Source organism: Flavobacterium sp. W22_SRS_FK3 (assembly GCF_052113665.1).
In the GTDB taxonomy this organism is placed as follows: domain Bacteria; phylum Bacteroidota; class Bacteroidia; order Flavobacteriales; family Flavobacteriaceae; genus Flavobacterium.
The window spans coordinates 230,686-284,577 of the sequence record NZ_JBGQOF010000006.1 but is presented as its reverse complement, the minus strand read 5'-3'; the positions used below and the strand labels follow the sequence as shown (position 1 = coordinate 284,577).

Sequence of the window (53,892 nt, the reverse complement as noted above, 5' to 3'; positions counted from 1 at the left end):
TTTTGAAAACTAATGCCATAGCCCCGATAGAAACGAAAATCCTTTTGTGCCGGCGTTCGGCGCAAAAGATTGAAGTGCATAGCGGGAATAAGCTCCTCATTATTCTTTGATAAAAACTACTCTTAATATATTACAATAAGATTCCACACCTTATATGTATAAAAAACAAAAACCGACAAGTTTAAAAAAAAATGTCGGGTCTTAAATTACTTTTCCAGAATTTAACTAATCGAATCGAATCGCTTTGACCGGAGAGATCTTCGTGATAATATAGGACGGAATTAATAATACCACGAAACAAATTACAATTGTCATTAAATTCAACAACAATACATAAAACCAATTTATATAAACTGGCGCCTGGTTGACATAGTAGTTTTCAGGATTTAATTGAACTATTCCGAATTGGTGCTGAATTAACAAGATTGAGATACCAATTAAGTTGCCCCAAAACAGCCCTCGTATTATAAGATAGAAAGCATTGTATAAAAATATTTTACGAACAATCCAGTTATTAGCTCCTAATGCTTTTAAAATTCCGATCATTTGTGTCCGCTCTAAAATAAGTACTAATAAAGCAACCACCATATTTATGGTTGCTACCAAAATCATAACTGCCAGAATAACGATGATGTTGAAATCAAAAAGCTGAAGCCAATCGAAAATATAACTGTATTTCTCAATTATAGTTTTTGTATCCAGACTTGAGGATGTTTGATTGTAAATTTGATCACCTGACCTTTTGATGTCCTTGAAATCTTTTACAAAAATTTCGAATGCACCAACTTGATCCGGTGACCATTTATTGATTCGTTGAATATGTCGAATATCTCCTATTATATATGTCGCATCAAAATTTTGGAAACCTGAATTAAAAATTGCTGTAATTTTGAATCGACGAATATTTGGCAGCTTGCCTTGTTCTTCTTTAATAAAAAAAGTATTAAAGTGGTCTCCAATTTTTAAATTTAATCGATCTGCAAGGAATTTAGATATTATAACATCTTCATTTAAATTTTTAGAGAAATCCGGTAATTTTCCTTCTACTAAATATTCCTTTAAATTGTTCCAGTCATAATCTGCTCCTACTCCTTTGAAAATAATTCCCTCAAAAGCATTTTCGGTTCTAATGATTCCAGCTTTGCTAGCGATTGCCTGAATATGACTAACTTCAGGAACTGATTTGAAATTGGGATAAAAATCCTGCTTCTTAGAAATCGGAACTAATGTTACATCTGAATTATTATTATCGTAATTCGAAATAATGATCTGACCATTGAATGCTGAAACTTTTTCTCGTATTTTTTGCTGTAAACCAATTCCGGTTGCAACAGACACTACCATCATAATAATACCAATAGCAATAGCCGAAATAGCAATTTTAATAATAGGTGCCGATATACTGCTTTTATACTCTTTGGCAGCAATAAGTCTCTTAGCTATAAAATATTCTGAATTCAATTTATGTGTGTCTTATTGGTTTACTAAGTCGGCTAATTTTATCATATTCAAAAATACATTTAAAAAAATAAAAACGAATTGTTCCTAAAAACAATTACAAATTATTTAAGTTTCTTATAAAGGCATTTTCTTTTTCATTTCTTCAACAATATTAAATGCTGCAGGACAAATCGCAACATTTTTCAAAGTCAGATCTGCAATTTGATGAAACTTTTTACGATCTGTATGTGGAAATTCTCTGCAAGCTTTTGGACGAACGTCATAAATCATGCAAGAATTTTCATCGTCAAGAAAAGTACAGGGAACACTTTTTAAAACATAATCTTTATCTTCATCAATTCGAAGATATTGATCAATGAATTGCTGTGGTTTTTGTCTGAAAGATTTTGAAATTCTTTCAATATCGGCCAAAGTAAATAGCGGCCCTGTTGTTTTGCAACAATTGGCACATTGTAAACAATCTGTTTTTTTAAATTCGGCATCATGCAAATCCTGCATAATGTAATCTAAATTTTTAGGCTGTTTCTTTTTCAGCTTATCAAAATACTTTTTGTTTTCGATATGCTTATCTTTGGCTAACTTATTTAAGTTATTTAAAATCTGTTTCAAGTTTACTATTTAAAGTTGATATGCAAAATTAAACAACTTTAAACTTGAAACCTTAATCTTTGAACTAAATTACAATGAAAGATCTTTTTGGAAAAGCTATGTTTGATTTTCAGACCAATAATTCGCCTGAAGATATTATTACGGAAACTTCTATCTCTGAAGAAGACGAAATGAGTGTCGATTATCTATTTCGCTCTTATAATGAAATGCCAAAAATCGAACAAAAAGCATTACAATTAGCCACGGGAAAAATATTGGATGTTGGCTGCGGAGCCGGAAGTCATAGTTTATCATTACAAAATGATCGAAATTTAGACGTTACTTCTATTGATATTTCTGAAAAAGCAATAGAGACTTGTAAACTTAGAGGTATCAAAAATGCAAAAGTTAAAAATATATTAGATTTCGAAGGAGAAAAATTTGACACCATTCTATTATTAATGAACGGCGTTGGCATTTTTGGAAAATTAGAAAACTGCAATAAGTTTTTTTCTAAATTAAAATCACTTTTAAATGAAGGCGGGCAAATTTTATTAGATAGTTCAGATATTATTTATATGTTTGACGAAGATGAAGATGGTGGAAAATGGATTTCATCTAATAATGATTATTATGGTGAGCTTGTTTTCAATATCTCTTATAAAGGAGAAAAAGAAGAGCCGTTTAATTGGTTATATCTAGACTATAACACACTTCAAAATGCCGCTATTGCAAATGGTTTAAAATGTGAGCTTATTTTAGAAGGTGCCCATTATGATTATTTAGCTAAACTTTCAATATAAATCCTTATTAATTCATGGAAAAATTAGATTTAGAAAAATTAAAATATCCGATTGGGAAATTTGAAACACCAACAATATATACATCAAAATATCTTTTAGATAAAATTGCCGAAATCGAATCTTTTGCTGAAAAACTAAAAAAAGCAACGCTTCATTTGAGTGACGAACAATTAGATACGTCTTATCGCCCAGGCGGATGGACAGTGCGTCAAGTAATTCATCATTGTGCAGAAAGCCACATGAATTGTTACATTAGAATCAAATGGACTTTAACAGAAAATAATCCTCTGATAAAAGCTTACAATGAAGTTTTGTGGTCAGATATGCCTGACAATTTAAAAATGCCAATTCAACATACACTTACATTACTGGAAGGACTGCATTTTCGATTAGGTTTTATTATGCGAAATTTATCTGAAAATGATCTTGAGAAATCATTCTTTCATCCTGAAAACAATTCCGAATATAAATTAAAAGAAATTATTAGTACTTATGCATGGCATGGAAATCACCACTTGGCACATATAACTACTTTAAAGAAGCATAAAAACTGGCAGTAAATATTTGTACGTTATTTACAAACGGCATACTAGGCCTTTAACCAAAAAAAATCTCTTCAATTTAAGAGATTTTTTTTTTGTTATGAAGCTATTAAGGAATATTCAAATATTTATGTGTCTGAAGTGAAACTCTCCATTTAGGATTATTCATTACATAATCAACAATTAATGGTGTCATTTCTTCTTTTTTACTCCATTCTGGCTGAAGAAACAATATTGCTTTATCATTTACCAATTCAGCTTGTTCTTCGGCAAAAATAAAATCATGTTTATTGTAAATAATAACCTTTAATTCGTGTGCATTATTATATACGGTTTGAGTTGGTAATTTGTTTTTTTTAGGCGAAAGACATATCCAATCCCAATATCCTGTTAACGGATAAGCTCCTGAAGTTTCTATATGAACTTTTAGATTTTTATTTTTTAACTCCTGAGTTAATAGCGTCATATCCCAAGTTAATGGTTCTCCACCAGTTATTACAACAGTATCTGCATAAGTTACGGCATTTTTCACAATTAAATCGACACTTGTTGGCGGATGTAATTCTGCATTCCAACTTTCCTTTACATCACACCAGTGACACCCTACATCACAGCCTCCAATACGTATAAAGTAAGCTGCAGTTCCTGTATGAAAACCTTCTCCCTGAATCGTATAAAACTCTTCCATTAAAGGCAACATTGCTCCTTTATTAACCGCTAATTGTATTTCTTTTGATAACATTATTTTATTTTAAAGTGCAAAGATAGTCAATTAAATACGGAACAAAAAAAGGCCAACAGTTCATTGACGAACTGTCGGCCTTATATTTATCTTAAAATTAAATTATTTTAAAGTTTTTACAGATTGAGAAGCATAAGAATTAGTGGGATCTATAGCTAAAGTCTTATTGAAATACTCAACCGCCTTAGCTTTGTCAGTATTGGCATAAGCAGCACCAATTGCGTTATAAGATTCAATGATTTTTTTCACAGTTGCAGGCTTAGCTAATTCTTCAGCACCTTTGGCTGTCATTTTAGCAACATACTCACTATAATTTTTAATAATCATATCATCCTTGTCTAACAAGCTGTTTATTCTGGCTTTATATATGTAAGCTTCATCATAAGTTGGAGAAGCTACTAAAATCTTATCAAAAGTTGCATCTGCATTTTGTAATGCAACAGCATTACGATTTTCTACTGGTTTACCTGCATTTCCAAAATAAACAGAAATTCCATAATATACAGCATCATCTAAGTAATTTTTAGATTCAGCGTTTGCTGCTCCAAGCTCAAAAATATCAGCGGCTTGTAAATATTGTCTTTTACCAAACAATTCTTTTCCAAAATCAGCAAGCTCTTCCACAACTAAAGGCTCTAATTCTATTGCCTTTTTTATATCTGCAAGCCCAGCATCAAAAGCAGCCTGATCAACTACTCCTTCAGCATTAGTTCCTTTTTTAATTTTGGCCATACCTAAATATAAATAATCTCTGCCAATTACTTTATTTGATGGCACTTTAATAAAATCTTCAATAGATTTGATTGCTACATCAACATTTCCATTCTCATAAGCTGCATACCCTAAATATCTATAAATTCTAGGATTTACTTTATCTTCAGCAATCATCTTATTTGCTACAACTTCTAAACTCTTGTAATCTTTTACTAAGATCAAGAAATCTGCATGTCGCATTTTAGAATCTAAAGAATAATCCGTCAAACTTAAGTATTTTTCATAATTTGTAATTGCATTTTGCAAGTTTACCTTTGAAGTAGAAGGCTTATTTCTTGCCCACTTGTAATAAGTTTCTGCCAACTCTCTGTAAACAGGTCCGTAATTTGCATTTAGAGCAATTACTTCATTAAAAGATTTAATAGCTTCATCGTATGATTTAGCACCTTTTAATAAAACTCCTAATTGCATTTTTGCTCTTAAAAGTGATGGATCGGCCGTAAATGCATCACGATACGCTTTATAAGCCTCGTTTTGATTATTTGCCCCATAATATGCATTACCTATTTCTAAAAGTGCAGTTGCATTTTGTGGTTCAATTGCTAAAGCACGTTTCAAAATAGCTATAGCGTTATTATAGTCAGGATTTTCAGAATTTATATAAGCTCTACCAATGTATATAAATTCTTCTACATCTTTACGTCTCATGTCTTTGGTTGCCAGACCAAAATTTGCCTGAGCACCCGCTGTATTTTTTTCGTTAAGATCAATTTGTCCTAATCCAATATAATTTAAGTTTTTTTCATCAGATGCCTCTAATCCATTTAGGTAATAGATTTTAGCTGAGTCAACAACACTTTCATTCAAATATATATTTCCTAAAACAAAGTTTGCTTCTCCATCGGAAGGTTTAGCACTTATGATTGATTTCAGCAATGATTTTGCCTTTTGAAATTGTTCAGCATCAATTGCTTTTTTAGCTTCCTTGATGTCTTGCGCTTTTGCAACAGAAGCTGAAGCAACTAAGGCAAGACTAAAAATTTTAAATTTATTCATCTTCATTGTAATTAATTTATTCTTTATCGTTTATAATTTTATTTCTAATTTGCAATTTTCTGCCAGGAGTCCGAATTGGCATCAATCCCGATTTTAAAACTATACGTTGTCCTATATCTCCAGCAATAAATGAAGCAAACCCCATTCCTAATCCTGAATATCCCTGACAATTAATGATATACAATTCACGTGCCAAAGGATATTTTTGCTCTGCGATGTCATTTTGTGTCGGGCTATAATATTCATTACTATTTAATCCTTTAACGCTTAAAACATTTATTTTATGAACAATGTCCTGCATTTCCGGAGAAGGCTGAGATAACCAATTAACACCTACTACTCCAATCATTCCATTATTTTCAGATACAAACTTAATTACTTCATTATTTGTTTTAAATGAGAAAACACCTTCTGAAGGAATCTCTTTAACATTAGCCAAATTTTTCATGAAACGCACCGTACTTGAATTTGGATTATCAAATACCAATCCTTTAATTTTAGGATTTACAATTCCTTTCATAAAATCGATTACTGTTTTCAACTCAATTAATGTATCATTACTGTCCTTATTAGAAATAAAAGCAATAGCATCAGTGGCAAATGGAGTAACTCTTGGATTAATTTTTAATTTCTCAAATTTGTTTTTTTCTTCCTGAGTTAAATCTCTGGCACTTATAACAACTTTGGTTTTCTTATTCAATAAATCATTAAATAACTCTGCTTCAGATTTGGCATTAACCGTAACTCTAGCACCATAATAAGTTCCTTCAAAAACAGCAATCTGATCATCCACAATTGGTTTAACAGTTTCATCAACTGTAATAGTTACAGATCCTTTTAAAATTGTTTCCTTCTCTGAATCCTTTTTACTTTTTTGGTTGCACATTGCAAACAAAAAAATAAAAACTATCAAACCCAAAATTTTAACATATTTTAACATCCCTATTCTGTATTAGAGTTTATTAATCTCAAAAATCGTATTCCCGAATATACTATTAGTAAAATCCCAAATGCATATCTGTAAACAGGATCCATGTTTAGCGGCAATTTCTTCCAAAACATAATCATCAACCCGAGTACAAGATAAATCAAAAAAAACAATATTCCTAAAACGAGAAGAAATCGCTCTTTGAGCGATTTCTTCTTAATATTATCAAGTAAATGCTTTAACATTATTCTGCAGATTGGATTGTAATAGGCAGTGAATAAAGTACTCTTACTTTTTTACCATTTTGCTCACCAGGAGTCCATCTCGGGCATTTTTTAAGTACTCTTACAGCTTCAGCTCCTGTTCCATACCCGATATCTCTTAAAACTTTAATATCAGTTAATGAACCGTCTTTTTCAACTACAAATGTCACATATACTTTACCCTTTAATCCCTCTTCTTCCGGAGTTCTGTAATTATTTCCTACGAATTTGTAGAATTTTTCCATTCCTCCAGGAAAATCTGGTTTTACTTCGATACCTGCTGTATTATATACATTGTTATCTTCCTGAACAATTTCAGCAACTGGTCCTTTGCCTACAGGCTCATCAACAGTTAAAACTGCATCCGGATCTCCTTTGATAGTTTCAGAACCAATTTTCTTCTCCTTTAGATCCACAATCTTTGGTGGCTCTTCAGTAATTTCTTCAGTTTTAGCAACAACAGGTTTCACAAATTTCACCTGATCCACTTTTGGAGGTGGCGGTGGTGGCGGTGGTAAATTTGGCTTCACAGGCTGTTTTGGCTTAGGAGGCAATTTTACCGTCGTAATTCTAATATCGTTATCTACTACATCTTCACCAGAATCTGGCAAAAGACCAGCAATAAGAGGAGCAGCAACAGCTAAGCTAAAAATAACAGAACCAATGATAAGTGCTCTTACCGTTGTTTTGGTATTTGATTTTCTTAACTCATATGCCCCGTATATCTTATTACGTCCTTCGAATACGATATCAAGCCACTGATTTTTTATAATATCTAATTTCATATTTCTTCATTATTAGGTTATTGACAAAACAGGATTAATCTTGTTTTTTCTCTAACAATTCTGTTTCCTTAGGTTGAAAATCATTAACAATTGCATAAGTTCCAACACCAGTAATAGCCATTTCATCTAAAATGTCTACTAAGTTTTTGTACTTGGATTTCTTACCTGGCTTGATGATTACAATGATTCCCTTCTCTTTATCTCCTGTATATTCAATTACAGATTTTTTGCGAGCCAGTAATTCTTTACGAATTCCATCTTTTCCATAAGCGATATCTTTAGGGCCGGCTATAGGAGCCTCCAACAACCCCATGTAATAAACAAGCTTGTTGTCTTCTCCCATCATAACGGTCATAGTTCGTTTCTCATCAACTTTTATGTCCTTATTTTTGGTCTCATCCTCATCTTTATCTGGCAAACCCAAGCTCATCGATTGAGGTTTTGACAACGTTGTGGTCAACATAAAGAATGTGATCAATAAGAAAGCTAAATCTACCATTGCCGTTAAATCGACTTTAGAGTTTTGCTTTTTACTTCTTACTTTACCACCTTTTCCGCCACCACCGTCGCCGGTATTTAATTCAGCCATTTTAGTGTATATTTTTTAATTAAAAGTCTTTTCCTCTCATACCTGTAACCAAGTTAAAGGTATTGATTTTTTGATCTTGCAGGATATCCATAATTCTTTTGATTTGTGGATAATCTTCTTTAGCATCTCCTTTAATGGCAATTTGCAATTCTTTGTCATCAAGATCAATCGCAGCTCTTCTTGAAACCAAAAGCCATTCTTTTAATTGATTATCTAAAGAATCAATTGGAATTCCAGGCTGATTTGCTTTGGTTCTGTCAGCAGCCTTCATATCGATGATTTGCTTTAGATTTGCAAGCGGCACACCAAAGTCGTCCATTAGTGCAAATTTCGCTTTATCTTCTTCTGAAAAAGGCACTCCTAATTTTTCACCCATTCCTTCAAGAGTTTTTTTACGTATCTCTCTTCCTTTAATGTCAAAAAACACTTTGCTTTTCCCGTCTTTTCCTTTTCCAATTGTAATAATAGCCAAATCAGAATCCGGCAATTTAGTCTGTACAGTAGATGATGGTGTATCAACAGGAAGTGCTTCTGGCACTTTAGCGGTAGCGGTCAAAATAAAGAACGTAAGCAAAAGGAACGCAACATCACACATGGCAGTCATATCTGTCGATGTTGACTTTTTTTTCATTTTTATTTTAGCCATTCTCTTTTTATTTTATTTTGATAATTAATTTTATTATTAATTTCAAAAATTAATTATTGTTTCAAACTTCCTCTGAATCTTCTGTAAGTATTTACAATAGTAGTACCAGCCTCATCGATAGAGTACGTTAAATCGTCAATTTTAGCAGTAAAGAAGTTATAAGAAACAATAGCTAAGATAGACGTAGAGATACCTGTTGCCGTATTGATAAGTGCCTCAGAAATACCTGTTGCAAGAGCAGCCTGATCTGGAGTTCCAGCAGAAGCTAACGCACCAAACGCTTTAATCATACCTGATACAGTTCCTAATAACCCACCTAAAGTCCCTAATGATACTAAAGAAGAAATAATAGTCATATTTTTTTCTAACATTGGCATTTCTAATGAAGTTGCCTCTTCGATTTCTTTGTGAATTACTTCTGATGCTTCCTCACTGTTGAACCCTTCTTTTTTAACATCTTGGTATTTAATCAAAGCAGATTTAATTGCATTTGCAACTGAACCTTGTTGTTTGTCACATGAAGCGATAGCAGCCTCGATGTTTCCTTCTTTAATGCTTCCCTGAACATTTTTCATGAATGTATCTAAATTAGCTTTTCCAGCTGCTTTTGAGATAACGAAAAATCTCTCAATAGAAAAAACAACAACCATTAAAAACATACCTAATAAAACCGGTACAATGAAACCTCCTTTATATACTTGCCCTAAAGTATTTATTGGATGACCTGTCTCTGGATTACCTCCTTCAAAGTTAGCAGGAGCTCCCATAACGAATTGCCAGATTAACCAACCAACAAAAACACATGCTACAATAATGATTCCTGAAACCATTCCTCCTCCATTCGAAGTGCTTTCTTTTTTAACTTTAACGTTTGCCATTTTTTTTAATTTTAATAGTTTTAAATAATTTTTATTTTTAGTTATATTTAACTTGTAGAGGAGCAAATTTATACGTTTAGTTTAAATAAAAAAACTTTTTTTAATTTAATTGAAGGAAATTTAACTTGAATTTAAAAAAGTTCTCATTAAATTGCTCACAACCTTTTTTTAATAAGACAAAAAAAGAGTTAATTTATGCAAAAATTACAACGTTTTAGTAAATATTCAAATATTCCTTTGTTATCTTCTTAAAAAGATGCGAAATTATTTTTTATATTATTTTCAGTTAAAAAAGGTGGATTTCCTGTTAAAATGAACCATTTAAAACTGTTCAAAACCTAAGCAAAACTCTTATAATCATCTAAATTACGAATAAAATATGAATAAAAAAGACAATTTCATTCAGGATATAAACAAAGGATATTCATCTAAAGGCGACAGCATTGTTTTAGGGGGTGCAATCCTTGACGGAGAAGCGGTAGCTGAAGCTCATGTAAAAATCCCGTTAAAAACCTTAAATCGCCATGGACTTATTGCAGGCGCTACCGGAACAGGCAAAACAAAAACAATTCAGGTTTTTTCAGAACAGCTTTCGAATGCCGGAATTCCAGTTTTGATGATGGACATAAAAGGAGATTTTAGCGGTATTGCAAAAGAAGGAAAAGAAGAGGGTTTTATTACAGAACGACACGCAAAAATAAACGTGCCGTATAACACAGCTTCCTTTCCTGTCGAATTAATGTCATTATCTAAGCAAAACGGTGTTCGTTTGCGCGCAACCGTTTCAGAGTTTGGCCCGGTACTGTTTTCAAGAATTTTAGATTTAAATGACACTCAATCCGGAGTGGTTGCAGTAATCTTCAAATATTGCGATGACAACAAAATGCCTTTGTTAGATTTAAAAGATATCAAAAAAGTCATCAATTATATTACTGAAGAAGGCAAGAAAGAAATTGAAGAAAACTATGGTAAAATATCCACTTCAACAACGGGAACTATTTTAAGAAAAATAATCGAATTAGAGCAACAGGGAGGTGATTTGTTTTTTGGAGAAATGTCTTTTGAAATTGATGATTTGATGCGAATCGATGAAAATGGTAAAGGTTATGTAAACATCATCCGCCTGACGGATATTCAGGATAAACCAAAATTATTCTCTACATTCATGCTGAGTCTATTGGCTGAAATCTATCAGCAAATGCCTGAAAAAGGAGATGCTGAACAGCCTGAATTGGTCATTTTTATTGACGAAGCACATTTGATTTTCAACGAAGCCAGCAAAGCCTTATTAGAACAAATTGAAACCATTGTAAAACTAATTCGTTCAAAAGGCGTAGGTGTTTATTTTGTAACCCAAAACCCAATGGATGTTCCGAGTGGTGTTTTGGCACAGCTAGGATTAAAAATTCAGCATGCATTAAGGGCTTTTACTGCAAATGATCGTCAGGCAATTAAAAAAACGGCTGATAATTACCCAACTTCTCAATATTATAAAACCGATGAATTACTGACCAACTTAGGAATTGGAGAAGCTTTAGTAACTGCTTTGAACGAAAAAGGAATCCCAACACCTTTGGTTGCTACCATGATGCGTGCTCCACAAAGCCGAATGGACATTTTAACTGCAAATGAAATTGAAGTCATTAACAGCAAATCCAAATTAGTTAAAAAATACAGCGAAGAAATTGATCGTGAAAGTGCCTACGAAATTCTAAACAAAAAAATTAATGAGGCAGCACAAGTGGCTGCCGAGCAAAAAGAAAAAGCGCCAAAAAGATCATCAAAATCAGAACCTACCACAGCCAGCGTAGTTGGAAAATCGGTTTTGAAAGTAGTGACCAGCGCCACCTTTATAAGAGGTGTTTTTGGTGTTCTAACCAAAATCTTCAAGAAATAAAAAAATCACAATATCAATGTCAAAAATTAATTACGATTGCAGTTATTAATTTTGACATTGGTATTTATTCATTTTTCAACAATGCCAGAATCTTATTTTCAATTTCTGGTGTATTCCAGATACTTTCTATATTATCGATTTTCAGAATCTTTTCCATAATCGCGTTTTGAAAATCACCAATTGCCAAGGCTTCCGTATAAGGTCTGTCGCTAAAAGTAACACGACTATAAAGCGGAATCCATTTATCAGGATATCTATCAGAAAATGCTTTTTCAATTTTCTTTTGTAGTAAAAACTTTTCATCAGCCGTTTTAGTACTCATTTCCATAAAATTACGGTATGAAAGTTCTGCAATCGCATCTGCGTTTGGCTTGCGTGAAATTTGATATTCAGAGAAAATTTTTTTCCAGTCATTACCATATTTTTCGATCATTTCGCTTAAAACCGTAATATCTTCAAAGCCGGCATTCATACCTTGACCATAAAACGGAACAATAGCATGACAGGCATCACCAATTAAGGCGATTTTATCTTCGTATGTCCATGGAAAACATTTCATGGTTACCAAAGTACTGGTTGGATTTTTAAAGAAATCTTCAGCCAGCTTCGGAATGACTTCAATTGAATCCGGGAAATTTTTCTCAAAAAAATCTTCCACCATTTTTCGATCTGTTAACGAAGCAAATGAATTTTCTCCTTCAAAAGGCATAAACAAAGTACAGGTAAAACTTCCATCTAAATTAGGAAGCGCAATCAACATATATTCACCACGAGGCCAAATATGAAAAGAATATTTATCCAGTTTATGTGATCCATCAGCATTTGCAGGAATATTCAATTCCTTGTAACCCAAATTCAAAAACTCCTGCGAATAATTAAACATACTTTGGCGCTGCATTCTGTGGCGAATTCTCGAGAAAGCTCCGTCAGCACCAAAAACCATATCATATTTTTTCTCTTCCCATTCCCCTCTTTCTGTTTCGCCAATATGCAAAGTTGCATCACTCAGCGTTACATCCCAGATTTTCTGTTCAAACAAAAACTCTGCTCCTGCTTCTTCAGCAAGATCAATCATTTTCCGGTTTAAAGTTCCTCTGGAAATCGAATAAATCGACTCGCCTTCCTGCCCGTAGTTCTGAAAATTGAGTTTATCGACCAAATGAATAGCGCGTTTATCCATTGGAATAGCGATTTCGCGAACCGAATCACCAACTTTAACAGCATCAAGCGCTTTCCAGCCTCTATTTGACATGGCCAGATTAATGGAACGCCCCGAAAAATTTATTTTGCGAATATCAGGACTACGATCATAAACATGAACGGTGTGACCTGCTTTTTTAAGATAAATTGCCAATAATGATCCTACCAATCCAGAACCTACAACGGCAATTTTTAGTGAAGTTTGCATCAAGAAAAATCTAAATATAAGGCCGTAAAAATAAGTAATAAATATACAAGAGCTTACAAATAAACCAAATATTTACCTTTTATACCTTTATTTATAGGGCATGACCCGCCGAAAAAAGCGGGTCGGGCTTTCGGCTATATCTTTTACTCCGTTTCTCTCCGTAAAAGGATACCGCCTCTATCCCTCATGCACACACGTTTTTGATTAGAATCCTATTGTTTTTGATACCATTAAAAATCTTCATCTTAAAAAAACTGATTGCTATTGAAACCAAAAACTGAATTAATCGTCTAACATTTTAAGCCGTAGATTTTATTTATGAAAAAGGCGTGATTAGACATAAGTATTTAAAAATCTAAACTATTATAGTGTTTCAATCATCAATCAAAATCAGTTATTAATTCAAAACATCAATTATCATGAAAAAAACAATTAAACTAATCTTTCTGTGTGCAATTATACAGCTTTTTGCAGTAAACATTTTTGCTCAGGACAAATCAAAACAAATTGACAAGCTTTTAAGCAAATACAATGAATATGGGCTTTTTAATGGTTCGGCTTTAGTTGCTGAAAACGGAAAAGTTATTTTTAAAAAAGGCTTTGGTTTTGCAAATATGGAATGGAATATTCAAAATCAAACAGACACTAAATTCAGATTAGGTTCTATCAGCAAGCAATTTACCGCATTCTTAATTGTAAAATTGTCCGAAGATGGAAAATTAAAACTTGATATTCCTATCACAACTTATTTACCGGATTATTCAAAAGCAAATGGTGATAAAATAACGATTCATAATTTGTTAACACACACATCAGGAATACCAAATTATACGGATGCCCCGGATTTCTTTAAAGATAAAAGCAGAAATCCATACACTCCTGATGAGTTTGTAAAAACCTTTGAAAAACTGCCTCTTCAGTTTACGCCAGGCGAAAAATTTAGTTATAGTAATTCAGGTTATTTTTTATTGGGCTACATAATTGAAAAAGTTTCAGGCAAATCATATGAACAATATCTACAGGAAACTATTCTTACCCCTTTAAAAATGATTAATACAGGTTACGATCATAGCTATAGCGTGTTAAAAAACAGAGCTTCAGGTTATGAAAAGAAAGGAAAAACCATTCAGAATGCTCCATATATAGACATGAGTATTCCGTATGCAGCCGGTTCATTATATTCTACTGTTGAAGATTTATATCTTTGGGATAAATCACTATATACAAATCAATTGCTTTCTGAAAAATCTATGGATTTATTATTTACACCATACATCAATACAGGCGGAAATGATTTCTATGGTTATGGCTGGACTATAAAAGAGGCTTACAATAACAGTAAAAACAAAATAAAAGTAATTGAACATGGCGGCGGAATAAACGGCTTCAACACCATTATTTCACGCATTCCTGCAGACAAAGATTTGGTCGTTTTATTAAATAACACTGGCGGAACAGTCCTGAACGAAATGAACGATGCAATCCGCTCCATTTTATACAACCAACCTTTTGATCAGCCTAAAAGGTCATTAGCGCTTGAACTACTGGACGTTTTTACAATAAAAGGCAGCCTAACAGGATTGGATACTTATAAAAAACTTAAAAACGATCCAACATATAATATTAAGGAAGGAGACATGAATAGAGTCGGATACTTATTATTAATGGGAGGAAAAAAGAAAGAAGCGATCGAAATCTTCAAAATCAATGTAGAAAATTTTCCTAAATCAGGAAACGCATATGATAGTTTGGGAGAAGCTTATTTAGCCGATGGTGATACAAAACTTGCCATTGAAAATTATTCAAAATCCGTTGAGCTTGATCCGACAAACGAAAATGGAAAGAAAATTTTAGCAGAAATTTCAAAACAATAACTCAAAAAAGAACCGTTATACCATTAATTACTCCGATAATGTGGTTTTAAATACATTCTCGGAGTTTTTATTTTAAATATAAACTTCAAATTAAAATAATAACTAAAGTATACGTAATTTTTATCTTACGAACTGCATTAGTATAATAAATAGAATGGCTATTTTTTATTTAAAAAGTCCTTTTTTTGATTGCCTGTTTAGAACAAAAAATACTATTTTAGCATTCCTCAAAAAATAATATTAAAACCCTAAATCAACCTATGAAAAATTTAAAAAGGCATTCTCTTTTGATTTTATCCCTATTAATGTTTATTCCATATATTGGTGCTTCTCAACAATATTCAACACCAGTACAAATGCCAACCCAACAAAATGCCATTATTGTAAATGATATTATCGAAGCGACTAATTACAAAACTTTTTTTGTTGATTATTGCCTTAACAAAATAAACGAAACTGCGAGCAAAGAAAAATGGAATGAGCAAAAAACAAAGGAAATAACGGAAACTGTAAATTTTAGAAATTTCAGGGATGCTGTTTACAATCTGTTTGCATTTCATGACGAGATAGAATTAGAAACGCTTTTAAAAACATATAAAAAAGACAAAATATATCAAACCACAAATATAATGACGACCAATAAGGCGCTTAATATTAATCTTGATATTTATGCCAGGGATATTGTGAAGGGAAAATACATTCCAAATAAGTGATAAGATTTTAAAACCTTTGAATTCTCAATTATTAAAGAATCCCGATTCTACAAAATTAAAATTGTACAATCGGTTTTTTATAAAAAGCATTACTAAAGAACAAATTGACATAATAAAAACTAATTTAGCCTAATTCGAAAACTCGTCTTTATGAAGAAAAAATTACTTTATTTTTTTATTTTTTTAATCTGCTCAAATTTATTTTCACAAGAACTGAGTTTTACATCAGGTCCAGTTGGTTATGGTACTAATGCTAATGCAGATGATAATGTTCTGGTTCCGTTTTTTAATGATCAATCCTATATTTATTGCTCTACGCAAAAAGTATATTCAACAAATCCAGTTACAAAAAGAGGAATTATCGTTAGAGTTAACATCTCTGACGGAACCCAATATATTTACCCCGAAGATGTTTTTTTACCAGCAAGCGCCGGATTCAATGCAAAAAAATTAAATAATTCCATCTTTTTTGAGATGGGAATCCGTCTTATAAGATTAGATTTAACAACAAATAAACTATCAACGGTTTCTTATGATACTGAAGATTATGCTGTATTTGACCATTATTTAATTTATGAAAACTCTAATTATTCCGGGCTTTATATTTACGATTTGAATACTAGTGCTACAACACAGATATTCTCTCCCAACAATAGAAGCTTCTATCGTCTTGGGGCAACTTACTATGATAATACTACTAAAGCATTATACTTCAGAAGCCAATATATAACAACTGGTGTTTATTATGGTTTTTATAAATACATACCTTCTACTAAAGCTATAACAGAAATTGTAGGGAGGAATGTAGTAACTGGTTCTGAAATTTATCAACAAAGAGATGAAATTGCCAAAGTAAATGAGAATTTAGTTTTCCTAATGAAGGATACAGATTATAAACTAAAATATTTTTCTGTAAACCTAACTACAGGCACACTTAACAGCTCCTTTACTTTTAATACCAATACAATTTATGACATTTCTGTTAATGATTTGATGGTTTTTGATAACACTGTTTATCTGACCACTGACAAAGTTTATACTTCTGATGGAGTTTTAACACCAATTGAGACTAATTACCAGTCTTTTTTCGAATATAGCAGCGGCTACTCAATTGACATTGTCTATTTTAATAATGAAGCATATCTTCAGCAGAACAGTAGTCAATATGGCTCAGAACTCTTTAAATACAATCCGATACTTCATCAAAAAGAATTGGTAAAAGATATCACAGTTGGCACAGGACACTCATTTGTATCCAATATCAGTGGAGGATATTTGTATAAAAACAGACTTTTATATGTTGTAAATACTGGCCCTTTAGCCTATTCCATTTATGCGACAGATGGAAGTTCAGATGGAACAGTCGGTATTATTGGAAATGATAAATTCGTCACAATGGGCAGGCTTCTTACAGATGATGACAATTCTAACATCTACTTTTATGGTGATGATGGCACGAAAAAAGGATTATTTACCTTAAAATATAATTTTCTTTCGACTGAAGATTTTTCTAAAGATAAAAAAATAACCTTTTATCCAAATCCTGCCAAATCGGATATAAACTTCACAGAAACAATGTTGGAAATTAAAGTGATCGATTTAAACGGAAAGATTCTAAAAACAGCAAAAAACACCAATAGCTTATCAATCGAAAATTTATCAAAAGGTGTTTATTTACTTGAAATCAAAACTTTGAATGAAGAAAAAAACATATCAAAAATGATAAAAATCTAAATAAGCTTAAAAAACACAAAAAAACCACTATTAAATAAAAACTCCGATACTACAAATTTTAAACTTGTAATATCGGAGTTTTTAATTCTAAATTTTTTCAACTCTAAACCTAATTAGAAGGTTTAAAAACCAATTTAGTCGAAGTTTTGATAATCTCTTCTTTATTCAGTTTCATCTTCCTGAATTTCCCGGCATTAAACATTTCTGCCTGATCACAATAATGTTTGCTGAATGGATTACCAGATTGTCCAGTTGGTAAAACACTCCAGCTGTTTTCTATATCCGAGAAATCGACAATTCTTCTCGTTGACGGACCTCCTTTTACGTAATATTTACCTTCAGCATTATATCCAAAAAACTGATTGTTAATCACTTCATTTGATCCAGGAGCGCCAAATGGTCCAACATTAAATAATCTTCGTAAAGCCGCAACTTTTCCTAACGGATGCTCATGCTCTACCGTATGTACTTTATCCCAGGTCCAGCCATAAACTGAATTGCCAAGCTGCTTTTTTAGTGCTGTTATGGCTTCATGAAATGATTTGGATACAATTTGGTTTCTGGTTTCTTTTATATCTTTGGTATTAACATTATCCCACCAAACCGAATTTTCATTTACAATTTGTCTGGCAATAATCTGTTTTCCTAAACTAACTCCCAGAAATAGATTAAAATTATCAGAACCCATTTCGTCTTCAAATGTATTTTTAAGATATAAATAAATCCATTTGTTGTAAATCGTTGGCGCAACATCTTCCAGATTGTTAGTTCCTTTCCAGGATTTCAAAACTGCTATTGCCTCTTTTTCCTCTTTTGAAAATGAAGCATTATTTAAATTTGAAATCAGATTTCGGACAACTTCCGGCGAAACATCCGACATATTATCGTAAATCATTTTGCTTATTGCTTCTTTATCCCAATCCGATTTTGCATCCATTAAACCTGAAATTCTTTTAGCGCGATCTTCCGGTAAATAATATCCCGGATACAGATAACCATCAACGGCTTCCGGCTGGTTATTGGCTGAATAAACATAACCCCATTTTGGATTTTCAGCTGATGGATTTTTCGAAAAATCTAAATATTCAACAATATCGTCTTTTCCGGTTGAACCATCCAGAATCAAATGCGAATTTACACCTTTGTTATGTTTATACAATTTTCCGGTTGCCCACCATGCCACATTTCCTTTTGCATCGCCATACATAACATTGAGTCCAGGAGCAGCAACCAACTGAACTGCTTTTCTAAATTCTTCTTTACTGTTTGCATGCGAAAGTCCATAGACAGCATCCAGAATCTGAATAGGCTGTTGCGTATATGTCCACATCATCGCAATTGGATGTTTAGAATCTAATCTTTCAAGCAAATCATTCACAATAGGACCATGCCGGCTTGATTTCACTGTGAGCACAACATCCAAAGTATCTTTTACTTTAATCGTCTTCTTTCTGATTTCGTAATTCGCAAAACCTGTTGGTGTCTTATATTGATTTTGATCTTGAGCATTATTTTTTTCCTGATAAAAATCGATATCATCATTTTCAAACATCGTTAAACCATAAGCATAATTACGATTGTGCGCCAATAACGGAAAAGGCGTTCCGGCCAGATAACAGCCATATAATTCATGATGCGGAGTTACGATGTGTGCTTCATACCAGGTTGCAGGCTGAGAAAAACCAATGTGAGGATCATTTGCAAAAATCACTTTTCCGCTTTTGGTTTTATTTGTCCCAACAACCCAGCTGTTGCTTCCAACAAATGGCGGTATTGGCGAATTATCCAATAAGGTAGCAACTGATTTTGAAATCGCTGTATATTCTTCAATATTTTCTTTTGAACTTTTAATTTGTGTGGTATTGAACTCTCCTTCAATTCCTAAATCTTTCAAATATTCGGCACCATATTTATTTCGGATATCAGTCAGTAACGGATCTGTTTTTTGAGCCATTGCAAAACTAAAAGACATGTATCCGAAAATATTATAAACATCTTTTATGGTAAATTTTTCTTTTTTGACTCCAACCAAAGTAAATTCAATTGGTGTTACTCCTTCTTCCAGAAATTGGTTTATCCCGTCTAAATAAGCTAATGTTAATTGATAACTAGGACTATTTTTATCGAGTTTTGCAATGGCTTTTGCCGAAGCTTCCTCAATACCGATTCCGGAGAAAAACATATCATTTTTCAGGGCTACAGAACCAAAAATTTCTGACAATCTTCCCGGTGCAATTCTACGAAGCAATTCCATCTGCCACAACCTTTCCTGTGCATGAACATAACCTAAAGCAGTCATGGCATCTTTTTCTGAATTGGCATAAATATGGGGTACCCCAAAATCATCAAAATACACGTTAGTTTCTTTTTGCAGGTTTTTTAGTTTTACTTCTCCTTCATAGTTAGGTTTCAAGTGAAAAATATAAGCACATAAAACGATTCCCAAAAGAATAATAAACACGAATAAAACAAACAGAACTTTTTTTATTTTTCTCATAATCAAAAGATAAACGACTAAAATGATTTGGCAATAATGTAACTTAAAGAGATAATCATATAAGAAACATCGCTTTTTAAAGCCTAAATTTATGTATTTAAAATTAATACGATAAATGTCAATCTATAAAAAAACAGGAATCGGTGTAATTTCAATCTTTCTTTTTGTGATTTTAATTAATATTGGTCTCAATTGGTGGATTAAAAAGCAATTACCGATTATTATTCACGAGAAAAACAAGACTGCTTATAATATCAATTACGAAAAAATAGAAGTTTCGCTTTTTTCACGAAACATCTATGCAACTACATTACTTGTGCATCCAAAGAATGAGCCGGAAGACAGCAAAAACGGACTCTTCTCTAAAATAGAATCGATTACAATTGAACATTTTAATATCTGGGATTTGGCTTTTAATGATATCATTCAGGCCGAAAGTATCATTATTAATAAACCACGCGTTATTTTATACAAAAAAGGCGAAAGACTGATCAATGATCGTAAAAGTATTAACAAAAAAATTATTGATCCTTTTAGAAAAATTGTTTCGGTTTCGAATATTTATTTAAATGATGCAACAGTAGATGTTATTTCTCTGGACAATGACAAAACTATTTTAAGTGTCAAAAAAATCATTTTAAAATTAGAAGGTATTTTAATAACAGATGCAACCCTGAAAGAAAAAATTCCAATACAATACAAAACCTATGCATTAGTTATCGATAGCTTATTTTATAGGCCAAATTCTTTTTATCATATTAACATTGGCAAAATAAGTACTGAAAAGACCTTTTTAAAAATCAACAATTTCTCTAATATTCCTCAATTCAACCGTCGTGAATTCACGAAACGCTTAGAAAAAGAAAAGGATATCTACACATTGAAATTTGATTCTGCTCACGTATCAAAAATGGATTGGGGGTTTAAAAACGACCGCTTTTTCTTCATGGCAAATTCAATTGTAATCAATCATTTTGACGCCAATATTTACCGCGGAAAAATGCCAAAAGACGATTTAAGCAAAAAATATCTGTACAATCATTTATTGCGAAATATTAAATTTCCACTTCAAATTGATACGTTGCAGGTTTTGAAATCAAAATTGGTTTATGAAGAAGAAATTGATTTTTCTAAAGGGCCGGGAGTATTAAATTTCGATAAATTTAATCTGCAGGCAACTAATCTCCAGAGTGGCTTTGGCTTGAAAAAGACCGCTGATGTTAAAATCAAGGTAAATTGTATCTTCATGAAAACCTCTCCTTTAGATGTAGACTGGAATTTTAATGTTTTAGATAAGAAAGACAGTTTTCATATTCAGGGGGTAATTTCAAACTTTGATGTTGCAGCAATGAAAAGATTCAGCAAACCTTATATGAATGCATCTTTTAACGGAGTTTTTAATAAATATCGCTTTAACTTTTATGGTAATGATGTTATTTCAAAAGGAAATGCTTCTTTAGATTACGAGGATCTTAAAGTAAAATTATACAAAAAGAAAAATCCTGAAAAAGAAGCGAAACTAAAATCAGCAGTTGTCAATTTATTAGTCAAAAATGATTCAAAAGAAAAAGCAAAAACTGCCGATGTTGAAGTGGAACGCATTCCAGAAAAATCGTTTTACAACTTTTTATGGCGCAGCATAGCCGAATCTTTGAAGAAGATTTTGATTTAGAGATTTCAAACCATTACAAACCTGACAAATATCAGGTTTAAAGAAAATGTTTTTTTCAATCTTTGTTTTTATTTAATCGAAAACAAATGACAAAGAAACCTTTACACACTTTTCATATTCCTGTAATGGGGCTCGCCTATACAATTGATACGCCAATTCGGGTAGCACAATACGGCATTTCATCTGTAATTTCAATAGCCGATGACGATTTAATTGAGAAAATGCGTAATTTTTACAGTATCAAGTTTAATCTTCCGTATGAAGAAATAACTCAGAAATTTCACGATTACCGCGCTGAAAGAATCACATCTTACTTAAATTTAGTTGATAAAATCGTAAAACAGAAGTTTGAAAATTTTAAAACAGAAATAGCTGACAGTAAAACTGCCTTAGAAAAATTTATTTCAATGCTGCCCAATAGTTCCGACATCAAAAAGGGTTTTGAAAATTTACTCGATGATGGAATTGCTTTCAAAGACAATATTCAGAATTACATTGAATCTCATCTTTTTTCTGGAGAAATTGACGTAAATATTATGACGAAATTAGACAAAGATAATTTTGTCAAAAACAAACAGCTCGCTGCGTCATTTAATGACGCCCATGCTGCCTTAAGAGGTTTTACTAACAGCAATCTCGAATCCTCGGTTGTATTATCAGCAGGAATGAATCCGAGACTTTACAGTTATTTTGAAAACTTCAGTGATTTCTTTCCGAATGAAAATTATAAACTCAAAAAGAAAATTATTTTAAAAGTAAGTGATTTTCGATCAGCTATGATTCAGGGCAATTTTTTAGCCAAAAAGGGACTTTGGGTTTCTGAATACCGAATTGAATCCGGATTAAATTGCGGTGGACATGCTTTCGCAACTGACGGACTTTTATTAGGTACAATTCTGGAAGAATTTAAAATAAAAAAAGAGCAATTAATTCAGTCTTCTCATGAATTAATGACAAAAGCACTACAACAAAAAGACCAATATTATCCTGCTCAGCCATTAGATTTAAAAATTACCGTTCAGGGTGGTGTAGGAACGGCTGAAGAGCACCAGTTTTTATTAGACACTTACAAAATTGATTCTGTTGGCTGGGGATCTCCTTTTTTATTAGTTTCAGAAGCCACTACTGTCGATAAGGAAACCCGGAATTTATTGATAAATGCCAAAGAAGAAGATTTGTATCTAAGTCATATTTCACCTTTAGGAGTTCCGTTTAATACTTTGAAAGGAACTACAAATGAAATTTTGAAACAAAAACGAATTCAGGAAAACAAGGCCGGAAGTTCCTGTCCAAAGAAATTCCTCGCATTAAGCAAAGAATATGGTTCAGATGGAATCTGTACTGCTTCAAAAAAATATCAGGATATTAAATTGGGCGAATTAGAAAAACTGAAAGATTCACTTTCATCTGATATTTTTGAAAACGAAAAAACTAAAATTACAGAGAAATCATGTTTATGTGTTGGTTTAGCAAATGCTTCTTATCTTGAAAATGATATTAAAATAAAGGGACAAGCGCAGGGAGTTGTTATATGTCCAGGACCCAACATGGCTTATTTTGATCAGGAAGTTTCTTTGAAAGATATGCTGCAGCATATTTACGGAAATAAGACAATTCTGAGAACTAATAATCGTCCTAATTTATTTGTGAAAGAGCTAAAGATGTACGTCGAATATTTTAGAAATGAAATTGAAACAATTTCCGGCGAAATTACCGCAAACCAGCTTAGAAAATGGAATACTTTTAAAACAAATATTATAGAAGGAATTGAATATTATCAAAATCTGTTTTCATCAACTTTATATTTTAAAACCGATGAAGACAGCATCAAAAAACAATTCGAATTTTATAAATCAGAAATAAATTCAATTCAACTATCAAGGTTAAAAATAGCGTAAATAACAAACCCCAATTTTATTTCTAAATTGGGGTTTGTTATTTATTGTATTTAGAATAAAAATCTATTCATTTTTCTTTTTACTGCCATCAATAATAGCTCCTGTTCCGGCTCCAACTCCAGCTCCGGCTAAACCGCCAATAATGGCTCCTTCCCCTTTTTTCTTACTGACTGCCGCTCCTGTTATTGCTCCAACTCCCGCACCAATCACTGCGCCTTTTGCTGTTGAACTCCAGCCTTTCTTTTTTGTCGTTGTGGTTGTAGTTGCAGTACCATTACTTTCCTGTTGGTGTACAACTACTACTTTTTGTTCTTCAGCTTTTTGTTGTTCTTGCTGCAAATTAGCCATTTCTGTTTTCATAGAATCAATTACTCTTTGTTTATTAATTTCAACTTTCATTGAGTCAATACTGGCTTGTTTTGCTTTATCAATATCCGCCTTTCCCTGATTTTGACAAGATAGAACGGTTAAAGCTAATAGTAAAGAATATAATGCTTTCATGATTGTAATATTAAATAAAGTTATACTACAAAGTAAAGCCGTAATTATAGATCTGTGTTACATGATTTAGTTGAAAGTTTACAGAATTAACGAAATCGCATTATTTTTCTAAAATTCCTTTTTTCAAAATTTGTCCAAAATCATACATATCTTCAAAAGAACAATATAAAGGAACTGGTGCCAGACGAATTACGTTAGGTTCACGCCAATCTGTAATAACACCGTTTATCATTAAATACTCAAACAGGCTTCTTCCTTCTCCATGTAAAAAAACGGATAATTGAGAAGCTCTTTCCTCAGGATTTGAAGGCGTGATAATTTCGAAACTACTATCAACTTCTTTATCAATTTCATGCAGGATATATTCTAAGTAAGAGGTTATTTTATCTCTTTTAGCAATTAAAGCATCCATTCCAACTTCAGCAAACATTTCTACCGAAGCTAAGTAAGGCGCTAACGAAAGTACCGGTAAATTACTTATCTGCCAGCCTCCTGCTCCATTTACAGGATCAAAAGTGGGTTCCATTTTAAATCTTCTTTCTTTGTTATGTCCCCACCAGCCTGCAAATCTTGGCAAATCGGCATTATGGTGTTTTTCATGTACAAAACAACCGGAAGCATTTCCAGGTCCTGAATTCATGTATTTGTAACTGCACCAGGCGGCAAAGTCAACATTCCAGTCATGAAGTTCTAATTTAATATTTCCTGCTGCATGTGCTAAATCCCAACCTACTTTTGCACCTTCTTTTTGTCCGGCGGCAGTGATCGTTTTAATATCGAATACCTGTCCGGTATAATAATTTACACCGCCAATTAAAACCAAAGCCAGTTCATCACCTACTTCTTCAATTTTTGCCAAAACATCTTCAAGGCGGATATTGTGTTCTCCATCACGACGTTTGATTTCTAGTATCGCATCTTCCGGTTTATATCCGTGAAAATGTACCTGGCTTTGAAACATATATTGATCGGAAGGAAACGCTTTTTCTTCGCAGATAATTTTATAACGCTTGCCTTTCGGCTGATAAAATGACACCATCAACAAATGAAGATTAACGGTCAATGTATTCATAACCGTAACTTCTGAAGGCAAAGCACCCACAATTTTACTCAAAGGTTCCGGAAATCTTTCCTGATAATCCCACCATGGTTTTTCAGCATAAAAATGACCTTCAACTGCAAGATCTGCCCAGTCATTCATTATTTCCTCAATATAGGATTTGGTTCTTTTGGGCTGTAATCCTAAAGAGTTTCCTGTAAAATAAATAACACGTTTGTCATTTACTTTCGGAAAAATAAACTGATCCTGATAATGATTTAAAACGTCTTGTGAGTCGAGTTGTTTAGCGAATTCGAGTGTATTTTGAAAAGTCATTGTTTTTATTTTGTGAGGTAAAAATAACAAAAAATGCTATAAAAGTTGTTTTTTGTTTCGGGTTTCATGTTTCAGATCCTGTGTGCTAAAAAAATAATCTGCTTATTAAAAAGTTTTTTTTTGAGATTGAGATTAAAACTGAAGCTAACTTGCGTTAGGGATAGCAATGGAAAGCTTTTGCAATGAAAACCGTAGTAATACTGCAACGAGGAAGCGACTAGCGGAAGCTCCCGCAGTGCTTGTATTACTTGGTTTTTATTGCAAAACTTGAAATGAATAGCCCGTAATACGCCCAAATTTTGCACAAAAAAACCCATCATTGCTGACAGGTTTCTAATATCTATATGTTTTCAGATTAGATGATTAACATGGCATCTCCGTAAGAATAAAATTTGTATCCTTCTTTGATGGCTTCATCATATGCTTTTTTCATTAAATCATGTCCACAAAAAGCTGAAATCATCATTAATAATGTTGATTTTGGTGTATGGAAATTGGTAATCATGCAATTTGCAATACTAAAATCATGAGGTGGAAAAATGAATTTATTTGTCCAGCCTTCGTACGGATTTAAAGTACTTTGAGATGATACAGAACTTTCGATAGCACGCATTGAAGTTGTTCCAACCGCACAAATACGTTTTTTCTTCGCTTTTGCTTCATTCACTATATCGCAGGCATCTTGTTCTATGATCAATTCTTCAGAATCCATTTTGTGTTTCGATAAATCTTCAACCTCAACCGGATTAAAAGTTCCAAGACCCACGTGAAGTGTTACTTCTGCAAAATTTACTCCTTTGATTTCCAGTTTTTTCAAAAGGTGTTTTGAAAAGTGTAAACCTGCAGTTGGCGCCGCTACTGCTCCTTCTTCTTTTGCGTATATAGTCTGGTATCTTTCTGCATCTTCCGCAGTTACTTCTCTGTTGATGTATTTTGGAATTGGAGTTTCTCCTAATTCTGTCAATTTGTTTCTGAATTCTTCATAAGAGCCATCGTATAAAAAACGTAAAGTTCTACCACGAGAAGTTGTATTGTCGATTACCTCAGCAACTAATGAATCGTCATCGCCAAAATAAAGTTTGTTTCCGATACGGATTTTACGAGCCGGATCAACCAAAACATCCCAAAGACGCTGTTCTGAATTTAATTCTCTCAGCAAGAAAACTTCGATTCTTGCTCCTGTTTTTTCTTTGTTACCGTACAAACGTGCAGGGAAAACTTTTGTATTGTTAAGTATTAAAACGTCTCCGTCATCAAAATAATTGATAACATCTTTAAACATTTTGTGTTCTATAGTTTGCTTTTTACGGTCAATTACCATCAAACGAGACTCATCTCTGTTTTCTGCCGGGAATTCTGCTAAAAGTTCTTTTGGTAAATTGAAACTGAAGTGTGATAATTTCATATTTGAATTGTTGATTTTAAAATGTAGCTTTTAGATTTTGTATCTAAAATTGTAAATCGTGTGCAAATATACGATTGTGAGACAGGCGTTGTCAAGTGTTTTGCTGTTTATTTTCAAAAGTCGTTGATTTAGTGGTGTTTCGACAACATCGAAAAACGTTTTTTTCTACCATATAAGTGATATCAGTTCATTTAATTTGAATTCCTGAAAATTGGTGCTTATTTTTTATTTGGCTAAAGCCAAAAAATGATCATAAAAAAAACCTCCGGTTGAAACTGGAGGCTATTCAAATTATATTCTTTTATTTATATGAACTGATATCACTTATATGGTTTAAAAACTTTGCAGTTCTGAAATTTCGAAATTTAATTCTTTTAAGTCATTCCAGAAATCCGGGTATGATTTTGAAACGACTTCGGCATTTTCGATAATGATTGGCACTTTTAAAGCTAAAGGAGCAAATGCCATTGCCATACGGTGATCGTTATACGTTGCAATTTTCACATTGTGATTAATCGTGTCAGAAAGTCCTAAAGTCAGACTATCATTTGTTACCGAAATATTGGCTCCTAATTTTGTAAGCTCAATTCGAAGTGCCTCAAGTCTGTCTGTTTCTTTAATTTTTAAAGTATGAAGACCCGTTAAATGACAGCCAATTCCTAAACCTAAACAAGTTACCACAATAGTTTGTGCAATATCTGGTGTGTTATTCAGGTCAAAATTTACGGTTTCAAATTTAAAATCAGACTGTTTTACCAAAGTCATTTTATTGCCTTCGAAAGTAGTTTTGACACCCATTTTTTCATAAATAGAAACCAAAGCAGAATCTCCCTGCAAACTGTTTTCTTTATAACTGCTCAAAGTTATCGATGCTGCATCGGCCAAAGCCACCAAACTAAAGAAATAAGAAGCCGAGCTCCAGTCAGATTCTACGACCATTTCTTTTGAAACAACAGTTTCTTTTGGATACACTTTAATTACATTTCCTTGAAAACTAGTTTGAATATCCAGATCATTCAGCAAAGCCAAAGTCATTTTGATGTATGGAATAGAAGTAATTTCACCTTCTAACGTAAGCTCTAAGCCGTTTTCTAATTTTGAAGCTACTAATAAAAGAGCCGAAATATACTGACTGCTGACATTTGCAGCCAGACTAACTTTTGAAGCGGTAACTTTTTTTCCTTTGATTCGAATTGGCGGATAGCCTTCTTGTTTTTCATATGAAATTTCAACGCCCAATTGCGCCAAAGCTTCCACTAAAATTTTTATAGGACGCTCCTGCATTCTGCCTGAACCTGTCATTACAACTTCACGCCCCTCATTTACTGCAAAATAAGCCGTTAAGAAACGCATTGCAGTTCCGGCGTGGTGAATATCTACAATCTCGTCATTTCCAATCAATGCTTTTTGCATTACCTCACTATCATCAGAGTTAGAAGTATTGGAGAGTGTAATATTTGGAAACAATGCTTTTAGCAGTAACAAACGATTGGTTTCACTTTTTGATCCTGTAACCTCTATTTTACCTTGTAAATTATGTTGAGTTGTCTGAAGAATTAAATTCATTTTTTTAATTGTAAGTTGTAAATTATGAATTATGAATGATAAGAACGTAATTCAGATGCGCAATTTACCACTCCCCGTTCATAATTCAAAATTCAAGGCTCATAATTGAAAACTTATGAGAGATATTTCACAATTATTTCAATTTATCGTTGTTTTTGTGACGATCTTTATCCCTAACCGATTTTAAATCCATTTTTTTATCAAAAGCTGCCTGCAAATCGATCCCCGTTTGATTGGCCAGACATAAAACCACAAAAACAACATCTGCCAGTTCTTCGCCCAAATCTTTGTTTTTATCGCTCTCTTTTTCAGATTGTTCTCCGTATCTACGGGCAATAATTCGGGCAACTTCGCCTACTTCTTCTGTAAGCTGTGCCATATTGGTTAATTCGTTAAAATAGCGGACACCATGTTCTTTTATCCAGGTGTCAACGTCTAATTGTGCATTTTTCAAATCCATTGTTATGTATGTATATATTTTTACAAAAATAACCTTAATCTTTAAAAATGTCTTATATCCTCTTCAAAACAATTTTCTCAGTTTCTTTCGCAATCATTGCTTTATAATATTCTTTTAACATTTCATATTTGTCAGTCGAAACAATAGCTTCGTTAATTTGGTGCGAAATAGACAATTGAAGTAAACTTCCGTTTGCCACGATATTAAATTTGAAAACTCCTAAATCATCTTCCATCTTTACAATGGCGGGTTCAGGCAATGTTTCAATTGTAAAACCCTCCGGAATATTAATAGTAACATTATATTTATCTAAAAACGGGTAACTAAAATCGACAGGATATTCTCTCGTTTCCTGCTTAAAATAATTTTCAGTATTAGCAAAAAACAACATCGGGTTCAGGTATATCTTGCCTCCAATTGTTTCTGATAAATTATCACCTTTAAAAGAGAAAGTTTCTATCGTAGGTAATAAAATTTCTTTTTCATTACTTCTGCTATATTCAGACACTACAATTTTATTGTTTTCATTTTCCAATTTTTCTAGGTAAGCGTGTTCTTTAATACCATAAATACTATTTCTAAAAATCATTGCATTATAGTCTGTATATTGCCTTCTCACTTTACCTGCTACTTTTCCATCGGCATCAACAACATAGTTTACAAATACAGTATTGTTTGACACTTTTCTAGGCATCAAATCTACTTCTTCTGATGTTCCGTCTTTTCTTATCAATCTTCCTTGCCAGTTTAGTGCTCTTAGTGGTAAAATATTTGGGATTGAAAATTTATCAGTTGCATCCAATAAAATATTGCCATTAAGAGTTTCAACTGCTGCAATAACATAATTAAAAGCAGTTCTGTTTGGAAATAACGGAATTCCGTTTGAACGTGTACTCACTAAAACAGGATTTGCAGGTAAACCTGCATAACGTAGCATTGCTGTTAGCATTAAATTAATTTCTGCAATATTCCCAGTCTTTTCCTGATAGGCTTTTTTCACACCTTTATCACAGCTGTAACCATAATATTCATCCCACTTTACATGTGATTTTACATAATTCAAGATTACCAAAATTTTCTCTTCATTCGTATTTACCCCAACTAATACAGCTTTTAAATCATTTTCAAAGTAACCTGTTCTGTTTAGTTCAGCACCAAAATCATCATATTCATAAATTGTTTTTGCAACTGCATTCCAATCTGTAGAATATAATTTTGAGGGTGAATTGGGATATTTTGTCATAGATAACTCTTGAGCCAGGGTAGCAGTATAATTATCAATGTTATTAACGAAATGTTCCTCTTTTATCGCTGGTAAATTTTCAGCTAAAAAAGTGGTTGTTGTTTCTAAAAACTCTAATTTTTCATGTGAAGTAGATGAACTTATAACTCCACCGGTTCCTTCTCTATAACTATAAGGTATTTGTCTTGTCATTTTTTCTTCACTTACTTTTGGAGTGATGTATCCTTTTAAATTTGTATTGTAAACAAAGTATTCTGGAACATTCATTTTATATTCTGAATAATTTACAGGAATTTTATTCTGAAAACTCCAATCTCTCGGACTTCCTATATTAGCAGTCTTTAAAATATATCGAAATTCTACAATACAACCCTCTTTAACATTTGGCATTGTAAACACTTTTTGTGACCAATATTTATTGATTTCTTTATCAAATTCTCCATCGCTTTTTAGCTTCGTTCTCTCTATTTTTCCGTTTACTAAATTATATGTGTTAGCATCTGTTAAATAGACTCTTTCCTTTGAACTACCATTTGTATAATATTTAATTTCTTTTGTAGCCCAATCATAACCTTCTTTTTTATATATTTTAATTCTTGTGATTATTTCCAGGTCCATAGTAAAACCATGATCCTGATTATATTCAAATGTATTTTGTCCCTTTTCAAAAATTATCGCAGCAACAGCCGATGAATCTTTTGGATGTACTTTTTGTTCTAATTCGGCAATAGATACTTTTCCTAATTTAAATTCCTGCGCTGTTATTTTTGATGTAATGAACAGAAGGAGAGTTAATCCAAGGGGCTTAATAATTCTCATTGGTTATGATTTGGTTTTGATTAATTATTTTACAGGTTTTTGGTTAGAATAATTTTGGCATTATCATTTTTAGCAACTTGTTCCATAAAAATTCGGTATTCATCGTATTCTTTGTTTGAATATTTTCCTTTATTTAAAAACATCGAACGTTTATAGGTTAGTTTATTATTTTCATTTTTAATTATCTCAGTTTTATAATCTCCAAACTTTCCTTTCAATTCAAAATTTGAAGGCAAAAATTCGATGGTAAATCCGGCAGGAAGCTTAATCTCAATTTCATCTGTATCATTATATCCTCTCTGAATTTGAAAAGGCGTTTTCCGATTCCTGATTCGCTTTACATTTCCTGAACTCTGGTTAAAAGCATCTACCACAAAAATCATTTTATTAGCAGATATTACACCATAACTCGTGGCACTTACCTGAACATCTTCGGTAAAACGAATATCTTGCTTGTCATTGGCAAACGTTATTTTTCCTAATTTTAAGTTATTGATATTGTTCCAATATTTTTTATAATGTGCTTCTTTCTCTGTTGGCTGTAAAGTTTCAACTCTTGCTTTCAAACTATATTGAGAACCTTCTGAGATTATTGTAATTGCTCCTGAAAAATGGCCGTTTTCATCAATTGAATATCTTCCTTTATCAGTTTGAATATTACCTTTATCTTCATAAACATTAGTTTTAACAATTTCTCCTCCCCCCGGTTTAATTACTAAAACATCTCTGTCATCGGTAAAAGTTCCCTGATAACCAAAAGGATCATCCTGACTGGTGCATTCTAACCATGTGTAACGATTTCCGTTTGGAATAGACAAAATCATGTGATTACCCTGCATTGAAACAAAATCAGATTCGATATTTGTTTTGTAGCTGTCTCCATATAAAATGGTATTGTAAGAAGGAACATCTACAGCATGCAAAAGTGCTTTGGTGTAATTGGTTAACGCTTTACAATCTCCATATCCCAAACGGTCTACATCTGAGGCCTGCATGGGTTTCCAGCCTCCAATACCAACCTGAATACTAACATATCTGGACTTTCTCTGCACAAAATCATAAACCAGTTTTGCTTTCTTTACCGTGTCTTTTTCTTCTCCCACAACCTCTTTAATTTTTATTTTTGTTTCCTCTGGTAAATCTACTGTTCCTGATAAAATTTTATCAGAATACCACTTCCCAAAATCTGTCCAGTTTGTTGCAGTTCCATCTATACCCTCCAAATTAAAATGTTCTAAACCCATCATCAACCTTGGAAAAAGGTCTTTAAAGGACGGGCTTAAATCCTCATGTTTTTGTGCCAATATAGATGTGGCTACATAAGAAAGTTGTGTGTCTGTATCCAACACTTTTTTAATATTAAAATCTGAGAAATGAAATTCTTTCTTTTTAAAACCTAAATTACTTAAATACGTTATATTTAATACGCTTTTTTCAACGCTCATATAATAATTTCTTATAGGCATCCATTGTGGTATAAAAGCAGTATTAGAAGTTTGTACTTCACTCAGGTATTCAACTGTAAATGGATATGAAATTGGAATATAATCTAAAAAAATATAGCGATTATCTGAGAACAGAGTTCCTCCATCTACAACACTTTGATCACGAAAATCTTTTCTTTTAATTTTTTTTATTTCATTTCCGGCTGCATCAAATATTATGGCTTCTATACTTTTTACAACAGTAGTTTTATCATAATATTCATAAGCATCAATTGCATCAAGTCCATTACTATTTAAAATAGTTATCACTTTTCGCTCTTTGCAGTTCATGCTTCTTTGCGAATTTATCACAATATCAATTTGATTTAAACGCACAACCGCATTGGCGTTTTCTTTTAGACTATCGGCTATTGTAGCAGTTGGATATTGGCTCTTCTGAGCAGAAGAAACAATGGAAAATAAGAAAAAAAGTAATACTGGAACCTGGCTTTTCATTCGTAAGTAATTTCTCCAAATATATATTATTTTTAGAAATTCTTAACAAATGTTTAAATATTTTTACTCTCTATTTTTGCTGTCAATTAAAATGGTTACAGGGCCGTCATTTAAAAGGCTGACTTTCATATCGGCACCAAAAATTCCGGTGTGTATTTTTTTATTGAAGTCTTTTTCTAAAGATTTTACGAAATTCTCATACATCGGAATCGCAAATTCTGGTTTTGAGGCTTTTATATAAGAAGGTCGGTTTCCTTTTTTTGTAGAAGCATGAAGTGTGAATTGACTTACCACAATTATATCACCATTGACATCCTGAACTGAGCAGTTCATAACGTCATTTTCATCACCAAAAATGCGTATTTTGACAATTTTACCCACTAACCAATTGATGTCTTCCTGAGTATCGGCATCTTCAATTCCGACTAAAACCAATAATCCTTTTTGGATATCGGCTACTATTTTAGAATCGACAGTTACTGAGGCTTCAGAAACTCTTTGAAGAACAACTTTCATATTTTAGTCATAAAGTTTAAAGTCATAAAGTTTAAAGTCTAAAAATCTCACTTTAAGACTTTAAGACATTTGACTTTAGACTATTATTTACTTTTGGTTTCTGGTTTCGTCGCTGATTTTACGGTCTTCATCATAAGAATCAGTGCGGTAATTTTCCTCGTCGCCTTCCAGTATTTTAAGATAACTATTGTAGCGCGACCAGGCAATTTCATCTTTTTCCAAGGCTGCTTTTATGGCACAATGTGGTTCTTCTTTGTGTAAGCAATTGTTAAACTTGCATTGATCCTTTAGTCTGAAGAATTCAGGGAAATAGCCGCTAATTTCTTCTTTTTCCATATCAACGATTCCGAATCCTTTAATTCCCGGCGTATCAATGATTTTTGCATTAAACGACAAATCATACATTTCGGCAAAAGTTGTCGTATGCTGACCTTGTTTACTGGCTTCAGAAATAGTTTTTGTTTTAAGATGTAGAGAAGGTTCCATCGCATTTACCAAAGTTGATTTTCCAACTCCGGAATGTCCTGAAAACATGCTTACCTTACCAATCATCATTTCTTTTAATTCGTCAATACCTTTCATTTCTGTTGAAGAAACCCTAAGGCATTTGTAGCCAATTTGCTGATAAACATATTGCATGTACAATTGGTCATCCAGAGTAGCTGCGTCAAATGTATCAATCTTATTAAAAACTAAAATAGTTTCAATGTTGTAAGCTTCTGCAGTGACCAAAAAACGATCTATAAAATTAAAAGTCGTCGGTGGATTATTAATCGTAATCAATAAAAAAACACGATCAATATTCGATGCAATAATATGCATCTGGTGCGAAAGGTTAACCGATTTACGAACGATATAATTCTTTCTTTCGTGAATATTAAAAATCGTCCCGGTTATAGCATCCGAAGTTTCTTCGAGTTCATAATCGACAATATCGCCTACAGCAATAGGATTGGTACTTTTGATTCCTTTCATCCTAAACTTCCCTTTCATACGGCATTCTATAAAATCGCCTTGTTCAGATTTCACGGTGTACCAGCTTCCTGTAGATTTATAAACGAGTCCTGTCATTCAAATATGAGATTTTAGATTTTTAGATTTTTAGATTACTCTGAAAACTAAAAAATATTAAAGGACAAAATTACTGTTTTACAATTGAAACCCATTGATTTCGGTATTTAAAATCATAAAAAAATCTCCAAAACTTCTTTCAAAGCGATGGAGATTTAAAAAAAACAATTTATTTTTAAAATTATAATATAAGAAAACAAAATAACAAGCTTTAGAAAAAACTAAAAATTAACTTATATCACTTATATGGTTTAGAAAAAATTATGCATTCAATACTTTTTCCTGGTGACCAATACTTTCCTGGTGAATCGCTTTGAACAATTTCAAAACAAACTCCTCAGTAAGACCTTTTTTCTCACCTTCCAAAATCATTTTCCCTAAGATTTCATTCCAACGATTGTTTTGAAGAATCGCTACATTAGCATCTTTTTTCACCTGACCAATTTCGTCAGCTACTTTCATACGTTTTCCTAACAACTCTAATAAGTTAGCATCCAAAACGTCGATGTTCGCTCTTAATTTTGTCATTTTATTGCTGTACTCATCTGTAGTATCATCCGTTTTTCTGATAGTCAAATCTTTAATGATCTGTTTCAAAGAATCTGGAGTAACTTGCTGCGCAGCGTCAGACCAAGCGTTGTCCGGATCGTAGTGTGTTTCGATAATCATACCGTCGTAGTTCAAATCTAAAGCCTCTTGCGTTACTTCAAAAATCATTTTACGATCTCCAGTAATATGAGATGGATCGATGATTAATGGTAAATCAGGGAATTTATTCTGCAATTCGATAGCAATCTGCCACTCTGGAATATTTCTGTATTTAGTTTTTTCGTACGTGGAAAAACCTCTGTGGATAACGCCTAATTTCTCAATTCCAGCCATGTGTAAACGCTCAACACCGCCTAACCATAAAGCTAAATCAGGGTTTACTGGGTTTTTAACCAAAACGATTTTATCAGTTCCTTTTAAAGTATCCGCAATTTCCTGAACCGCAAAAGGGTTTGCAGTTGTACGGGCACCAACCCATAAAACGTCAATATCATGTTCTAAAGCCAGTTTACAATGCGCTGCAGTCGCCACTTCAGTTCCCATTAGTAAACCAGTTTCTGCTTTTGCTTTTTGTAACCATTTCAAACCAATTTCTCCAACACCTTCAAATCCTCCCGGACGCGTTCTTGGTTTCCATATTCCGGCTCTGAATACACTTACTTTAGAATCTTTCAATTCGTGAGCGATTTTCAAAACCTGATCTTCCGTTTCTGCACTACAAGGTCCAGCTATCACAAGTGGGTGATTTAAATTGAAATCTTCTAACCACTTTCTCATTTCTTTCTTATTTTCCATCTTATTCTAATTTACTTTTTAGTTGTTGTTAATCCGTTTAATATTTCTTTAATTTTATTTGTGCTTTCCATTTCGTCAAAAATGGCATTGTAATCTTCTTCTTTTAGCAAATCCCTAAACCGACTGAGATTTGAAATATAAGCTTCTAATGTTTCCAAAACATGTTCCTTATTTTGCTTAAAAATTGGTGTCCACATTGCGGGAGAACTTTTTGCCAAACGAACGGTACTTTCAAATCCACTTCCCGCCATGTCAAAAATATCCTGTTCGTCTTTTTCCTTGTTCATTACCGTTTTTCCGAGCATAAACGAACTAATATGCGACAAATGCGAAACGTAAGCAATGTGTTTATCATGTGAAGTCGGATCCATATATCGAATCCTCATTCCAATTTCGCTAAAAAGCTTTAACGCCTTTTCCTGCAATTTAAAAGTGGTTTTTTCCACCTCACAAATGATGTTCGTTTTCCCCTGAAACAACCCTTTTATCGCCGCCGAAGGCCCTGAGAACTCCGTTCCTGCTATTGGGTGCGTTGCGATAAAATTTCTTCTTTTCGGGTGACTTGCTACTACTTCACAAATTGGCTTTTTAGTCGAACCTACTTCAAAAACAATCGTTTGATCTCCAACTGCATCAAGTACTTTAGGCAAAACCACCAGCGCCACATCAACCGGAACGGAAACAATTACAAAATCGGCTTCAGCCAAATCTTCAAAACTTCCTGCCTGGTCGATAACACCCAAATCAATTGCTTCCTGCAAATGTTCTTCGTTATTATCTATTCCAAAAATAGTAGCATCAGGATGTTGGCCTTTGATGTCCAGAACCATCGAACCTCCTATTAACCCTATTCCTATTACGTATACTTTCATAATTCTTTTTATTTGAAGCTAATTCCTGCTATCGCTGTATCTTTTGTGGTGAACCCCACCACAAAAGGATGCCGCTTCTATCAGGGCTAGGGCTTCTCGTTTTTTCAAGACGCTTCGTCATTGCGAGGAACGAAGCAATCACACTATGTCAAAAATCTTGATTCTTGATTCTAAAATCTTAATACTTAGAATCTATCTATCGCTTCCTGCACTTTTTCTTCCTTAACACACAACGAAAATCTAATATATCCTTCACCATTACTTCCAAAAATAGTTCCCGGTGTAATAAAAATATGTTTCTCGTATAATATTTCGTCAATGAACTTCTCTGCTGATTCGATTCCTTCCGGCAATTTTGCCCACACAAAAAGTCCAACTCCTTCTTTATACACTTCGCAGCCTAATTTCTCTGCCAGTTTTTCTGTCAATTCTCTGCGGCGTCTGTAAATTTTATTCTGATCTTCAAACCAGGATTTATCACAATTCAAAGCGGCAATTGCCCCTTTCTGAATTCCGTAGAACATACCGCTGTCCATATTGCTTTTTACTTTCAGTACCGCATCAATAATTTCAGGATTTCCCAAAACCATTCCGACTCTCCAGCCGGCCATATTGAACGTTTTGCTTAATGAATTCAATTCCAAAGCCACTTCTTTTGCACCTTCAACCTGCAATAAGCTCATTGGATTATCATTCAAAACAAAACTATACGGATTGTCGTTGATCAATAATATGTTGTGTTTTTTAGCAAAAGTAACCAGTTTTTCAAATAACGCTAAACTTCCTCTCGCCCCTGTCGGCATGTGCGGATAACCCAGCCACATAATTTTCACTTTCGAAAGATCCCGTTTTTCCAGAGCTTCAAAATCCGGTTCCCAGCTGTTTGCTTCTTTCAAATCATAATAAACCGGAACCGCCCCAACCAAATTAGTTACCGAAGTATAAGTCGGATAACCTGGATTCGGAATCAAAACGTGATCGCCCTCATTTAAAAATGCTAACGAAATGTGCATAATTCCTTCTTTTGAACCCATTAATGGTAAAATCTCATTATTCGGATTCACTTCAACACCAAACTGATCTTTATAAAAATCGGCCATCGCTTGTCTCATTTCTGGCAATCCCTGATAGCTTTGATAACCATGTCCGTTTTCGTCTTGAATTGCTGCAGCGACTGCTTCAATTACTGCTTTTGACGGACTCAAATCAGGGCTTCCAATTCCCATATTGATGATCGATTTTCCTTCAGACATTAGTTGTCTAACTTCTCTTAGTTTTGATGAGAAGTAGTATTCTTCAACTGTGTCTAATCGTTTTGCTGTTGTAATCATTTCTATTTTTTATTAAAAAATGCTTTAGGCTTTAGGCCGTAAGCTTTATGCTTTTGACTTTATGACTTTTCAACTTTAAGACTCACTTAAAGGTTTTGTATTTTTATATTCTCCCAACACTTTAAAATACTCAGCCATTATATTTAATAACGCTTTTGCTTTTGCAAAATCCTCGTATTTCTCAAATGTCACATCTACGAAGAATGAATATTTCCAAGGTGTTTCAATTTTTGGAAGCGACTGGATTTTTGTCAAATTCAGTTTACAGTCGCTCATTACATTTAAAACCGCTGCTAAACTTCCTCTTTTATGATCCAATTCAAATTTTACAGAGGCTCTGTTGATTTCGCTTTCTGGCAAAAATGAATTTTGCTTTTTGATGATCACGAAACGAGTCATATTATTTTTGATCGTTTGAATTGATGATGCAATTATATCCAAATCGTACATTTCAGAAGCTGTTACACTTGCAATAGCCGCAATTCCAGTTAGCTGTTTTTCCTGAATTCTTCTTGCCGTTTCAGCTGTATCTTTATCCTCAACCAATTTGATATTTGGATACTGTTTCAGGAAGTCCATACATTGCAAAAGCGCCATCGGGTGCGAATGAACTTCTCTTATATCTTCAATTTTCTGACCTTTTAAGGCCATTAAATTCTGTTGAATATTTAAATAATATTCCCCAATAATATGCAGATTGTTCTTGTCAATCAAAGCATAATTTGGGATAATCGGCCCTGCAATCGAATTCTCAATCGCCATTACAGCCTGATCAGATTTTCCGGCAATAAGGCTGTCGATCAGTTCTTCAAAAGACAAACACTCATCAATATCCACATTTTCAGAGAAATACTCCTTCACAACCTGATGATGAAAAGATCCTTTAATACCTTGTATTGCAATTTTCGTTGTCATATAGTCAAAAAAAAATCCTGATTTGCATCAGGATTGTATATTAGTTTTATTTGTCTTTTACTTTTCTCAAATAACCATAGCACAATCCTAACTTCTACTAAAGAAGAAATAAAAGTTGTTGCTAAAATAAAAACGGTTAGTTGCCATTTTGTTTGTGTTATTTTTTAAATTCTGTGCGAATGTATAAATTATTTTAACTGTACCAAAAAAAATATTGCATTTTATGAAACAAAAAAGGATTTCTTAACAAATTGAACTGGTTTTGTATGATATTTTAATAAATCAGGCTTGAAATGAGATACAGACAATTAGTTTATAAAGACAATAAGGTTTTCAATTGAATCGAATAATTCCTCAATATTTTCATTCCGAGGAACGAGGAGTCTTCGTTGCTGGCATCGACAAAGATTAGCGCTTCTGATTGTAGAGTTTCTTGCAGAGTTTCCTCGTTCCTCGGAATGACAAAAAAAGACAACAACTAAACACTTAGCTATTTTACTAAAACAATCCTGCAACTGGATTATTCTTAATTCCGATTTTTGAATAATCGAAGCCCATTTTTTTCTGCAATAAGGAAGCATAAACTGATCTGAAATCAATTTGGTGCTTTAAATCACCATTCTCTAAGTCAGCTAAGTTTGGATTATTCCCTAAAATTGTTCCTTTATTACTTCCTCCAATCACAAACATGGGCGCTGCAGTTCCGTGATCGGTTCCGCTTCCGTTGTCTTTTACACGTCTTCCAAATTCTGAAAAAACAACAACAGTAACATTTTGAAGCAACTGTGACTGTTTCAGATCATTGTAAAAACTAAATAGTGCATCATTTAATTCTGTTAATTTTCTTTCATGGATAGAAAGCTGATTATCATGTGTATCAAATCCGCTAAGGGATGTATAATATACTTTCGAATTTAAGTTTCCTTTTACCAATCTTGCAATCCATTCGAGGTTTTTAGACAATCCTGTTTTAGGATAACTAATTTCTGTTTTGGATTGTTTCAGTGCATTCTGAATATCATCTGAGCCTTCTACAACCGAATTGGCAATTTTACGGACAAAATCCAATTGTGGATTATCGGATAGCTTTTCGTTTTCCTTATTTGATTTTACCTTAAAACGATCCGGATCTTTTACCGTGATCGAATTGGGCTCCATACCTTTTAATGCGAGATTATCTATCGAATCCAGATTGATTCCGGCAGTTGGCTGATGATCGTGACATTGCAGATCCAAATATCTGCCTAACCAGCCTTCGTTAATATATTTATTGGAATCTGCAGCGGTTTGCCAAATTTCCTGACTGCGGAAATGAGAACGAACCGGTTCGGGATAACCCACATTCTGAATTACCGTTAAATCTCCGTTTTGCTGCATTTGGGCAAAATCTTTTAATGCAGGGTGAAAAGCCATCCCTTTATTTTTACCTACCACTGCCTCTTTATTCAGGGCAATTTTTGTTCTGAAATCATAATACAAAGGATCTTCATACGGAATAAAAGTATTCAGTCCATCGTTTCCTCCATTAAGTTGTATAAAAACCAGACATTGTTCACCAATAACCAGATTATCATGCGCCCCAAAAGCATGTAAAAAACTAGGAAGTACGAGCATTCCTCCAGTAAACGTACCTGTTAATGTTAGAAAATTTCTTCTGTTCATAATGATAGCTTTTTAAATTAACTGATACTCCGGCAGCTTGGTGATATAATTAAACAAACGAACAACTGCGTAGTTAGCATTAGGATTTTTGGGATCAAAATCATATTTCAGTAAATTTTCCATGTCTTTTTGTGTCGAATCATTTACTTTAAATAATAACCTGTTGGACAATTCCGTAATAATCGTTTTGTTATTTCCGTCAGAATCATATTGTATTTTGATTTCCCTTTTCTCTAATTCTCTTTTCGGCTTCGGATTGTCTTCACTCATCCTATTTTTGATTGTTTTTTTTGAAAGGCTTCGTCCGCTGCAAAGCAAATCAGCTGTATTGTTTCGCTGCAGATATACTTGTGAAGTGAGCCATGAATTTCCGCCATCCCAGCCTTTTACATTGACCTGATTGTACAAATCCATTCCTTGCTGCTTTAGAAAGGCAACAATCATTGCTTCATCATAATCTTTTATTTGCAATTCATCAATTAGCTGTAAAATATAAACCAACGGATCTTTTATTTTATTTCCTGAAATATCCTTGGCATATTCTTCAGTAAAAATTTTGGTGAGCAACGGTTCGATTTCAAAATTTACTTTTCTGAAATAATCACCATAATATTTAACCAATTCTTCTGATGGATTATCGTAAAGTAACCATTTCAGGATTTTTCGTGTAATTAAATGCGGAATGCTTTTTTGTTCGAAAATAATATCAACCAGATCATCGGCTTTCCAGTTTCCTGTTCTTCCGAAATAGGTTTTGTTGCTGTTATCCTCTAAATTTTTTCTGTAAACCGCACCTTCATCTCCATAACTTAATCCTGCCAGAGCTTTTGCACCGTTTTTGATATCTTCTTCGGTATAATTCCCGATTCCGATCGTGAATAGTTCCAGCAATTCACGGCTTAGATTTTCATTGAATTTGCCTTTTTTATTATCGACATTGTCCAGGTATTTGATCATGGCGTTCGATTTCACTATCTGTTTGGTCAGCTCCTTGAAATTTCCAAAAGCATTTTCCCGTAAAATCATGTTATGCTGATAAATCCAGTAATTGATTTTTACTTTTTGCGAAGTGGAAACAAAATGATTGTGCCAGAAACAAACCATTTTTTCGCGTAACGGAAATTCATCAGATTGCATTTTGGCAACCCACCATTTTTTTAATTCGGTAGTGGTTTGGTTTTCTTTTTTCTGAATTTTCTTTTTCTCTTCCGGATCGAGATTTTTTATAAGTTGGCGTGATTCTTTATATTCCGCAAGTGTTTTGGGATTATCATTTAAAAAAGCAGGAAGTTGTGTGTCAAATTTCGAATCATACGATTTCTTTAGAAATTTTTCTAATCCGAATTTTTCAATTTTATCGGCTTCTTTTCCTGAGAAGCCTAGTCGTAACGACCAAAGATTGCTTTTTTTCATAATGCGGAGATTATTTAAAATAAGACTTTGTTTTTTTGAAAAGGTTTAATTGGAGAAGGGTTCTCTGATCTTAGTGAGTAAGGTTTTAAGATTTCGAAAGTCTTTTGATTATCATAAAAACGAAAATCTCTTATGAATATTGTCATTCCGAGGAACGAGGAATCTTCGCAAGAAACTACCAATCAATAGTCCTAATATTTTTTAGTAAATAAAAAAAAATGTTTTCACAATAAGAATAATCTTTCTTTATTTGTATTTCACATAAAATTATCATTCTCTAGTATGCTGTCAGAAGGCTATCACACTTATTATATCTACATTTTAACAAACAAATCAAAAACTGTTTTCTATACCGGAGTAACTAACAATTTAAAACTTCGTTTAAATCAGCATAAAGAAAATATTACTAATGGAAATAAAAGTTTCGCTTCAAAATATAACGTTGAATTTTTGTTGTATTATGAAAAATTTACTTGGATTCAGGAAGCAATTAATCGTGAGAAAGAAATAAAAGGCTGGGGTAGAAATAAAAAAGTAGAGTTAATCACAACTATTAATCCAGATTTGGATTTTTTGAATAATTTGTTTGATTGAAAATACTATTTTCAGAGTTTATTAATACTTCCGAAGCTTAAAGTTATTAATACTAAATAATTTTCCTATCAGTTTTGTCATCCTGACGGAGAAAGGATCTTCGCAAGAAACGCTACAATGCTAATCATCAATCTTTGTCGAGTTTCTTGTGAAGATTCCTCGTTCCTCGGAATGACAAAGATTGTGAATAAAATAATTAGCATAAAAAAGCAGCTATCATGACAATAACTGCTTTCTATTAATTTCGAATAAAATCTTTTCTCTTTATTCTATAATCTTTCTTCTAAAAAAAAATTAAGACCCACACATTTCACAATCCTCAGGACCTGCAGCTTGTGCTTTTAGCAACATTGCTTTGTATTCCTCAATATTGATTTCTTCAGTTTCTGCAACTAAAGTTGGTGTTTCTTCTTTTTTATCGTTGTTCAATGTGAACTTAATCGCATCAACTGCTGATTTTGTTCTTAGGTAATACATTCCTGTTTTTAAACCAGACTGCCAAGCGTAGAAGTGCATTGACGTTAGTTTAGAATAGTTGGCATCCTGCATAAACAAATTCAATGATTGCGATTGGTCAATGAAATACCCTCTTTGGCGTGACATATCGATAATATCTTTCATCGACATTTCCCAAACGGTTTTATATAGTTCTTTCAGGTCTTGCGGAATCACATCAATGTTTTGAACTGATCCGTTATGACGCATGATCTCTTGTTTCAAAGTCTCGTTCCACAAACCTCTATCTACTAAATCATGCAATAAATGTTTGTTTACAACGATGAATTCTCCAGACAATACACGACGCGTGTAAATGTTGGATGTATACGGTTCGAAAGCTTCGTTATTTCCAAGAATTTGAGAAGTCGAAGCGGTTGGCATTGGTGCCACCAATAATGAGTTACGAACTCCATGTTCCATTACTTCTTTTCTTAAGGAAGCCCAGTCCCAACGGCCTGATAATTCTTCATCTTTCATTCCCCACATATTGTATTGGAATTCTCCTTTTGACATTGGAGAACCTTCAAATGTAGAATAGGGACCTTCTTCTTTTGCCATTTCCATAGAAGCGGTTACGGCTGCGAAGTATAAAGTTTCGAAAATTTCCTGGTTCAAAGCTTTAGCCTCATCACTGGTAAACGGCATACGCAGCATGATAAAAGCATCTGCTAAACCCTGCACACCTAATCCAACAGGACGGTGACGTAAGTTCGAATTCTCAGCTTCTTTTACCGGATAGTAATTTCTGTCGATTACTTTGTTCAGGTTACGGGTTACACGTTTTGTAACATTGTAAAGCGCTTCGTGATCAAATTTTCCGTCTTCAATGAACATCGGCAATGAAATAGAAGCCAGGTTACAAACTGCAATTTCGTCTTTAGAAGTGTACTCCATAATCTCGGTACACAAGTTAGAAGAACGAATTGTTCCTAAATTCTTGTGGTTCGATTTACGGTTAGCTGCATCTTTGTACAGCATATAAGGCGTTCCGGTTTCGATTTGTGATTCCAGGATTTTCTCCCATAATTCACGTGCACGGATTGTTTTTCTACCTTTCCCTCTAAATTCGTAATCCGTATACATGGCTTCGAATTCGTCTCCGTAAACATCATATAATCCAGGACATTCGTTAGGACACATTAAAGTCCAAGATGCATCTTCCTGTACGCGTTTCATGAACAAATCTGAAGTCCACATCGCGAAGAATAAATCTCTTGCACGCATTTCTTCTTTTCCTGTGTTTTTCTTTAAATCCAAAAATTCGAAGATATCCGCATGCCAGGTTTCGATGTAAATCGCAAAACTACCTTTACGTTTTCCTCCACCCTGGTCTACGTAACGAGCTGTATCGTTAAAAACTCTCAACATCGGAACAATTCCGTTTGACGTTCCGTTTGTACCACGGATGTAAGATCCAGTTGCACGAACGTTATGAATAGAAAGACCAATTCCTCCCGCTGATTGCGAAATTTTTGCTGTTTGTTTTAAGGTGTCGTAAATACCATCAATACTATCATCCTGCATGGCTAAAAGGAAACAAGAAGACATTTGTGGCTTTGGAGTTCCGGCATTGAACAACGTTGGTGTTGCATGCGTGAAGAACTTTTTAGACATTAAGTCGTAAGTTTCAATTACCGATTTTAAATCGTCTAAGTGAATACCAACCGAAACACGCATTAACATATGTTGTGGTCTTTCGACGATTTTTCCATTTATTTTCAACAGATAAGAACGCTCTAAAGTTTTAAAACCGAAATAATCGTAATTAAAATCTCTTGTATAAATGATGTGAGAATCTAAAAAGGCTGCATTTTCCTGAATCACTTTAAATACTTCATCTGAGATTAATGGTGCTTCCTGACCATTTCTTGGATTTACGTAGTGATACATATCTTTCATCGTTTCAGAGAACGCCTTTTTGGTATTAGAGTGTAGGTTTGAAATTGCCACACGTGCTGCTAATTGCGCATAATCAGGATGTGCAATTGTCATAGAAGCTGCCGTTTCTGCCGCAAGATTATCAAGTTCAGAGGTAGAAACTCCGTCATACAATCCTTCGATAACTCTCATCGCTACCTTAACAGGATCTACAAGCTCATTAAGCCCGTAACACAATTTTTTAATTCTTTCTGTAATCTTATCAAACATTACCGGCTCTTTGTGACCATCTCTTTTTACTACATACATAAGCTTACTATTTTAGTTATTGAAAAATGAAAGACACTGGAATAACGAATTCCAGGACTTAAACATTGCGTGTTTTTAAATTATTTTTTGAGAATTATAGCATTCTCAATGCTACCCTGTTCCAATCTGAAATCAGACCGGAAATGCATTGGAAATTATTGAATCATCAATTTAGAAAAAGAGATTCTAAAAATGTTTTTATTATAAATTTTTAATCTTAATCAGTGTTTATTTGGGGTTAACACTAAAATATTTTTGTTGTCTAAAAATCTGCATCAAATGAAATTTTCTGAGCATCACTATCTGTGTTCATCACACCTGATTTTTGATACTCTGCAACACGTTTCTCAAAGAAATTAGTTTTTCCCTGAAGAGAAATCATATCCATGAAATCAAACGGATTCGCTGAACCATACACACGATCACAACCTAATTCTACCAATAATCTATCAGCAACAAACTCTAAATATTGTGTCATCAAAGCGGCATTCATTCCAATCAAACTTACCGGAAGAGATTCTGTAACAAACTCTCTTTCGATATCTAAAGCATTAACGATTATTTCTTTAATTCTGTCTTTTGGCACTTTATTGATTAAGTGATGATTGTGTAAGTGTACTGCAAAGTCACAATGTACGCCTTCGTCACGAGAAATCAATTCGTTAGAAAAAGTTAAACCCGGCATTAAACCACGTTTCTTTAACCAATAAATAGAACAAAAAGCACCTGAGAAGAAAATCCCTTCAACTGCAGCAAAAGCGATCAGTCTTTCAGCAAACGAATCAGAATCAATCCATTTTAAAGCCCAGTCCGCTTTTTTCTTAATGGCAGGAAAAACTTCCAAAGCATTGAATAATTCTGCTTTCTCAGCTTCATCTTTCACATAAGTGTCAATTAAAAGAGAATACGTTTCGCTGTGAATGTTTTCCATCATGATTTGAAAACCATAGAAAAATTTCGCCTCAGCATATTGCACTTCATTTACAAAGTTCTCAGCAAGGTTTTCATTTACAATTCCGTCAGAAGCAGCAAAGAATGCCAAAATGTGTTTAATGAAATATCTTTCGTCGTCACTTAGTTTATTGTTCCAATCTGTCAAGTCTTGGTGCAAATCGATTTCTTCGGCAGTCCAGAAGCTAGCTTCCATTTTTTTATACCATTCCCAAATATCATGATGTTTAATTGGAAAAATAACGAAACGATTCTTATTTTCTTGTAATATTGGTTCAACTTGTGACATTCCTTTTTTGTTTAATTTTTTTATTGAATTTCCCCTGATTCAGTAGACTACAAAGATTGTCATTTGTAGCCAAAAATGAAAGCCAAACTTATTCACAATTTGATGTAGTTTTTAACAAAGGAGAAAAAGCGGGGTGTTTTTCAAGCAATTATCAAATATCTGAAAATGAGATGTTTAAAATTCAAAAAACCTCCTTAATCCCTGTAAAATATAGGATTTATAAAATAAAAAGCAAGACTTTTATAATTATTTTTAAAAGTTTTTTTTGAGTTAAAAATTTATTTTTTGAGTCAAAATATCTCCCAATAAAGCGGTAACTAAAGCACGTAAAATTTTATGCTTTTTTAAGTTCCTCAGCTACTTTTTCAAGCTCTAAATACCAGTCTTCACCAAAACGACGGATTAAGGCTTCTTTGACAAATTTATAAACCGGAACTTCTAATTCTTTACCTAAAGAACAGGCATCATCACAAATATCCCATTTATCATAATTCACTGCGGCGAACTCTGTAAAATCTTTTACACGAATTGGATATAAATGGCAGGAAACGGGTTTCTTCCAATTTACTATTCCCTGATTGTATGCTTGCTCGATTCCGCAAAGTGCCGTTTTACCGTCAAAAATTACGTAAGCACAATCCTTCTCATCAATTAATGGCGTTTCAAGATCGCCATCAGTTCCTTTTACCCAGGTTCCCTGTGCTTCGATTGCAGCAATTCCTTCTTTTCGTAAAAAAGGTTTTACTTTTGGATAAATCTCTTCCAGAATTTTAGTTTCTGCTTCGCTTAAAGGTGCACCGGCATCTCCATCAACACAGCAAGCTCCCTTACAAGCTGATAAGTTGCACACAAATTCTTTTTCAAGAATATCTTCTGAAATAATGGTTTTTCCTAATTGAAACATGATGATAAAATAGTGAAATTTATAAAGTGCAAAGATAGTCAAAGAAAGGAGATAAAGTTTGCTAAAATTTAACTGTATAGTTTGCAAGGATTTGCATAAAGAATCGCAAATTTAATTTTACAAAATTTTAATGTCTATTTGAACTTTTTGAACCTAGCAAAAAACTTTGCGTGCTTTACGGTAAAACTCTTTATACATTTTATTTTATGTAAAAGAAAAGTATAATTGTTACAAAAACCACTTTTTTAAACATAAAACAATGTTTTTATAACAAAATAAAATGTATTAAAAAAACAACTAATTTTATTATCTACTTTTGCAGCAGTTTTTAACCCCTTAAAATCAAAGTAATATGCTAGAAATTGACTTTAAAGAAATTCTTACTGTCGGAATGGTACTTTTTGCTGTAATCGATATCGTAGGATCTATTCCGATTATTGTGAATCTAAGAGCTAAAGTTGGTCATATTGAATCAGAAAAAGCTTCTATTGTTGCAGGAACAATTATGATTGTTTTTCTTTTTGTTGGTGAAGGATTACTTCACCTTATTGGTATCGATGTACATTCGTTTGCTGTTGCGGGTTCTTTTGTTTTATTCTTTCTGGCTTTAGAAATGATATTAGGAATTCGAATTTATCGTGACGAAGAACCCGGATCGGCTTCTATTGTTCCGTTAGCATTTCCATTAATAGCAGGTGCAGGAACTATGACCACTTTACTTTCTTTACGATCTCAATTTCATACTATTAACATCATCATTGCTATTTTATTGAATATTATCTTGGTTTATATTGTTTTAAAATCATCAAAAAAAATTGAAACTTTATTAGGCGAAAACGGGCTCGGCGTAGTTCGCAAAACATTTGGAGTAATTCTCTTAGCAATAGCTGTTAAATTATTCGCTGCTAATGTTAAAGGTTTGTTTCTATAAAGGATATTTTTATAAATTTGTTCCATAAAATTCTAAAATAAAGCTTTAAAAGTGTTTAATCCAAAAAGCTCTTCTTTATTATTTTAGACAAACAAACAGCCTTATGAAAATCTTTACTTCCATCTTAGTGCTTTTGGCATTAGCTTTAATTATTTTTAATATTACACAGCTTGACTTCCAAAATCCTTTTCAAGGAGATAGCGCAGTAGCTTTAATTGGAGTTGCCGCTTCATTTTGTGCCGTTTTGATTCTTTTGATTTTTAGAATTTCAAAAAGTATAGAAGAAAAAACAAACGGAAGATAATATGTTTGATGTTTTAATTATTGGCGGAGGCGTTTCAGGCATATCCTGTGCAATGGTTTTAGGATCTGCCAAAAAAAAAGCTTTTGTAGCCGATAAAAAAATTGGAATTTTTACACATCAGAAAAATTCTTCCTTACAGGAAGCCATTTTCTATAATGCTTATGGCATAAAATCTGGTAAATTAGGATCAGAATTATTATTCGAAAGCACACATGATTTGGCTCAAACATATCCGCATATTTCTCAGATCCCAAACGAGAAAGTAATCAGAATCGAAGGTGTTTATCCTGAATTCACCATAATTACAAACAAAAACTCTTACAAAACAAAAAACATCGTTATCGGAATTGGTTCTGCCAACACTTTTGATATCGAAGGCTTAATGGAATATGTTGAACCACACAAAAAAGCTTTACCCGAAAAACAGCGTATTCAGCTTAAAAACGACGATCATAAAGTAGCTGACGGTATTTATGTTATTGGAACTTTAGCAGGCTGGAGAAGCCAACTAGCGATTGCTGCCGGAAGCGGTGCTGCTGTTGCTACAGATATCCTTACGTTATGGAATAATGGTGTGCAGACTCATGCTCATGATAGTATTCGATAGAATTTTAAAAAAGTTTTCTATAAAAACCGCTAAAAAATGAAGTCTATCAAGCTTTTAGTGCTAATTTTTCTTAATTTCTTAATGGTTTAAACAGTTCATGTTTGATATGTTTATTTAACAGAAACAATTTCCTTCACTTTAATGTGTTTCTCGGTATCCGTTTTCCAGATTTCTCCCTTTAAAGTTACTTCTTCGCCCTCCTTTAATTGTTTATAATTTTGAGGCCCTCCAACATTTACAATGCTAATTATCGCAGAGTAAACCTCGTTTTTATCAGTATTAATTTTTGCGGTATAACCGTCTTTACCAAACTCAACCGACTGAACTTTTCCAGAAATGGTATTTTTATCTTTCATACAAGCGCAGGAAATCACAAAAGTCATTAAAACGATTAATAAACTTATTTTCTTTAAATTTTTCATTTTATATATTTTATTTCACAAAGTACACTTTTTTCGTGCAAACCTTTTTATACTATTATTTAAAAAATTATTATTATTCCTTTGAATTCAAAACCGTTTTGATCATCGCATCTTCTTTCAGGATCACATCGTAATAATACAATTCACCATACAATTGTCTGGCAAATTCAGCTGTGATGTAACGATTTACTAAATCTTTACTTTTATCCAATTTTAGATCTAAACCTGTAATAAAAATGTAGTTTTGGAATTTTTTAAAATAGGTATCTGAGTTTTTCATCTTAGCTAAAAACTCATTAAAATGAAGTCCTGCAAAAGCATTTCTATCTTTATCTAATTCTTCAAAGATAAAATGGCCTACAATTCCTGTCTGCAGTAAATAAGCTACATTTTCATTCCCGTGTTCAGCTTCCATTGGCACAAAAACATCAGGAACAATTCCGCCTCCACCATATACAATCTTACCTTTTGGAGTTTTAAACTTTAAAGAATCAGCCACCTTTATACTGTCTTTCGCATATAATTCTCCAGATTTTATTCTCGCTTCAGATTCTTTAAAATATTCTTCATTTCCTTTTGTATAAGGTTTTTGAATAGATCTTCCGGTTGGAGTATAATATCTGGCTACTGTCAATCGAACAGCCGATCCATCGTTGAAATCCATTTCGCGCTGTACTAAACCTTTCCCAAAAGAGCGGCGTCCTACAATGGTTCCACGATCATTATCCTGGATAGCACCAGCCAAAATCTCACTTGCCGAGGCACTGTTTTCATTAATCAAAATCGTTAATTTACCGGTTTCAAAGCTCCCTTTTTTTGTAGCATATGTTTTTTCGGTAGTCCCATTTTTATTTTTGGTAAAAACAATTAGCTGTCTGTCTTTCAAAAACTCATCGGCAATCGCTATGGCTTCTTCCATATAACCACCGCCGTTATCGCGAAGATCAATTACCAGTGACTGGATTCCTTTTTGTTTTAATCTTTTCAAACCAACCTTGAACTCATCATAAGTGGTTTCTGCAAAACGATTGATTTTTATGTAACCGGTTTTATTATCAAGCAAGAAAGATGCATCTACACTTTTTAGCGGAATGACATCTCTTTTAATTTTAAACTTCAGTTTCTTTTGTTCCGATTTTCTAAAAACCGTCAATTCTATTTCAGAACCTTTTATCCCTTTTAATTTAGAAAATAAACTATCCGAAGGCAGTTTTCTTCCATATAATTTTGTTTTTCCGGCATATAAAATCCGGTCGCCTGATTTTATTCCGGCTTTCGCCGAAGGTCCGTCTTCTACAGGTTTTATAATCGCAACAGAATCTTTATACATGTAAAAATTAATCCCTACACCTACGAAATCACCTTTCATGCTTTCAGCAACTTCGGCTTGTTCGCTTGGCGGAATATACACTGAGTGTGGATCTAATTTAGACAAAATATTATCTACTGTCAGATTTACAATCGAATCTGTATTAACACTATCCACATACTCATTATTTATAAAATCAATGAGTTTGTTAAGCTTGGTTTTTGAGTAATTTTTAGCCAAAAGACTGTCTTCTACAGGAGCATTCATCAGGCTTCCGAGAACAATTCCAAGAGCAAAGGTTGCTCCGATAACGATTGGTAAATATTTTGAATTGAATTTCATTATTCTTCTAAAACAGGAATATGTTCTACCTCTACACCGGCTTTCAGTAAAAACTGTATTCCGGAATCATCACGATATCCATTTTGATACACCACTCTTTTTATTCCGGACTGATGTATTAACTTACTACATTCCTTACAGGGTGAAAGTGTAATATATAAAGTCGCACCTTCACAGGATTGTGTTGATCTGGCTACTTTTAAAATCGCATTTGCCTCAGCATGCAGTACATCCCAACGGGTTAATCCGTGTTCATCTTCGCAGCAATTTTCAAATCCGGATGGTGTACCGTTGTAACCATCAGAAATAATCATTCGGTCCTTTACAATTATAGCGCCTACCTGTTTACGCTTGCAATACGACAGTGAACCCCATTCTTTGGCTATTCGTAAATATGCCCTGTCGTACTTATTTAATTTTTTTATATCCATTTAATTTTATCTGTTCCAAATTGGGCTTTCCACGATCATCGGAATCACAACTCCGATAATAAAAGCTGACATTACAAGTGCCCAGTCACGTTTTGAAAAACGAAATACAGTCTGAACTATATATGATATTACCAAAACTACAAAAACTACTAGTACTTGCGCCGCTTCAATGCCGAGAGCAAATTCCAATAAAGGTACTAATTTTGAAGATGCAGTCCCGCCTAAAATGGTTTTAAAATAATTTGAAAATCCAAGTCCGTGAATAATTCCAAAAAACAGGGTCACAAAAAAAATCAGATTAACACTTTCATTTTTAGCCGCTTTTCCGGCTGTAAAGAGATGAAAAATTGCCGTTACCAAAATTGTTATCGGAATTAAAAACTCAACCAGACTTGCTTTTACTGTTATAATTCCAAAAACAGAAAGCAACAAAGCCAATGTATGACCAACTGTAAAAACGGTAACCAATAATAAAATACGTTTCCAGTCTTTAAAAGTGTATGGAATTGTTAAAGCTACTAAAAACAACACATGGTCATAAGCATGAATATCTAAAACATGCTTTAAACCTATCTGAAAATAAATCCAAAATTCTGACATGAGGTTACTTATATTAATTAATTTGGGTCTGTAAACTTACGATTTATTTCGAAAATTAAACAAAACGACCTATTAAAACAACGGATAAAAATAAGTTAAATTTTATGAGAACTTTAAAATTAATAATTTAAAATAAAATTTATCTTTGTTGCATAAAACACAACAATTATGTCATTTTCAGATTTATTCAATAGCGAATTTAAACAAAGAAACAGAGGTCATTTTTCAGCTATTGTTCGTGTAGCATTAGCAGATGGAGTTTTACATCCGGAAGAGAAAAATTTCTTAGATAAATTAGCTGCCCGTTTAGAAATTTCAGAAACAGAGTATGAAGAAATTCTTAACGACCCGTTAAAATACCCTATCAATCCACCTTACTTACATGTTCAGCGTTTAGAGCGCTTATACGATTTGACAAGAATGGTACATATTGATCATCATCTTGAAGACAAACAAGAATTAATGTTGAAAAAACTAGGAATTGCTTTAGGATTTACGCCAAGCAACGTAAATTATATCATTGCAAAAGCATTATCATTAGTAGATAAAAAAGTAGATGCCGATACTTTTGTTTACGAAATGCAGCACATGCATAAATAAAAATTAGTTCAGACTAAATTATAAAACCCGACAAATTTGAAACTTGTCGGGTTTTTTGTTAAATCCAGATTTGTCAATTATTAAAGATAATAGTATTTTAATTTTCAACAATTCATTTCATAAAAAATGAATTCTGGTATTTTAATCTTTAATTAATTTCAAACTCAATTTTCCGTATCGTTCCTGAGAATCATTTGCAGTAATCTCATATGTATAATTTCCTTTTTTTAGAAGTGTTTCTCCAACATAATCAATAGGCTGCAAGGTATACGTTTTTCCGTCAATTTCTAACTCAACAAATGCATAACTGTATGCTTTTGCAAATATTTTATACGTCGTATTCTGCCCGGAACTTAGATTTTCAAAATTCACATTTCCAGTTGAAGTATTTACTGTAATATTTTGAAAATTAAATTTACTCGCATTCGACAATCGAATTCTTAATTCGGACGAATCGTCATTAGAACAGCCAAATAGAGCCAGAACCATGATAACTAAAATCAATATTTTTTTCATACGGTTTATTTTTCTTAAAAGATATTGAAAATGTAAAAAGGTTGCGTTTAGAAAAAAAATTATGGCTATTGTGCTTCTGCCATAAACTCTTCTGCTTTTTCTACCATGTTAATGCTTCCACAGAAAAACGGAACTCTTTGATGCAATTCGGTTGGCTGGATTTCCATAATTCTTCCAAAACCGTCTGTTGCTTTTCCACCTGCCTGTTCTGCAATAAAAGCCATTGGATTACATTCATATAATAAACGTAACTTTCCTTTTGGCGCTTTCGAACTTGTTGGATATA

Annotated in this window: 49 protein-coding genes (1 of these 49 only partly in view); 13 read left to right on the top strand and 36 right to left on the bottom strand. The window is 33.2% G+C overall.

Going from position 1 to position 53,892, the window contains the following annotated elements; translation table 11 throughout:
* Positions 1-225: 225 nt before the first annotated feature.
* Both ACEN2I_RS08475 and ACEN2I_RS08470 read right to left on the bottom strand, forming a co-directional pair.
* A complete protein-coding gene (locus ACEN2I_RS08475) occupies positions 226-1,461 on the bottom strand; it encodes an ABC transporter permease (RefSeq protein WP_441765662.1) in 1,236 nt (411 codons plus the stop codon).
* A 114-nt stretch (positions 1,462-1,575) separates the two neighbouring features.
* Entirely contained in the window at positions 1,576-2,070 is a 495-nt protein-coding gene (locus tag ACEN2I_RS08470; RefSeq protein WP_441765661.1) for a YkgJ family cysteine cluster protein, read from the bottom strand.
* Positions 2,071-2,144: 74 nt separating this feature from the next.
* Between ACEN2I_RS08470 and ACEN2I_RS08465 the strand changes: the two genes are divergently transcribed.
* Together ACEN2I_RS08465 and ACEN2I_RS08460 are read left to right on the top strand one after the other, a co-directional pair.
* Positions 2,145-2,852 (top strand): class I SAM-dependent methyltransferase, encoded by a 708-nt coding sequence (locus tag ACEN2I_RS08465; protein ID WP_441765660.1) that lies wholly within the window; start codon positions 2,145-2,147, stop codon positions 2,850-2,852.
* A 14-nt stretch (positions 2,853-2,866) separates the two neighbouring features.
* A complete protein-coding gene (locus tag ACEN2I_RS08460; protein ID WP_441765659.1) occupies positions 2,867-3,412 on the top strand; it encodes a YfiT family bacillithiol transferase in 546 nt (181 codons plus the stop codon).
* A gap of 91 nt (positions 3,413-3,503) precedes the next feature.
* Here ACEN2I_RS08460 and ACEN2I_RS08455 read toward each other — a convergent pair whose 3' ends face one another.
* The 8 genes from ACEN2I_RS08455 to ACEN2I_RS08420 all read right to left on the bottom strand — a co-directional run bounded on the left by ACEN2I_RS08455 (position 3,504) and on the right by ACEN2I_RS08420 (position 9,995).
* The gene (locus ACEN2I_RS08455; RefSeq protein ID WP_441765658.1) at positions 3,504-4,136 is read right to left on the bottom strand and encodes a 7-carboxy-7-deazaguanine synthase QueE; all 633 of its coding nucleotides are present in this window, start codon (positions 4,134-4,136) and stop codon (positions 3,504-3,506) included.
* Between the two features lie 102 nt (positions 4,137-4,238).
* A complete protein-coding gene (locus tag ACEN2I_RS08450) occupies positions 4,239-5,906 on the bottom strand; it encodes a tetratricopeptide repeat protein (protein WP_441765657.1) in 1,668 nt (555 codons plus the stop codon).
* A gap of 16 nt (positions 5,907-5,922) precedes the next feature.
* Positions 5,923-6,846 (bottom strand): PstS family phosphate ABC transporter substrate-binding protein, encoded by a 924-nt coding sequence (locus ACEN2I_RS08445; RefSeq protein ID WP_441765656.1) that lies wholly within the window; start codon positions 6,844-6,846, stop codon positions 5,923-5,925.
* A 2-nt stretch (positions 6,847-6,848) separates the two neighbouring features.
* Positions 6,849-7,079 carry a hypothetical protein gene (locus ACEN2I_RS08440; protein ID WP_441765655.1) on the bottom strand — a complete coding sequence of 77 codons (231 nt, stop codon included), beginning with the start codon at positions 7,077-7,079 and terminating at the stop codon, positions 6,849-6,851.
* On the bottom strand, positions 7,079-7,882 hold the full coding sequence (locus ACEN2I_RS08435; protein WP_441765654.1) for an energy transducer TonB: 804 nt from the start codon (positions 7,880-7,882) through the stop codon (positions 7,079-7,081). Before ACEN2I_RS08435 ends, ACEN2I_RS08440 begins: the two co-directional genes overlap by 1 nt.
* 34 nt (positions 7,883-7,916) lie before the next feature.
* On the bottom strand, positions 7,917-8,471 hold the full coding sequence (locus ACEN2I_RS08430) for an ExbD/TolR family protein (protein WP_441765653.1): 555 nt from the start codon (positions 8,469-8,471) through the stop codon (positions 7,917-7,919).
* A gap of 19 nt (positions 8,472-8,490) precedes the next feature.
* Positions 8,491-9,117 (bottom strand): ExbD/TolR family protein, encoded by a 627-nt coding sequence (locus ACEN2I_RS08425; RefSeq protein ID WP_441765652.1) that lies wholly within the window; start codon positions 9,115-9,117, stop codon positions 8,491-8,493.
* A 53-nt stretch (positions 9,118-9,170) separates the two neighbouring features.
* Positions 9,171-9,995 (bottom strand): MotA/TolQ/ExbB proton channel family protein, encoded by an 825-nt coding sequence (locus ACEN2I_RS08420; RefSeq protein WP_441765651.1) that lies wholly within the window; start codon positions 9,993-9,995, stop codon positions 9,171-9,173.
* A gap of 379 nt (positions 9,996-10,374) precedes the next feature.
* On the opposite strand from ACEN2I_RS08420, the gene ACEN2I_RS08415 reads away from it, so the two are divergent.
* A complete protein-coding gene (locus ACEN2I_RS08415) occupies positions 10,375-11,892 on the top strand; it encodes a helicase HerA-like domain-containing protein (protein WP_441765650.1) in 1,518 nt (505 codons plus the stop codon).
* Between the two features lie 64 nt (positions 11,893-11,956).
* On the opposite strand, the gene ACEN2I_RS08410 is transcribed toward ACEN2I_RS08415, so the two are convergent.
* Positions 11,957-13,300 (bottom strand): FAD-dependent oxidoreductase, encoded by a 1,344-nt coding sequence (locus ACEN2I_RS08410; RefSeq protein ID WP_441765649.1) that lies wholly within the window; start codon positions 13,298-13,300, stop codon positions 11,957-11,959.
* Positions 13,301-13,719: 419 nt separating this feature from the next.
* On the opposite strand from ACEN2I_RS08410, the gene ACEN2I_RS08405 reads away from it, so the two are divergent.
* The 3 genes from ACEN2I_RS08405 (at position 13,720) to ACEN2I_RS08395 (ending at position 17,621) form a co-directional block, all read left to right on the top strand.
* Positions 13,720-15,174: a serine hydrolase gene (locus tag ACEN2I_RS08405; protein WP_441765648.1), complete on the top strand. Its 1,455-nt coding sequence runs from the start codon at positions 13,720-13,722 to the stop codon at positions 15,172-15,174.
* A 260-nt stretch (positions 15,175-15,434) separates the two neighbouring features.
* Positions 15,435-15,887: a hypothetical protein gene (locus tag ACEN2I_RS08400; RefSeq protein ID WP_441765647.1), complete on the top strand. Its 453-nt coding sequence runs from the start codon at positions 15,435-15,437 to the stop codon at positions 15,885-15,887.
* A gap of 150 nt (positions 15,888-16,037) precedes the next feature.
* A complete protein-coding gene (locus tag ACEN2I_RS08395; protein WP_441765646.1) occupies positions 16,038-17,621 on the top strand; it encodes a T9SS type A sorting domain-containing protein in 1,584 nt (527 codons plus the stop codon).
* Between the two features lie 109 nt (positions 17,622-17,730).
* Here ACEN2I_RS08395 and ACEN2I_RS08390 read toward each other — a convergent pair whose 3' ends face one another.
* Complete coding sequence (locus ACEN2I_RS08390) at positions 17,731-20,118, bottom strand: penicillin acylase family protein (protein ID WP_441765645.1); 2,388 nt, start codon at positions 20,116-20,118, stop codon at positions 17,731-17,733.
* 115 nt (positions 20,119-20,233) lie between these two features.
* On the opposite strand from ACEN2I_RS08390, the gene ACEN2I_RS08385 reads away from it, so the two are divergent.
* The gene (locus ACEN2I_RS08385; RefSeq protein ID WP_441765644.1) at positions 20,234-21,790 is read left to right on the top strand and encodes a hypothetical protein; all 1,557 of its coding nucleotides are present in this window, start codon (positions 20,234-20,236) and stop codon (positions 21,788-21,790) included.
* A gap of 86 nt (positions 21,791-21,876) precedes the next feature.
* On the top strand, positions 21,877-23,688 hold the full coding sequence (locus ACEN2I_RS08380; protein ID WP_441765643.1) for a hypothetical protein: 1,812 nt from the start codon (positions 21,877-21,879) through the stop codon (positions 23,686-23,688).
* 63 nt (positions 23,689-23,751) lie between these two features.
* Here the strand turns inward: ACEN2I_RS08380 and ACEN2I_RS08375 are convergent, their stop codons facing one another.
* The 15 genes from ACEN2I_RS08375 to ACEN2I_RS08305 form a co-directional block, all read right to left on the bottom strand.
* Positions 23,752-24,189, bottom strand: a complete 438-nt coding sequence (locus tag ACEN2I_RS08375) for a YMGG-like glycine zipper-containing protein (RefSeq protein ID WP_441765642.1) — start codon at positions 24,187-24,189, stop codon at positions 23,752-23,754.
* 100 nt (positions 24,190-24,289) lie between these two features.
* Entirely contained in the window at positions 24,290-25,564 is a 1,275-nt protein-coding gene (kynU, locus tag ACEN2I_RS08370) for a kynureninase (RefSeq protein ID WP_441765641.1), read from the bottom strand.
* A gap of 355 nt (positions 25,565-25,919) precedes the next feature.
* Positions 25,920-26,969, bottom strand: a complete 1,050-nt coding sequence (queA, locus tag ACEN2I_RS08365) for a tRNA preQ1(34) S-adenosylmethionine ribosyltransferase-isomerase QueA (RefSeq protein ID WP_441765640.1) — start codon at positions 26,967-26,969, stop codon at positions 25,920-25,922.
* A gap of 333 nt (positions 26,970-27,302) precedes the next feature.
* Positions 27,303-28,535: a 3-phosphoshikimate 1-carboxyvinyltransferase gene (gene aroA, locus ACEN2I_RS08360; RefSeq protein WP_441765639.1), complete on the bottom strand. Its 1,233-nt coding sequence runs from the start codon at positions 28,533-28,535 to the stop codon at positions 27,303-27,305.
* A 133-nt stretch (positions 28,536-28,668) separates the two neighbouring features.
* Positions 28,669-28,995, bottom strand: coding sequence for a nucleotide pyrophosphohydrolase (locus tag ACEN2I_RS08355; RefSeq protein WP_012022600.1), 327 nt, complete (start codon positions 28,993-28,995; stop codon positions 28,669-28,671).
* Between the two features lie 52 nt (positions 28,996-29,047).
* Positions 29,048-31,057, bottom strand: a complete 2,010-nt coding sequence (locus ACEN2I_RS08350; protein WP_441765638.1) for a DUF3857 domain-containing protein — start codon at positions 31,055-31,057, stop codon at positions 29,048-29,050.
* Positions 31,058-31,086: 29 nt separating this feature from the next.
* Positions 31,087-32,997, bottom strand: a complete 1,911-nt coding sequence (locus ACEN2I_RS08345) for a DUF3857 domain-containing protein (protein ID WP_441765637.1) — start codon at positions 32,995-32,997, stop codon at positions 31,087-31,089.
* Positions 32,998-33,060: 63 nt separating this feature from the next.
* Positions 33,061-33,513: a D-aminoacyl-tRNA deacylase gene (gene dtd, locus ACEN2I_RS08340; protein ID WP_441765636.1), complete on the bottom strand. Its 453-nt coding sequence runs from the start codon at positions 33,511-33,513 to the stop codon at positions 33,061-33,063.
* Positions 33,514-33,600: 87 nt separating this feature from the next.
* Positions 33,601-34,584, bottom strand: coding sequence for a ribosome small subunit-dependent GTPase A (gene rsgA, locus ACEN2I_RS08335; protein ID WP_441765635.1), 984 nt, complete (start codon positions 34,582-34,584; stop codon positions 33,601-33,603).
* A gap of 261 nt (positions 34,585-34,845) precedes the next feature.
* Positions 34,846-35,928 carry a chorismate mutase gene (locus tag ACEN2I_RS08330; RefSeq protein ID WP_441765634.1) on the bottom strand — a complete coding sequence of 361 codons (1,083 nt, stop codon included), beginning with the start codon at positions 35,926-35,928 and terminating at the stop codon, positions 34,846-34,848.
* Between the two features lie 11 nt (positions 35,929-35,939).
* Positions 35,940-36,800 carry a prephenate dehydrogenase gene (locus tag ACEN2I_RS08325; protein ID WP_441765633.1) on the bottom strand — a complete coding sequence of 287 codons (861 nt, stop codon included), beginning with the start codon at positions 36,798-36,800 and terminating at the stop codon, positions 35,940-35,942.
* Between the two features lie 185 nt (positions 36,801-36,985).
* Complete coding sequence (locus tag ACEN2I_RS08320) at positions 36,986-38,131, bottom strand: pyridoxal phosphate-dependent aminotransferase (protein ID WP_441765632.1); 1,146 nt, start codon at positions 38,129-38,131, stop codon at positions 36,986-36,988.
* Positions 38,132-38,206: 75 nt separating this feature from the next.
* A complete protein-coding gene (locus tag ACEN2I_RS08315) occupies positions 38,207-39,046 on the bottom strand; it encodes a prephenate dehydratase (protein WP_441765631.1) in 840 nt (279 codons plus the stop codon).
* A gap of 498 nt (positions 39,047-39,544) precedes the next feature.
* Positions 39,545-40,708, bottom strand: a complete 1,164-nt coding sequence (locus tag ACEN2I_RS08310; RefSeq protein WP_441765630.1) for a DUF1501 domain-containing protein — start codon at positions 40,706-40,708, stop codon at positions 39,545-39,547.
* 12 nt (positions 40,709-40,720) lie between these two features.
* Positions 40,721-42,121 carry a DUF1800 domain-containing protein gene (locus tag ACEN2I_RS08305; protein ID WP_441765629.1) on the bottom strand — a complete coding sequence of 467 codons (1,401 nt, stop codon included), beginning with the start codon at positions 42,119-42,121 and terminating at the stop codon, positions 40,721-40,723.
* Between the two features lie 282 nt (positions 42,122-42,403).
* Here ACEN2I_RS08305 and ACEN2I_RS08300 point away from each other — a divergent pair, with 282 nt between their 5' ends.
* Positions 42,404-42,715, top strand: a complete 312-nt coding sequence (locus ACEN2I_RS08300; RefSeq protein ID WP_441765628.1) for a GIY-YIG nuclease family protein — start codon at positions 42,404-42,406, stop codon at positions 42,713-42,715.
* Between the two features lie 294 nt (positions 42,716-43,009).
* Here the strand turns inward: ACEN2I_RS08300 and ACEN2I_RS08295 are convergent, their stop codons facing one another.
* The 3 genes from ACEN2I_RS08295 to ACEN2I_RS08285 all read right to left on the bottom strand — a co-directional run bounded on the left by ACEN2I_RS08295 (position 43,010) and on the right by ACEN2I_RS08285 (position 47,544).
* On the bottom strand, positions 43,010-45,400 hold the full coding sequence (locus ACEN2I_RS08295) for a ribonucleoside-diphosphate reductase subunit alpha (RefSeq protein ID WP_441765627.1): 2,391 nt from the start codon (positions 45,398-45,400) through the stop codon (positions 43,010-43,012).
* 262 nt (positions 45,401-45,662) lie between these two features.
* Positions 45,663-46,640, bottom strand: a complete 978-nt coding sequence (locus ACEN2I_RS08290) for a ribonucleotide-diphosphate reductase subunit beta (RefSeq protein ID WP_441765626.1) — start codon at positions 46,638-46,640, stop codon at positions 45,663-45,665.
* A gap of 334 nt (positions 46,641-46,974) precedes the next feature.
* Positions 46,975-47,544 (bottom strand): DUF3109 family protein, encoded by a 570-nt coding sequence (locus ACEN2I_RS08285; protein WP_441765625.1) that lies wholly within the window; start codon positions 47,542-47,544, stop codon positions 46,975-46,977.
* 352 nt (positions 47,545-47,896) lie between these two features.
* On the opposite strand from ACEN2I_RS08285, the gene ACEN2I_RS08280 reads away from it, so the two are divergent.
* The 3 genes from ACEN2I_RS08280 (at position 47,897) to ACEN2I_RS08270 (ending at position 49,386) form a co-directional block, all read left to right on the top strand.
* Positions 47,897-48,475 (top strand): MarC family protein, encoded by a 579-nt coding sequence (locus tag ACEN2I_RS08280; protein ID WP_441765624.1) that lies wholly within the window; start codon positions 47,897-47,899, stop codon positions 48,473-48,475.
* 103 nt (positions 48,476-48,578) lie between these two features.
* The gene (locus ACEN2I_RS08275; RefSeq protein WP_441765623.1) at positions 48,579-48,779 is read left to right on the top strand and encodes a hypothetical protein; all 201 of its coding nucleotides are present in this window, start codon (positions 48,579-48,581) and stop codon (positions 48,777-48,779) included.
* Between the two features lies 1 nt (position 48,780).
* Positions 48,781-49,386: an FAD-dependent oxidoreductase gene (locus ACEN2I_RS08270; protein ID WP_441765622.1), complete on the top strand. Its 606-nt coding sequence runs from the start codon at positions 48,781-48,783 to the stop codon at positions 49,384-49,386.
* Positions 49,387-49,496: 110 nt separating this feature from the next.
* On the opposite strand, the gene ACEN2I_RS08265 is transcribed toward ACEN2I_RS08270, so the two are convergent.
* From ACEN2I_RS08265 to ACEN2I_RS08250, 4 genes are all read right to left on the bottom strand, one after another.
* On the bottom strand, positions 49,497-49,808 hold the full coding sequence (locus ACEN2I_RS08265; protein ID WP_441765621.1) for a hypothetical protein: 312 nt from the start codon (positions 49,806-49,808) through the stop codon (positions 49,497-49,499).
* A gap of 73 nt (positions 49,809-49,881) precedes the next feature.
* Complete coding sequence (locus ACEN2I_RS08260) at positions 49,882-51,459, bottom strand: S41 family peptidase (protein WP_441765620.1); 1,578 nt, start codon at positions 51,457-51,459, stop codon at positions 49,882-49,884.
* On the bottom strand, positions 51,459-51,890 hold the full coding sequence (locus ACEN2I_RS08255) for a deoxycytidylate deaminase (protein ID WP_110307237.1): 432 nt from the start codon (positions 51,888-51,890) through the stop codon (positions 51,459-51,461). Before ACEN2I_RS08255 ends, ACEN2I_RS08260 begins: the two co-directional genes overlap by 1 nt.
* A 6-nt stretch (positions 51,891-51,896) precedes the next feature.
* Positions 51,897-52,490, bottom strand: coding sequence for a HupE/UreJ family protein (locus tag ACEN2I_RS08250; RefSeq protein WP_441765619.1), 594 nt, complete (start codon positions 52,488-52,490; stop codon positions 51,897-51,899).
* A 168-nt stretch (positions 52,491-52,658) separates the two neighbouring features.
* Here ACEN2I_RS08250 and ACEN2I_RS08245 point away from each other — a divergent pair, with 168 nt between their 5' ends.
* Positions 52,659-53,090, top strand: a complete 432-nt coding sequence (locus ACEN2I_RS08245) for a TerB family tellurite resistance protein (RefSeq protein ID WP_441765618.1) — start codon at positions 52,659-52,661, stop codon at positions 53,088-53,090.
* A gap of 141 nt (positions 53,091-53,231) precedes the next feature.
* Here ACEN2I_RS08245 and ACEN2I_RS08240 read toward each other — a convergent pair whose 3' ends face one another.
* Entirely contained in the window at positions 53,232-53,606 is a 375-nt protein-coding gene (locus tag ACEN2I_RS08240; protein WP_441765617.1) for a hypothetical protein, read from the bottom strand.
* Between the two features lie 65 nt (positions 53,607-53,671).
* Positions 53,672-53,892: the 3' end of a class 1 fructose-bisphosphatase gene (fbp, locus tag ACEN2I_RS08235; RefSeq protein ID WP_441765616.1), read on the bottom strand. 787 nt of this gene lie beyond the right edge of the window; the window shows 221 of its 1,008 coding nt (coding positions 788-1,008); the start codon falls outside the window, past its right edge; its stop codon occupies positions 53,672-53,674.

Coding starts and splice junctions, on each gene's coding strand:
- ACEN2I_RS08275 (WP_441765623.1), top strand. CDS start 48,579: ATGAAAATCTTTACTTCCATCTTAGTGCTTTTGGCATTAGCTTTAATT.
- ACEN2I_RS08420 (WP_441765651.1), bottom strand. CDS start 9,995: ATGGCAAACGTTAAAGTTAAAAAAGAAAGCACTTCGAATGGAGGAGGA.
- kynU (WP_441765641.1), bottom strand. CDS start 25,564: ATGACTTTTCAAAATACACTCGAATTCGCTAAACAACTCGACTCACAA.
- ACEN2I_RS08345 (WP_441765637.1), bottom strand. CDS start 32,997: ATGAAAAGCCAGGTTCCAGTATTACTTTTTTTCTTATTTTCCATTGTT.
- ACEN2I_RS08330 (WP_441765634.1), bottom strand. CDS start 35,928: ATGGAAAATAAGAAAGAAATGAGAAAGTGGTTAGAAGATTTCAATTTA.
- ACEN2I_RS08355 (WP_012022600.1), bottom strand. CDS start 28,995: ATGGATTTGAAAAATGCACAATTAGACGTTGACACCTGGATAAAAGAA.
- ACEN2I_RS08250 (WP_441765619.1), bottom strand. CDS start 52,490: ATGTCAGAATTTTGGATTTATTTTCAGATAGGTTTAAAGCATGTTTTA.
- ACEN2I_RS08400 (WP_441765647.1), top strand. CDS start 15,435: ATGAAAAATTTAAAAAGGCATTCTCTTTTGATTTTATCCCTATTAATG.
- ACEN2I_RS08385 (WP_441765644.1), top strand. CDS start 20,234: ATGTCAATCTATAAAAAAACAGGAATCGGTGTAATTTCAATCTTTCTT.
- ACEN2I_RS08460 (WP_441765659.1), top strand. CDS start 2,867: ATGGAAAAATTAGATTTAGAAAAATTAAAATATCCGATTGGGAAATTT.
- ACEN2I_RS08350 (WP_441765638.1), bottom strand. CDS start 31,057: ATGAGAATTATTAAGCCCCTTGGATTAACTCTCCTTCTGTTCATTACA.
- dtd (WP_441765636.1), bottom strand. CDS start 33,513: ATGAAAGTTGTTCTTCAAAGAGTTTCTGAAGCCTCAGTAACTGTCGAT.
- ACEN2I_RS08390 (WP_441765645.1), bottom strand. CDS start 20,118: ATGAGAAAAATAAAAAAAGTTCTGTTTGTTTTATTCGTGTTTATTATT.
- ACEN2I_RS08325 (WP_441765633.1), bottom strand. CDS start 36,800: ATGAAAGTATACGTAATAGGAATAGGGTTAATAGGAGGTTCGATGGTT.
- ACEN2I_RS08405 (WP_441765648.1), top strand. CDS start 13,720: ATGAAAAAAACAATTAAACTAATCTTTCTGTGTGCAATTATACAGCTT.
- ACEN2I_RS08380 (WP_441765643.1), top strand. CDS start 21,877: ATGACAAAGAAACCTTTACACACTTTTCATATTCCTGTAATGGGGCTC.
- ACEN2I_RS08430 (WP_441765653.1), bottom strand. CDS start 8,471: ATGGCTGAATTAAATACCGGCGACGGTGGTGGCGGAAAAGGTGGTAAA.
- ACEN2I_RS08290 (WP_441765626.1), bottom strand. CDS start 46,640: ATGTCACAAGTTGAACCAATATTACAAGAAAATAAGAATCGTTTCGTT.
- ACEN2I_RS08310 (WP_441765630.1), bottom strand. CDS start 40,708: ATGAACAGAAGAAATTTTCTAACATTAACAGGTACGTTTACTGGAGGA.
- ACEN2I_RS08440 (WP_441765655.1), bottom strand. CDS start 7,079: ATGTTAAAGCATTTACTTGATAATATTAAGAAGAAATCGCTCAAAGAG.
- ACEN2I_RS08375 (WP_441765642.1), bottom strand. CDS start 24,189: ATGAAAGCATTATATTCTTTACTATTAGCTTTAACCGTTCTATCTTGT.
- ACEN2I_RS08450 (WP_441765657.1), bottom strand. CDS start 5,906: ATGAATAAATTTAAAATTTTTAGTCTTGCCTTAGTTGCTTCAGCTTCT.
- ACEN2I_RS08255 (WP_110307237.1), bottom strand. CDS start 51,890: ATGGATATAAAAAAATTAAATAAGTACGACAGGGCATATTTACGAATA.
- ACEN2I_RS08395 (WP_441765646.1), top strand. CDS start 16,038: ATGAAGAAAAAATTACTTTATTTTTTTATTTTTTTAATCTGCTCAAAT.
- ACEN2I_RS08280 (WP_441765624.1), top strand. CDS start 47,897: ATGCTAGAAATTGACTTTAAAGAAATTCTTACTGTCGGAATGGTACTT.
- ACEN2I_RS08445 (WP_441765656.1), bottom strand. CDS start 6,846: ATGTTAAAATATGTTAAAATTTTGGGTTTGATAGTTTTTATTTTTTTG.
- ACEN2I_RS08320 (WP_441765632.1), bottom strand. CDS start 38,131: ATGATTACAACAGCAAAACGATTAGACACAGTTGAAGAATACTACTTC.
- ACEN2I_RS08435 (WP_441765654.1), bottom strand. CDS start 7,882: ATGAAATTAGATATTATAAAAAATCAGTGGCTTGATATCGTATTCGAA.
- ACEN2I_RS08425 (WP_441765652.1), bottom strand. CDS start 9,117: ATGGCTAAAATAAAAATGAAAAAAAAGTCAACATCGACAGATATGACT.
- ACEN2I_RS08465 (WP_441765660.1), top strand. CDS start 2,145: ATGAAAGATCTTTTTGGAAAAGCTATGTTTGATTTTCAGACCAATAAT.
- aroA (WP_441765639.1), bottom strand. CDS start 28,535: ATGAATTTAATTCTTCAGACAACTCAACATAATTTACAAGGTAAAATA.
- ACEN2I_RS08415 (WP_441765650.1), top strand. CDS start 10,375: ATGAATAAAAAAGACAATTTCATTCAGGATATAAACAAAGGATATTCA.
- ACEN2I_RS08300 (WP_441765628.1), top strand. CDS start 42,404: ATGCTGTCAGAAGGCTATCACACTTATTATATCTACATTTTAACAAAC.
- ACEN2I_RS08285 (WP_441765625.1), bottom strand. CDS start 47,544: ATGTTTCAATTAGGAAAAACCATTATTTCAGAAGATATTCTTGAAAAA.
- ACEN2I_RS08305 (WP_441765629.1), bottom strand. CDS start 42,121: ATGAAAAAAAGCAATCTTTGGTCGTTACGACTAGGCTTCTCAGGAAAA.
- ACEN2I_RS08245 (WP_441765618.1), top strand. CDS start 52,659: ATGTCATTTTCAGATTTATTCAATAGCGAATTTAAACAAAGAAACAGA.
- ACEN2I_RS08240 (WP_441765617.1), bottom strand. CDS start 53,606: ATGAAAAAAATATTGATTTTAGTTATCATGGTTCTGGCTCTATTTGGC.
- ACEN2I_RS08295 (WP_441765627.1), bottom strand. CDS start 45,400: ATGTATGTAGTAAAAAGAGATGGTCACAAAGAGCCGGTAATGTTTGAT.
- ACEN2I_RS08270 (WP_441765622.1), top strand. CDS start 48,781: ATGTTTGATGTTTTAATTATTGGCGGAGGCGTTTCAGGCATATCCTGT.
- ACEN2I_RS08315 (WP_441765631.1), bottom strand. CDS start 39,046: ATGACAACGAAAATTGCAATACAAGGTATTAAAGGATCTTTTCATCAT.
- queA (WP_441765640.1), bottom strand. CDS start 26,969: ATGAAATTATCACACTTCAGTTTCAATTTACCAAAAGAACTTTTAGCA.
- ACEN2I_RS08260 (WP_441765620.1), bottom strand. CDS start 51,459: ATGAAATTCAATTCAAAATATTTACCAATCGTTATCGGAGCAACCTTT.
- ACEN2I_RS08455 (WP_441765658.1), bottom strand. CDS start 4,136: ATGTTATCAAAAGAAATACAATTAGCGGTTAATAAAGGAGCAATGTTG.
- ACEN2I_RS08265 (WP_441765621.1), bottom strand. CDS start 49,808: ATGAAAAATTTAAAGAAAATAAGTTTATTAATCGTTTTAATGACTTTT.
- rsgA (WP_441765635.1), bottom strand. CDS start 34,584: ATGACAGGACTCGTTTATAAATCTACAGGAAGCTGGTACACCGTGAAA.
- ACEN2I_RS08410 (WP_441765649.1), bottom strand. CDS start 13,300: ATGCAAACTTCACTAAAAATTGCCGTTGTAGGTTCTGGATTGGTAGGA.